The organism is Alcaligenes sp. 1735tsa3 (assembly GCF_024134565.1).
Classification (GTDB): Bacteria; Pseudomonadota; Gammaproteobacteria; order Burkholderiales; family Burkholderiaceae_B; genus Alcaligenes; species Alcaligenes phenolicus.
Map to the genome: position 1 here is coordinate 2,802,803 of NZ_CP099862.1, position 56,997 is coordinate 2,859,799.

The following is a 56,997-nucleotide window of genomic DNA, read 5'->3' on the forward strand; positions in this document are numbered from 1 at the left end:
TTTTCGTCAATAAAGTGGTTGCGCACGCTGTACACGTTGCCCATCGCATACACGTTGGTGCGCTTGGAGAGTTGATAGCGGTAACCTGCTGCAAAACCGCCATTGTTCGAGAGCATGGCGCGCTGATAACTCAGCATGGCCGTCCCTCTTTTTCCAGTAGGAATGGACGCGCCGACCGTAAAGGCGCGATCTTTGTCGCCCCCTGTTTTCACATAGCCAGGCGCAGGGTTCAGGTTAATGTTGCGCTGCTCGTTATAGCCGCTGAACAAACGCACGACGCCAAAGTCATAAGACAAACCAAACTGCAGGTTTTGCGCCTTGCGATTATTACTATCTTTAATAGGATTCAAGCGCTCGTAGGTCAGCGCCGCCTTCAAGGGGCCATTGCTATAGCGCAAGCCAGCGGTCAGAACACGATTGTTGTTGGATGAGCCAAAAGACTGTTCATCAGCAGTGGAAAAGCTATAACCAATACCGGCTTCCAGCCCACCGACAACAGGCGTCTGATACGTCACCGCATTGCTCAAGCGACCATCTGCACCGTAGTCGCCGCTTTTATACCCGAAGGTAGAACCGATGCCGTTACCAGACCATGCCACGCCAAACGGGCTGGCAATAAAGGGCGTCCACGAATAGCCAAAAACAGTTTGCCGACCAAACTTCAGTTCACCAAAACCGCCCTTGATTCCTAAGGTTGCTTGCCGTCCAAAGAGGCGGCCTTGGGTGGAGGTGCCGGTCGTCGTCAACAAGCCGCCTTCCATTTGGAAGGTCACGGAATAACCATTACCCAGGTCTTCACTGCCGCGGATACCAAAGCGCGATTGACCGGCAATCCCGCTGGCCATTCCAAACTTTCTGCTGTCATCCAACTGTTTTTCCAGCAACAGGCCGCTGTCCAGCAAGCCGTAGAGCTGCACGCTGCTTTGCTGGGCCAACGCAGCGCCGTGCCCAGCACACGCCATGACCAATACACCCACTACTGCCCCCATTCGTCCTTTACTCATCCCTTACCCTTTCTGTTTCACTAGTGAAATGTTGTTTTATATTAGGAACATAAAGTATAAAATCATTTAAACTTCGAGAGAAATGAGTAGAAACCCTTTAAGCATGAATCACTTCAGACGGGCACGCCGCTGTCTATCACAATAGCGGCGCCCACTCTTATACTTAGCCACATCAACTAAACCGCTGTGACCAATACCCAAGAGAACTTATGAGTACGACTTTGCCGGCACAACAAAACTACACCGTGCCAGGACTGGAGCGTGGCCTGCGCTTGTTGTTCGAATTCAACCGGAACGAGCAGACTTTGACGGCGCCGGAACTAGCCAAAAGACTGGAGCTTCCCCGCACCACCACTTTCAGATTATTGGCGACACTGGAAAATCTGGGCTTTGTACAGCGCGTGGAAGGTGGCCATACGTATAAATTGGGCATGGCCATTTTGCGACTGGGGTTTGAGTATTTGGCTTCTCTGGAGCTGACTCAATTAGGGACACCGATTCTGGAGCGCGTACGTGATCAAACCGGGCTCTCGTGCAACTTGGCGATTCAAGATGAACATAGCGCCGTCATCATTAGCAAAGTGGCCGCCCCCACCCCATTTGTCAGCACCGTACATGTAGGTACCCGTTTGCCGCTGCATGCCACCCTGCTGGGGCGAGTGCTGTTAAGTGATATGAAACCGGCGGATTTGCTGCAGCTGTACCCAGAAAACACACTGCCCAGATTTTCTGAGCGGACTCCTACGACCACGGATATGCTGTACGAACTCATCCGCCAAGATGCCGAGCGTGGCTATGGTTACGACGAAGGGTATTTTGAGCCTGAAGTAGGAAGTGCAGCTGTCCCGATACGCAATAAGCAGGGGCATATCGTAGCCGCACTGGGTGTGACGATTCCGGTCAGTTACTTGCGCTCCGGCAAACTGGACACCTCGTCTTTAGTCAATACTGTGCGCACCGCTGCAACAGAACTGTCCCAACTACTGGGTTATCACAGCAGCGAGTCTTCGACCAGATAGGCCATCCAGGCAGAGCTTGAAGGCCGCATAGACCTCTCCCTCCGCAGACCCGGCTTCAAGTGGGATTAACAGAGGGAGAGGATACTTTTTTAAGCTTTATTGCACCTCAAATGCATCGACATCTTTAACCAGCTTGATAGCATGCTCCCGCACATCTTCCGGCCAGCCAGCCAGCAGGGTTTTGAAGCGCTCCAGCTCATCAGCAAACAAGGCTCGCATCGCTTCCTCAAAGCCAGGCAAATCACCACCGATTGCCGTCATGAAGTTATAGGCTCGTTCCTGCGCCTGGCGACGCTGATCTTTGGCGGCGCTGGCACGGCGAGCTTCTTCAACCAGTTTGCGTAGCGCAACCGATGCCCCTCCGGGTTGAGTCGCCAGCCAATCCCAATGTCGTGGCAACAAGGTCACTTCACGAGGAATCACGCCCAGCTTAGGGCGACCACGGCCGCGTGGAGCTTCTTCCTCTGTCTGCTCGACCTCTACTTCAGGAGCATCCACTGGCGCATAGCGTTGCGCCAGCTCTTCGTCCGTCCCTTGGGTGTTCACATCCACAAAACGGCCTGTCACATCGTCAAAGATCAGCACGGGATCGTTAACCCCGCTCTCCAGCACTTTCTTCACGGCTAGCACATTGGTCAGCATGGGACCGGACGCGATACGGCGGTGGCCCATAAAGCTGGTGTAAGTATTGGGGTAAGTCGTTTTCATGTCAAAACCAGAGCTTCAAGTAAGAAGGCTCTATTTTTACCCGGATGATATTAATTCGTCAATATTACCCGGGTAGAAATAAGCGATTGTTGCTAATTGGGTGCATTAACACAGTTGATCCTGTCCAGCAGCCATCACAAGGACTCCTGGACATGCCGAGTCATATCTGATGAGCATCTCCGATAACTGCTTTTCCGGACGCCGGCCAATCAGTACGGTGCAGACCCGTCATTTACCAACGCCCGCCCCCAGACGCTGGCCGCTCCCCTCTTCTTCACAATCCTGAGCCCACAAAAAAACGCCCCCTGAAATAAATCCAGGGAGCGTCTTATCCGGCCAGGTCTGCGCACAAGGCGCAGACCTTCTTTCTGCCTAGGACTCCAGCAGCGGTCCGTTCAACGGCGTCAGGACAGGGAACTGCCCGCGAGTGGCCACATGCGCAGGACGGGGTGTCAGCCCTTGCTTGGGATCACCCACGCAGTTTTCCACGCTGTTATAGACCGTAAACACATTGGCTCGTGGCCAAGGCGAGATATTGCTGGCCGAGCCATGCAAGGTATTGCAGTCAAAAAAGATCACCGAACCGGCCTTGGCAGTAATGGCTTCAATACCCCCCTGATCCACCAGCAAACGCAGGCTGATCGGATCGGGTACGCCATACTCCTGCTTGCGCAAGGACTCCTTGTAATGGTTGTCCGGTGTCTGCCCTGTGCAAGAGATGAACTGGCGGTGCGAACCCGGCACCAGCATCAAGGGGCCATTGCACACATTATTGTCAGTCAACAGCACCGAGCAGCTTAAGGCGCGCATTTGCGGCATGCCATCTTCGATATGCCAGGTCTCGAAATCCGAATGCCAGTAAAACTCCTTGCCGGTAAAGCCCGGTTTCAGGTTGGCACGGGACTGATGCACATACACCTCCGAGCCCAGAATCTGACGAGCCACATCCAGTACGCGCGGATCGCGCACCAGGCGGGCAATCAGCTCGCTTAACTCATGCACACGAAAGATCGAGCGCACGGCCTGACTGCCCTTTTCCACCACCGCTTCTTCACGCGACAAGATGCCGGGATCGGTGCTCATGGCTTCCACATTGCCCAGCAAGGCTTGCACTTCCTGCGCATTGAACAAATCAGGCAGCAGCAAAAAGCCATTGTCCTCGTACTCCCGCAGCTGGGACTTGTTCAAAGGCTGGCTACCTACCGGATCCGGATACACCACCGGCTCCTGGCGGCTGACGATGGCCGCCGTTCGTTCTGTACGGGATGTGTACAGATCGCTCATGGTCACTGTCATCATGCTCTCCTTAGGTCTTCAGTCTTCCACGATGGCTGGGTAAACCCCTTTCTCATCGTGAACTTCCTGACCGGTCAGGGGCGGATTGAACACGCAGATCACTCGCAGCGGCTCTTTGCCACCGCGCAGATAGTGTTCATCGTGCTGGTCCAGGGCATAAACTACGCCTGGGCCTAAATCGTATTTCTTGCCGTCGGCAACGGTTTCGATTTCGCCATCGCCCTCGATGCACCACACCGCTTCCAGATGATTCTGGTAGTGGATGTGGGTTTCGGTGCCAGGAAAAATAACGGTTTCATGAAAGGAAAAACCCATGCCGTCTTTCTTGAGCAAAACACGGCGGCTGACCCAGGTGTCTGTGCGCACCTCGTCACGGGTTCCAATCACATCTTGTACGTTCTTGACCAACATTAGCGTGCTCCTCCAATCTTCAGAATCTTGGCCTGGCTGCCGCGCTTGGACAGGCACTGGGCCACGCTGCGTTCAATAATGTCCAGGCCTTGAGTCAGCTCTTCATTGCTGATCGTCAGGGCAGGCAGCAGCTTCAGAACTTCGTCGTGGGCGCCCGAGGTTTCAATCACCAGACCTTGCTTGAAAGCCTGTGCAGCAATTTCATTGGCCAGACCGGCACCGGGCGGCGTCACCAGGCCCTGGATCAGGCCGCGACCGCGTACGCTCAAACCACGATCTGGATAGCTGTGCACCAGGTTTTCCAGCCAGTCGCGCACTTGACGCTCCTTACCCTGGATCTCGGCTTCAAAGTCCTCGTTGGCCCAGTAGCTTTCCAGAGCTTGAGCCGCAGTCACGAAAGCCAGGTTATTGCCACGGAAGGTGCCGTTATGGGCGCTGGGTTTCCATACGTCCAGTTCAGGACGCAACAAAACCAAAGACATGGGCAAGCCAAAACCGGACAAGGATTTGGACAAGGTGATGATGTCAGGGCTGATACCGGCCTGCTCGAAGCTGAAGAAACGGCCCGTGCGACCACAACCGACCTGAATGTCATCGACAATCAGCAGCATGTCGTGCTCGCGGCACAGACGTTGCAGTTCACGCAGCCAGCGCTGTGTAGCAACGTTCACGCCCCCTTCACCTTGCACGGTTTCCACGATGACCGCGGCAGGATGGTCCAGACCACTGCTGGGGTCTTCCAGCAAGCGCTCCAGATAAGCCATCGTATTGACGTCCGGTCCCAAGTAGCCGTCATAGGGCATGAACGAGGTATTGCCCAGGGCCACACCCGCTGCACTACGAAACTTGGAGTTCGCCGTCACTGCCAGGGAACCCGTGCTGACGCCGTGGAAACCGTGCGTAAAGGAAATCACATTCTGGCGACCCTTGACCTGGCGTGCCAGTTTTAACGCCGCCTCCACGGCATTGGTGCCGGTGGGCCCCGTAAACTGCAAGCGGTAGTCCCACCCGCGCGGTTTGAGCAGCACTTTGTCCACCGTTTCAAGAAAGTATTTCTTGGCGCTGGTGGCCATGTCCAAACCGTGTACCAAGCCGTCGGTGTTCAGGTATTCAATCAGCTTTTCTTTCAGATGGGGATTGTTATGCCCATAGTTGAGCGTACCGGCTCCACTGAAAAAATCGATGTATTGCCTGCCTGACTCGTCCTCCAAAACCGAGCCTCGGGCTTTGTTGAAAATGACCGGGAAGGACCGGACGTAGCCCCTTACTTCAGACTCCATCCGGTCGAATATTTTTAAATCAGTCATATTTCCTCTCCTGGTTATAGAACGGCGTGTCTTGAGCCGACAAACAACAATCAGCGAACCAGACCGGCTCTACCGTTCATTTGCGTAAAGTCCCCTCTTATCCAGAGTCCAAGGGGCCGATTCGTAATAGAGGTTCTGCCTCGTGAGCCTGTGCGGCAAACAAGGCGGTATCAAAGAATTCCTGTTCCTGCATGGGGGCGCCCCAACGCCGGGCCATGGCCGCAAACAGGCCACGCGAAGCCCGGTTACCGGGGCTGACCGTCGTTTCCAGATAGCGCAAGGAACGGCCACGCAGACGCTGTCGCAGATGCTCCAGCATGGCCTGCCCCAGACGACGCCCACGGGCGCGCTCATGCACGGCCACTTGCCACACAAAGAGCACATCAGGACGGTCGGGGAGAAAGTAGGCAGAGATGAAACCGTCTATTTGTTCCCCACGCTGCGCGACAACGCAGGTCTGGGAAAAGTGCTCGCTGAGCAGCAAATAGAGATATTCAGAATTCAGATCCAGTGGCGGGCTATCGGCAATCAGCTGATGGATTGCGGCCGCATCACGCAACAGGGGCGCACGCAGTATCAGCGCCGGGTCACTGGGGGCAGGATCGGCGGCAGTGATGCTGCCTGCCGAGCTGCCCGGACTAGGTCGGTCCGTCAAACCACCAACCCGGATTCGGGGGGTACATCCCCTTCCGGGACCTCAAGAATAGGCGAGGCCGCATCGTCGGCCTCCAGCACAACATCCGGGTCAGCATCGAGCAAGCGCACAATGCGCTCCAGGGACAAGGTCATGGTGGCCTGTTCCAGCTCGGGCAACTCTTTCAAGGCGTCCGACAACTTCTTTTGCAAGGGGGACGGCGTATCGCGTGCCAGGGTCTCCCCTTCTGGTGTCGCACTGACAAATACAATGCGTCGATCTTCACGACCACGCTCGCGCAGCACCAGCTTCTTGTCTTCCAGGCGGTCCAGAATACCAACCACGGTGCTGGGGCTGACGTGCATTTCGCGGCTGATGGCCGTGGCCGTCAACGGGCCTTTTTCGATAATGGTGCGCAGGCAGATCAACTGGGGCGCGGTGATATTGCTGTACGCCGACAGCTGCCTGGAATGCAGGGCAATCGAGCGCGTGATCTGGCGCAAAGCCCGCAAAATTCGTAAATCGTAGTGTTGATCTGTGGTCATTTAATTAGCCAAACAAAATAATTCAGCACGATTAATTCGTGTTGAAATGATATGCCTAGAAAAGATTCAAGTCAAACCGATTTACACTCAAAATCATAGAGAGCATAAACAAGAGGTTCTGACTCAAAGTCCAAAAAAATGTAAGTACCCTGGCTTACGGGGTCGGACCAGCAAGGCGCAGAAAATACCCTGCCTGCCCCCCTTTTCGCCGTGAGTGGCTCGAGCCGACACGCCGCTTACAGTAAACTGCCACGAGCCCTTGCCGTGGGGGCCTGTCGGTTTTCACTCAAGACCGGGTGTGCCGCGTCACAGCCCTGCTTGCAAACCGGCACAGCCTGATACAAACCCGGTCCATTAACCCATAAGTCTCTTGGCCAAGTAAAGCCTGCTGCTGTTCTCGCCGTGCCTTGCAGACACTGAAACCCGCATGAAGCAATCTGATAAGGCAACCCTGATTGGTCTGATCGCCATTGTTCTTTGGAGCATGATTGTCGGCCTGATACGCAGCGTCAGCGACTACCTGGGTGCGACTGGCGGCGCCGCACTGATCTACACCCTGGCCTCTGTCTTTCTTCTTTTATCGCTTAGCTGGGTACGCTTGCGCGACTTTCCGCGCCGCTACCTTATCTGGGGCAGCGTTCTGTTCGTCTGCTATGAGCTGTGCCTGGCTCTGTCCATTGGCTACGCCCACAACAGCCAGCAAGCGATTGAAGTGGGAATGGTTAATTATCTGTGGCCCACCTTTACCATCGTGGCCGCTATTTTGTTCAACAAGCAAAGAGCCAACTGGCTGATCGCACCTGGCCTGCTTTTGTCCATGATGGGTATCAGCTGGATTCTGGGCGGTGAGCAAGGCTTGAGTCTGCACGGCATCTGGCTGAATGTGCAGGACAACCCCTTGAGCTACGGCCTGGCCTTTAGTGGCGCACTGATCTGGGCGGGCTACAGCACCATGACTGCACGCATCGGCCAGGGCAAAAATGGCATTACCTTGTTTTTCATGCTGACAGCCACCGTCTTGTGGATGAAATATCTAGGCCAAGGAGCACCTGCAATGACCTTTACCCTTCCAGCACTGATCTACTTGCTTCTGGCGGCCATGGCGATGGGCTTTGGCTATGCGGCCTGGAACGTGGGTATTTTGCACGGCAATGTCACCATACTGGCCGGCGCCTCCTACTTCATTCCAGTATTGTCAGCCGCCCTGTCTACTTTTTTGCTGCAGGCTCCCTTGACGCCCAGCTTCTGGCAAGGCTCGGCCATGGTGTGTTCGGGCGCCTTGTTGTGCTGGCTGGCCATCCGGGTCCGCAAACCCAGGCCAACGAAAAGTGCTACCTGAAAAACCATATTCATTAATCCGGGCACGGCTGTGCCTGATGAGCAAAAATCAAAATTAAATTCTATTTGCTGCACTGCAATAAAAGCAGCATAAAAAAACCGCCCAACCTTGAATTAAGGGGGGCGGTTCTTTTTATCTATTTTGATTAGCCAGCAAATTAAATCAGGCGGTTCCACCTACGGTCAGATTTTCCATCCGCACGGTAGGAATACCGACTCCAACCGGAACGCTTTGACCTTCTTTACCACAAGTCCCCACTCCTGAATCCAACTGCATGTCATTACCGATCATGCTGATTTGGTTCATGGCATCGGGGCCGCTACCAATCAAAGTGGCACCTTTGACGGGATACATCAGTTTGCCGTTTTCAATCACCCAGGCTTCCGAGGCCGAGAAAACAAACTTACCGCTAGTAATATCGACCTGGCCGCCACCGAAGTCTACGGCATATAAACCCTTTTTAACCGAGGCAATAATTTCCTGAGGGTCTTTATCGCCACCCAACATAAAGGTGTTGGTCATGCGTGGCAAAGGAAGGCTGGCGTAGGACTCGCGTCGACCGTTGCCCGTAATGGCAGCGCCCATCAGACGCGCATTATGGGTGTCTTGCAAATAGCCTTTCAAAATACCGTCTTCAATCAAGACGGTACGTTGTGTGGCATTGCCCTCATCATCCATATTCAAGGAGCCACGGCGGTTTTCCAGAGTGCCATCGTCAATGACGGTCACGCCCTTGGACGCCACGCGCTGGCCAATACGACCCGAGAACAGGCTGCTGCCACGACGGTTAAAGTCCCCTTCCAAACCGTGGCCCACGGCTTCGTGCAGCATGACCCCTGGCCAACCTGGGCCCAGAACCACCGTCATCTGACCGGCAGGCGCAGGTTTGGCTTCAAGATTCGTCATGGCCGAACGCACGGCCTTATCCACGTAGCTGCGCAGCATATCGTCGGAGAAGTAGGACAGATCAACCCGTCCACCACCTGCCGCCGAGCCGCGTTCACGGCGGCCATTTTGTTCAACAATGACCGACAAGGACAAATGCACCAAGGGGCGTACATCGGCGGCCAGACGACCATCGCTACCGGCCACCAGCACGACATCGTATTCCGCACCCAGACTGGCCATGACCTGCACCACGCGCGGGTCCGCTGCACGAGCCAAGGCATCCAGTCGCCCCAACAGGGCTACTTTGTCAGGAGCAGGCAGGCTGGCAATAGGGTCTGTGCCCGTATACAAGGTGGGGCGCTGCGTGTCGGCTGGCACCAAAATGCCGCTTTTGCCTGAACCGCCCTGGCGGGCAATCGAGCGCACCACACGGGCCGAAGACAGCAAAGCCTCGGGGCTGAGGGAATCCGAATAGGCAAAGGCGGTTTTCTCGCCACTTAATGCGCGCACACCCACGCCCTGCTCAATGGAAAAGCTGCCGCTTTTGACGATTCCTTCGTCCAGCGCCCAGCCTTCGCTGCGGGTGTACTGAAAATACAGGTCGGCATAGTCAGCCTGATGGGTGAAGATCTCACCGAGCGCGCCGGACAAATGGCTTTCATTCAAGCCCCAGGGCTCAAGCAACAGTCCACGGGCGCATTCCAGGGCATTGATAGCCGGATCAACTAACTTCATCGTTTATTCCTACTGACAGATCCCCGGCAAACCCATGGCTGCAAGGGACGAAAATGGGTACCAAAAGACGTGCTGACATCAACTTGGCTTCCGTCCATCTGAGCATTAAAACAGAATGTGCCCCCGTATGCGATGCCGACGTACTGATCGGGCAGTTTCCTGGCTTTCAGAACCATGAATCAGCCTGTTGAACTAATAGGTTCAAAAATTCCAATTACGACATTTTCTGATACGGAATTAAAACTATTTTAAAATCTTCCTAATTAGAAACCCACCTATATGGTTTTGATATAAACCCATTCAAATTCATGATAACCCCTGATTAGATTAAATAATCAAGAGCCATTGAATTGTCTAATGACCTTAAATAATTACAAAAACCAAACACCTTTTTCATTAAGCGTTTATTTTTTATCCAAACCACTTATCTTTTCAAGAAAATCAAAGTACACTGTTTTCGCATGATAAACACGAGCTTGTACAGGCAGGGTTTATCAGATAACTACAATCATGAAACAGGAATCCCATATGTCAGTCGAAACTTACAGCTCCGCGAAGCAAAAGATAGAAAAAGAGATTCTGCGTCTGCAAAAGCAGATGAAATCTCTTCGAGTCAAACAGCGTCGTCCTGTCATCGCGTCTATCGTCAAGTCCATGCAAGATAACGAGATCACGATTGAAGAAGTCGCTGAAGCGCTGGAAAATTCCGCCCGCCGCGGCGCTGGTGCTGGTTCCAACGGCCCTAAAACCAGCCTGCCTCCAAAATACCGCCACCCCGGCACCCAGGACACCTGGACGGGCCGTGGCCGCCCACCACGCTGGATTATCGATGCTGAAGCCAATGGTCGCAGCCGTGAAGAGTTCCTTATCAAATAAGTTTTGGGAACCAAACAAAAGAAAGGGACCGCTTGAAAAAGCGGTCCCTTTCTTATTGATATAAATCCCCTACATAATGCCGGGGTTCTGGCGACTCAATCCCGAGCTAATGGATATCGGATATCAATCACTTGTCCATTATTACCCGGGAAACCATCAAATATGGCCTGGGACAAAAACGGCATCTGCTGGTCCAGGTTGTCGGAATGGCTATAAGACACGGCGGTGGCGCGATACACTTCTGCGCCCGAGTTTTGATTATCTGTAATGATTACATTTAGATAATTTTTATACACAGTGACAGGAACATTCACTACATTCGGAGAATAAAAGAAACCTCCGCCCCAACCATCATTTGGCGCATAATAGCCGCGCCCGATTCCCCACGCCGATGGACCGTAAAAACTATCTGCAAATTGAGGCACCCAGCTTTGTTCTTGCGGATTGCCATAATCCATTTGCACCACAAAACGCGCAGACTTCAGATCCGCTGCTTGCACCAGTCCGGTCACACCAATAGAGGCCCGTACAGAATCTGCAAAAGACTGGTATTGCAGACTACTGCTTTTGTCCGGCGAGGACTTGATGTAATAGGTATCGCCACTGGTCGCCGTGGGCCATTGCTGATAACGCGTCAATTTGGCGGACCAGCTAGGCGCAGCGCAAGCCGTGGTCAAAACCGCCAATACCAGGCTCATCAGGCGTAGGGCGCGCCAGGAAAACCCTTCAGAAAATAACGTCATAGTTTCACCCTTGCTTGTTTTTCGCTTGCACGTTCAAGCCCGATTAATGGCAGCGCCGTAGCGCCGACGAACAATTAGTTTACTGCCTGTTTCTGGCGTCCAGTGTGGGCGTTCAAACAACATTACAATAGACCATCTTTTTCGATTGTCGGACCAGGATCACATGCGCACAGACACCTTACCTACGATCTCCCGCCACGATTACCAGCCCTACCCTTATCAAATAGATAAGGTACGGCTAGAATTTGATTTGGCGGCCGAGCAAACCTTGGTTCGTCTGGCTTTTCGAGCCAGCAGCCGGGACGGCCAGATCCGCCCCCTGGTACTGGATGGCGAAGACATTGAACTGCTTGAAGTCAGCCTCAACGGGGTCGCCCTGACCACCCAGGATTACCAGCTTGATGAACAGGGCCTGACGCTCGCGCCCCAGACCGCAGAATGTGATCTGGTGCTGGTAAGCCGTTGCCGCCCCCAAGACAACACCATGCTGATGGGCTTGTATGTCTCGGGCCAGAACCTGTTTACCCAATGTGAAGCCCAGGGCTTTCGTCGTATTACCTTCTTCCCGGACCGTCCTGATGTGATGTCCCGTTATGAAGTGGTCCTGCGCGGCGATGCCAAGCTCTACCCTTATCTGCTGTCCAACGGCAATTTGCTGGAAAGCACTACGCTGGACGATGGACGCAGCCAGGCCATTTGGGAAGACCCATTTCCAAAGCCTTCTTATTTATTTGCACTGGTTGCTGGCGACTTTGATGTGCGCGAACGCGAAATCAAAAAAGCCAATGGCCAGCCTGCCCTATTGCAGGTTTATTGCGATCGTGGTGACGGCGATAAAACAGAATGGGCCATGGAATGCCTGGAACATTCGGTACGCTGGGATGAGCAACGTTTTGGGCTGGAACTGGATCTGGACCGCTTCATGATTGTGGCCGCTCGCGACTTCAATATGGGCGCGATGGAAAACAAGGGCCTGAACATCTTTAATGCCGCCTACGTGCTGGCCGATGCACAAAGCACTACCGATGCGTCCTTTCACGCCGTGGAAGCAGTTATTGGCCATGAGTACTTCCATAACTGGACCGGCAACCGCGTCACTTGCCGCGACTGGTTCCAGCTATCCCTGAAAGAAGGTCTGACGGTTTTCCGCGATCAGGAGTTTTCGGCCGACATGCTGGCTCAAGGGCTGGACGGCGCTCAAGCCGCCAGCGCCCGCGCCGTCAAACGCATTGATGATGTCAGCGTCCTGCGCGCGGCCCAGTTCCCTGAAGATGCCGGCCCAATGGCTCACCCCATCCGCCCCGAGAGCTATCAGGAAATCAGCAACTTTTACACCGCCACAATTTACGAGAAAGGTGCGGAAGTCATTCGCATGCAGCACACCTTGCTGGGTGAAGAAAACTTCCAGGCTGGTATTCGTGAGTACTTCAAGCGCCATGACGGCCAGGCAGTCACTTGCGACGATTTCGTGGACAGCATGGACAGCGTGTATCGCCAGGTCAAACCCGGCCAGAGCCTGGAACAGTTCCGCCGCTGGTATCAGCAAGCGGGAACGCCACGCGTTCAGGTCAGCCTGCAGCACGACCCTGCCACTCAAACCGCTACGCTGACCCTGCGTCAAAGCAATGCGCCCGCCGGGATCGAAAACAAATCCACACCCAAGCCACCTTTGCACATCCCCTTTGCCTTGGGCATGCTGGATCAGCAAGGCGCACCACTGACCCTGCACCTGGATGGTCAGCAAGGCGATACGCTGGTACTGGATTTCACGCAAGCCGAACAAAGCTGGACCTTCACGCAGATTCCTGAGGCGCCCGTCCTATCCTTGTTGCGCAATTTCTCTGCGCCTGTGCGGGTGGACTACTACCGTCCGGATTCCGAGCTGGCCTTGCTGGCCCGTCACGACGCGGATCCATTTGCACGTTGGGAAGCGGCTCAACTGCTAGCGACCCGTCTGATCTTGTCCTCGGCATCGGGACGCACACCGTCGGCCGCACAATTGGCGACCGTGGTGCAAACCTGGCATGCGCTGGTACAAGACCCGGCCTTGAGCCCTGCTTACAAGGCGCGCATCCTGTCCCTGCCCAGCGAGCGCGAATTGCTGGAACAAACCAAGCCCATGACCCCGCGCGCCGTGGTTCAGGCCCGTCGTCAGCTGCAACGTGAGCTGGGCCTGGCCCTGACTCCCTACTGGCAGGAACTGTATCAGTACCTGAGCCTGGAACAAGCCCCGTACAGCCCCGACGCCTTGCAGGCTGGCCAGCGCTCCTTGCGCAATCTGGCCCTGAATTACCTGCTGGTTGCCGGTGTGAATACCGGCCCGCAGTTGGCACGCAATCAATACGATCAGGCCACCAATATGACTGATCGCATGGGTGCCTTGAGCGCTCTGGTGAATTACGGTGACCAAGAGGATCGTCAAGACGGCCTGGATGACTTTTTCCAGCGCTGGCAGGACAATCCTCTGGTGCTGGACCGCTGGTTCAGCTTGCAGGCCACCGCCCCCAGCACACAAGTTGCCCAGGTGCGCGCCCTGATGCTGCATCCCGCTTTCTCGATGCGCAATCCCAACCGCGCCCGCTCTCTGATTTTCCAGTTCTGCATGAATAATATGCAGGCTGTACACACGCCGGAAGGCTATGCCTTCTGGGCTGAGCAAGTCATTGCCCTGGACAAGCTCAACCCGGAAATCTCTGCCCGTCTGGCCCGTGTGTTTGATAACTGGGCCCGCTTTGAACCCGAAGCCCGCGACCTGCTCAAGGCAGCGCTGGAGCGTATTCAGGCCGAACCTGGCCTGTCGGGCAATGTGGCCGAAATCGTACATAAAGCATTAACTCTTTGACCTCGGAGTCTGTCTTGAAGAAAAACCTTACTCAGTATCTGGTGGAGCAACAGCGCCAGAAGAAAACGGTCACCGCCGACGTGCGCCTGCTGCTGGAAACAGTGGCTCGCGCATGCAAGGCCATTGGCCATGCCGTCAGCAAAGGAGCGCTGGGCGGCGTTCTGGGTTCTCTGGACTCCGAGAATGTCCAGGGCGAAGTTCAGAAAAAGCTGGATGTGCTGTCCAACGAAATCCTGCTGGAAGCCAATGAATGGGGCGGTAACCTGGCGGCCATGGCCTCCGAGGAAATGGATACCCTGCACCGCATTCCCGACTACTACCCCAAGGGCGAAAACCTGCTCTTGTTCGATCCGCTGGATGGCTCGTCCAATATTGACGTGAACGTGTCCATCGGCACGATCTTCTCGGTCCTGAGCGTCCCACCTGAAGCACGTGATCGCGTCATCGAAGAGCAAGACTTCCTGCAACCCGGCGTGCGTCAGGTTGCCGCCGGCTATGCCATTTACGGCCCGCAAACCATGCTGGTCCTGACTGTCGGTGACGGCGTCGCCGCCTTCACTCTGGACAAGGAAATGGGCTCCTGGGTGCTGACCACCGAGCGCATCACCATCCCCGAGGACACCTCTGAGTTCGCCATCAATATGTCCAATATGCGTCACTGGGAAGCCCCGGTAAAACGCTATATCGACGACTGCCTGGCTGGCCCGGACGGCCCACTGGGCAAAAACTACAATATGCGCTGGATCGCCTCCATGGTGGCCGATGTACACCGCATCCTGACCCGTGGCGGTATCTTCATGTACCCGCGCGATGCCCGTGCCTCCGGTCGCAAGGGCAAGCTGCGTTTGATGTACGAAGCCAACCCCATGAGCTTCCTGGTCGAGCAGGCCGGAGGCATGTCGATTGACGGTACACAGCGTATTCTGGACGTGCAACCTACCGAGCTGCACCAGCGCATTGGCGTGATTCTGGGTTCGCGCAATGAAGTCGAGCGCGTGCGTCAGTACCACGAGCAAGGCTGATTCCTGTCCGCTGAATCTCAGCGGCTGCCGCACTGCTAAATAAAAATGGCCTCCGCTAAGGAGGCCATTTTTTATAAGTAGAACTATTGGGGATGCGTGCTTATCGGGCTTTCAAAATACCTGACATACAAATCGGGACATCAGGATAAACAAGCAACGCCAGAAGAGTGGATGCCTGACTTACCCCTGTTATATCAAGCGCAGCGCTGAGCAAGGGCTAGCTGTTCATCCCCCTTCTTACCCGATAATCCGCCTTAATCCAGCGTCAACACCGTCGAGCCCGTGGTACGACGCCCTGCCAATTCCTCATGGGCCTTGGCAACCTGATCCAGCGGGAAACGCTGACCGATCAGCGGCTTGATCTTGCCTTGCAGCACCAGCTCGAACATTTCGTCAGCGGCATCTTGCATGGTTTCCTGTGTAGGCACATAAGCCCCCAGCACAGGACGGGTCACATACAAGGAACCCTTCGATGCCAGCGTCGCCAGATTCACACCGGTTACCGGGCCGGAGGCATTGCCAAAGCTGACCATCAGGCCACGCGGCTGCAAGCAATCCAGCGAGCGCTCCCAGGTATCCTTGCCCACGCCGTCATATACGACAGGTACTTTCTGGCCATTGGTCAGTTCCAGCACGCGCTGCACCACGTCTTCGTGGGAGTAATCAATCACTTCCCACGCACCGTTCTCTTTCGCCAAAGCGGCTTTCTCGGGACTGGACACCGTACCGATCAACTTCACACCCAAAGCACGTGCCCATTGGCAGGCGTACAAGCCCACGCCACCCGCAGCGGCATGAAACAGAATCGTCTGGCCTTCATGCACGCGATAGGTCTGGCGCAGCAAATACCAGCACGTCAAACCTTTGAGCATCATGGCCGCCGCCTGCTCAAAAGTGACGCCATCAGGAATGCGTACCACACGATCAGCAGGCACATTACGAGCCTCGGCATACGCACCCAGCGGGCTTTGACCGTAGGCAACACGGTCACCCACTTTCAGATGCGTGACACCCGAACCGACTGCTTCCACAATGCCGGACGCTTCAAAACCCAAACCATGCGGCAAGGGATTGCTGTAGAGGCCATTACGGAAATAAATGTCGATAAAGTTCAAGCCCACTGCTTTTTGGCGTATGGTGACTTCCTTCTCCTGCGGAGCGGGCAGCTCTACCGAAGCCCACTGCAATACCTCCGGACCACCATTACGCTCAATCCGTATCGCCTTAACCGTCTGCGTCATTGTTTTACTCCTTTGATGAGGGGCCCGTAGCAATGTCTTAGAATAATGCCTTGCTCTTATTGCCTGCCCGACCCACTAGCCCTATCACTGGCTGATATAAAACACCAGAATAGCCTAAATTGACTCCTTTTTTCTCGGATCGCTTTCCATGACGCATGGACGTGCTCTGGCTGCCATTCATGTGGCCGCCGTTCTGTTCGGACTGACCGGCATTTTTGGTGAACTCATTCAGGTTGGCGCCATGCTGATCACCGCGGGCCGAGCCAGCTTTGCAGTCCTGGCCTTGTTTATCAGCATTCGCTCTCAAGGGCGCGGTTTGGGTCAGGGCATGAAAGCAGCGGACTTTCGCACCCTGCTAATGGCCTCCATCATGCTGGCCATTCACTGGGCCACTTTTTTTGTGGCCGTTAAAGTGGGCGGCGTGGCCATTGCCACCTTGGGCTTTGCCAGCTTCCCGGCCTTTATTACCTTGTGTGAATGGGCCGTACTGCGCGAGCGCGTTACCGTATCGGAGTGGATCATTCTGGCCTTGGTCACCGTGGGCTTGTTGCTGGTTACCCCCTCTTTTGATTTCCAGGATCAATCCACCATTGGCCTGGCCTGGGCCATTGCCTCCGGCTTTACTTTCGCCATGTTCACCCTTATCAACCGACGCGCTGCCAAGCATCTGTCTGCACAGCAAGTCGCTTGGTGGGAAAACCTGTTTGTCGCCCTGATGTGCTGGCCTTTTGCCATACCGCTGCTGGGCGACAGCACGCTGGTGGACTGGGTATGGATTGCACTGCTGGGGGTGTTTTGTACGGCCTTGTCGCACTACCTGCTGGTCTCTGCGCTAAGCGTTCTGAATGCTCGCAGTGCCGGGATTGTGATCGCCCTGGAGCCTGTCTACGCGATTGCCTTTGCGGCTCTGCTGTTTGCTCAATACCCCAGTAGCCGAGCACTGCTGGGGGGAGCCATCATGATTGGTGCCATCACGTGGGCGGGTCTGCGCCCGCCCAAATCAAGCTAATGGCTTAGGCCATCGCTTCCAACACTTGGGCGATCGCTTCGCCTACCTGTGTTGTGCTGGCCTGACCACCCAAATCAGGGGTACGTGGACCATTGGCCAGAACCTGCTCAATGGCTTGCACTACTTCGGCGGCTGCCTGGGGGTAGCCCAGGAAATCCAGCATCAAGGCACCGCTCCAGATCTGACCGACCGGGTTGGCAATGCCCTTGCCATAAATATCCGGTGCCGAGCCGTGCACGGGCTCAAACAAGGAGGGGAATACGCGTTCGGGGTTCAGGTTGGCCGACGGTGCAATGCCGATGGTGCCGGTACATGCCGGGCCCAGATCGGACAAGATATCGCCAAACAGGTTGGAAGCTACAACAACATCAAACCAGTCCGGGTGCTGCACAAAGTGTGCACACAGAATATCGATGTGATACTTGTCCCATTTCACATCCGGGTATTGCTCGCCCATGGCGGCCACGCGGGAATCCCACCAGGGCATGGAAATCGAAATACCGTTGGACTTGGTCGCAGCAGTCACGTGTTTACCGCGTTTTTTAGCCAGTTCAAAAGCGAACTTCAAGACTCGGTCCGTACCCGTGCGGGTAAAAACACTTTCCTGAATCACCACTTCGCGCTGCGTGCCTTCAAACATGATGCCGCCGCTATTGGAGTATTCACCTTCGGTGTTCTCGCGCACGATAAAGAAATCGATATCACCGGGCTCACGACCTGCCAGTGGCGAACGCACACCAGGCATCAAACGCACAGGACGCAAGTTGATGTATTGGTCAAATTCACGACGGAACTTGAACAGAGATTCCCACAGCGAAACGTGGTCGGGAACCAGATCAGGCCAGCCCATGGCGCCAAAGAAAATGGCCTCGGTATCCATTAATTGGGCTTTCCAGTCCGAAGGCATCATGGTGCCGTGCTTTTGGTAGTAGTCCGAGCTCCAGTCCAGCACTTTCCAATCAAAATTGATGGCGTGACGGCGAGCGGCCACTTCCAGAATACGCAGCCCTTCAGGCATGACTTCCTTGCCGATCCCATCTCCCGCGATCACGGCAATACGATGAACTTTACTCATTCCTCTTTCCTTGTGGTTTTACATGGCCTCCACGGCCTTATTCTGAAAAGACGCTGCTCTGTTCACAAAACAGCAATTAGCCTGCCAGCTTCCACGGTGCCGGCAGGCTAGTCCAAATCGGTTCAGGATTAATAGCCCTGACTGTGATTCACCCGACCAGTCGCAGGCTTGCCTTGCTGCAAAAGCTCGATGCGCGAGCCAATTTGCTCCAATGCCAATTCACGAACGGTGATACCCGAAATATGAGGCGTAACCATCACAGAAGGAATACCCCAATACGGATGATCGGCTGGCAACGGCTCCTGGGTAAAGGCATCCAGCAAAGCGCCTGACAGATGACCGCTCTTCAGGGCGTCCAGCACATCGGCATCGACCAAGTGGCCACCGCGAGCCACGTTGATCAAATAGCCACCAGGCTGCAAATTCGACAATACGTCGCGGTTGATCAAACCTTCTGTTTGCGGAGTCAGTGGCAAGGCGTTGACCAGGATACGGCTGGCAGAGACGCACTCTTTCAAGCCCTCTTCACCGGCATAGCAAGGGAAGTCCGCCTCGTGCAGACGACGCGACCAACCATGTACGGGATAGCCCAGACTGGCGATGACCTTGGCAATCTTACTGCCAATCGCGCCCAGCCCCAGCACAGCGACTGGCCATTGGCGGCGGTCGATCGGGCGGTAGGCTTTCCACTTTCCTTCACGCGCCTGTTCCTCGTAGGGCTGAAAACGGCCTACCGCACGCAGCACGCCATACAAGGCATATTCGGCCATTTGCTCGGCCATGCCCGCATCTTCCAAGCGGTACAAAGGCATCTCGGCCGGGATGGTCCCTGCGACGGCATCCACACCCGCCCCCAGATTGAAGGTGGCGCGCAAATGGGGTTCTTGCTTGAACAAGGCCGCATCCGGCTGCCAGACGATGGCGTAGGTCGCCCCGGTGCTGGGCTGACCCGCTACAAACTCATCAACTTTCCAATCGGGATAGGCTTTGCGGAATTCATCCGCCCAACGTGTTGTTTCTGATGGCCTTGTGGTGGCAACAATTAAATGAGGCAGTTGCGTGGGCATTAACGTTTCCCTCCAAATAAAGAACCCAATACCCCACGCAGCACTTTGGTGGCAGCCCGTTTGGTCTCGGTTTTGATCATGCTTTGCACCAGGCCGTCCTTCTTTCCACCACGCGGCCCTGTTGATCCAAACAGAAAGTCATTGACGACACCCATCAGGCCGTCGTCCTTGCCAGCCGCCGCTCCCGGCTGCGTGGCACCCGCGGCACCATTGGCAGCCGCATCAGCCGCTTTTTTGGCCAGCACCTCGTAGGCGGATTCGCGGTCAATTGCCTGGTCGTACTTCAAGCCAAACAAAGACGCCTGTCGTACCGTTTGCCGCTCCGCATCGGTAGCGGGGCCAATTCGGCTACCCGGAGCCACCAGCCAGGCACGCTCGGTAGGCGTGGGAATCCCCTTGGCATCCAGCATGGACACCAGGGCCTCACCCACGCCCAACTCGGTAATGGCCGCTTCAATATCCAGACCAGGATTGGGGCGCATGGTTTGCGCTGCTGTCTTGACGGCTTTCTGATCACGCGGTGTAAAGGCGCGCAAGGCGTGCTGTACTCGATTACCCAGCTGACCCAGAACGGTATCGGGAATATCCAGCGGGTTTTGTGTCACGAAATAAATACCCACACCTTTGGAGCGGATCAGACGCACAACCTGCTCGACTTTTTCCAGCAAGGCCTTTGGTGCACCTGTAAACAATAAGTGGGCTTCGTCAAAGAAGAAAACCAGACGCGGTTTGTCCAGATCGCCCACTTCCGGCAGGCGCTCGTACAGATCGGCCAGCATCCACAGCAGGAAGACCGCATACAAGCGGGGGGACTGCATCAGCTTGTCGGCTGCCAGCACATTGATCATGCCGCGCCCGGCCGAGTCGGTACGAATCCAGTCCATCACATCCAGCGCTGGCTCACCAAAGAAGCGATCCGCCCCCTGCGTTTCCAGGCGCAGCAAGGCGCGTTGGATTGCCCCCACACTGGCTGCCGCGATATTGCCATACTGATTGCGCAGCTCGGCAGCACGGTCCGATACGTCTTGCAGCACGGCGCGCAAATCCTTCAGGTCCAGAATCAACTGGCCCTCGTCGTCTGCCAGACGAAAGACGATATTGAGAATCCCTTCCTGGGTATCGTTCAACTCCAGAATCTGGGACAGCAGCAAAGGCCCCATGTCGGAAATCGTGGCCCGGACCGGATGGCCCTGCTCGCCAAAAATATCCCAGAAGGTGACCGGGTTCGCCCCCCAGGCTGGCTCGGGCAGGCCCAGCTTTTGCAGACGCTCCTGCAGCTTGGGATTGGGCTGGGCGGCCTGGGAAATCCCGCTCAAGTCGCCTTTGGCGTCGGCCAGAAAAACCGGCGTTCCCAGACGGGAAAAGGCTTCGGCCAGTACCTGCAAGGTGACGGTTTTCCCCGTCCCGGTGGCCCCCGTAATACAACCATGCCGATTGGCCAGCGCAGGCAACAGGTAAATGGGAGTATCGCTATTCTGAGCAAGCAAAATTGGATCAGCCATGATTGTTTGTTCTCTTCCGGATAGAATGCCAAGTGCCTAGATTCTAGCGACTTTCGCCCAAGCTCGGGCCTTGTCGCGCAGACAGGTTAAAATAGATCTGTTTTTCTTTGAACGTAGTCTACTGAATTGGTAATACTTTATGGCCGGACATAGTAAATGGGCGAATATTCAGCACCGTAAAGGTCGTCAAGACGCAAAACGGGGCAAACTTTGGACCAAGATCATTCGTGAGGTCACCGTGGCCGCACGTGCCGGCGGCCCTGACCCCGAGTCCAACCCACGTTTGCGCATGGCCTGGGACAAGGCAACCGCTGCCAATATGCCCAAAGACAACATTCTGCGCGCCATCCAGCGCGGCGCAGGCGGCGCGGACGATGCCAACTACGAAGAAATTCGCTACGAAGGCTACGGTATTAACGGCGCGGCCGTGATTGTGGACTGCATGACCGACAACCGTCAGCGCACGGTCTCGGATGTGCGTCACGCCTTTACAAAAAATGGCGGCAATCTGGGTCTGGATGGCTCGGTCGTGTTTCAATTCCGCCACTGCGGTCAGTTTCTGTTCGCTCCGGGCACTTCGGAAGACACGATTATGGAAATCGGCCTGGAAGCTGGTGCCGACGATATCGTGACCGACGAAGAAGGCCTGATCGAAGTGCTGTGCGCTCCTACGGACTACCCGGCTGTGCAAGCCGCGTTCCAGGCCGCTGGCCTGACGCCTGAAGTGGAAGGCGTGGTCATGAAAGCCCTGAACGAAACCGAACTGAGCGGCGACGATGCCGTCAAGATGCAAAAACTTCTGGACGCACTGGAAGGCCTGGACGATGTCCAAGAGGTCTACACCACCGCCGTCATGGACGAAGCCGAATAAGCTATTTCTGAAAACTCCTCTTTGCGGGCCCTGCCCGACTCATCACTATGAAGCTACTTGTTGTCGGCAGCGGCGGCCGTGAACACGCCTTGGCATGGCGCCTGGCCCAATCTGCACGCGTGCAGACTGTCTACGTTGCCCCGGGCAATGGCGGTACCGCGCGTGCCGAACGTATTGAAAACCTGGCCATCACCGATATCCAGGAACTGATTGCCTTTGTGAAGCAAGAAAAAATTGCCTTCACTGTCGTCGGCCCGGAAGCACCGCTGGCCGCCGGCATTGTGGACGCCTTCCGTGCGGCCGGTCTGAAAATCTTTGGTCCCACCCAGGCTGCCGCGCAGCTGGAAAGCTCCAAGGACTACGCCAAGGCCTTCATGGTGCGCCACAACATCCCGACGGCAGCCTACGCGACCTTTACCGATCCGGACTCCGCCAAGGATTACATCCGTCAGCAAGGCGCTCCCATTGTGGTCAAGGCCGATGGCCTGGCCGCTGGCAAGGGCGTGATTGTGGCCACCACGCTGGAAGAAGCATTGGGCGCCATTGACGACATTCTGGGCGATGGCCGCTTTGGTGCCGCCGGTGCCCGCGTGGTCGTGGAAGAATGCCTGACCGGCGAAGAAGCCAGCTTCATCGTGATGTGCGACGGCAAGAATGTGCTGCCCATGGCCACCAGCCAGGACCACAAACGCCTGAAAGACGGCGATCAGGGTCCGAACACGGGCGGCATGGGTGCTTACTCCCCCGCCCCTATCGTCAGCCCCACACTGCATAACCGCATCATGCGCGAAGTCATTCACCCCACCATGCAAGGCATGGCCAAGGAAGGCTTGCCCTACTCCGGCTTTCTGTACGCAGGCGTGATGATTGACGATGGCCCGGACGCTACCCGCCCTATCAAGGTGCTGGAATTCAACTGCCGCATGGGCGACCCTGAAACCCAGCCCATCATGATGCGCATCAAGAGCGATCTGACCGAAACCTTCGAACTGGCTCTGGCTGGCAAGCTGGACGAGGCCACCATCGAATGGGATCGTCGTACCGCCATTGGCGTGGTACTGGCCGCGGCCAATTACCCCGAAGAGCCTCGTACTGGTGATGCCATCACGCAATTTGCGAAAGACACCGACGAGTGCATCACCTTCCATGCAGGCACGCAGATGAAAGACGGCACCGTGGTCACCACAGGTGGTCGTGTATTGTGTGTCACCGCTATGGCCGACTCCATCCGTCGCGCTCAGGAAGCCGCCTACGAGGCCATTTCCCAAACGCATTTCGACGGCAAGCAATTTCGCACCGATATCGGCTGGCGCGCTCTGCCCAGCAGTGAATCCTGATTGTCGCAGCAAGGTCTTTTCATGTCTTTACCCATTGATACCGTCCAGGCTTATTTCCGTCAGTTGCAAAGCCACATCGTGGACACTCTGGAGCAGCTGGATGGCACGCCTTTCGAGTCGGACCAGTGGGATCGTCCAGAAGGCGGTGGCGGTCTGTCCCGCCTGCTGGAGAACGGCCCCGTTTTTGAACGGGCAGCCGTTCTGTTCAGCCATGTCAAAGGCCACACCCTGCCCCCATCGGCCAGCGCCCACCGCCCTGAACTGGCGGGACGCCCTTGGGAGGCCATGGGTGTTTCGCTGGTGATTCACCCGCGCAATCCCTTTGTGCCCACCACCCATATGAATGTGCGCATGTTTGTGGCCCAGGCCCAGACAGCGGATCAAGAGGATGTGTTCTGGTTTGGCGGCGGTCTGGACTTGACGCCCTACTACCTGCACGAAGACGATGCCCGCCATTTCCATCAGGTATGCCACGATGCGCTGGCCCCACACGGTGCGGATTACTACCCGCGCTACAAGCGCTGGTGCGACGAATATTTTTATCTGAAGCACCGCAACGAGACCCGTGGCATTGGCGGCATTTTCTACGACGACCTGAACGAGCCCGGCTTTGAAGCCAGCTTTGCCCTGACCCGCTCCGTGGGCAATTCCTTTACCGATGCCTATGCACCTATCGTGCGTGCCCGCATGGATCAGGAATACACCCAGGCGCACCGTGACTTCCAGGCCATTCGTCGCGGCCGCTATGTCGAATTCAATCTGGTCTTTGACCGTGGCACCCTGTTTGGCCTGCAATCAGGTGGGCGTACGGAATCCATCCTATTGTCCATGCCACCCCAGGCGAACTGGCGCTACAACTGGTCGCCTGAACCCGGTACGCCAGAAGCGGCCCTGGCGCAATACCTGGTGCCTCGCGAATGGATTTAAAGCGTGTCGGGCTCCTGGGTGGCAGTTTCGACCCCATCCATAAAGCTCATGTGGCGCTGGCGCTTGCCGCGTTCGACCAGCTGCAGCTGGACCAGGTTCAGTTGCTGCCCGCTGCCCAGCCCTGGCAACGCGACGCCTTGGGTGCCAGCACCCAGGATCGTTTGGTCATGGCCGAGCTGGCCGCCCAAAGCCATCCGGGCTTGCAGGTCAACCCCGTAGAGATCGAGCGCGGTGGCCCAACCTACACCATCGACACGGTGCGCAGCTTGCCCGCCGGGTCGCGCTACTACTGGATTTTAGGCAGCGACCAACTGCATAATTTTTGCAGCTGGAACGACTGGCAAGAAATTCTTGAATACGTCGAACTGGCTGTTGCCCAGCGCCCCGGCAGTCCTTTGGAGACGCCCGTCGCCTTGCAGCAGGAACTGAGTCGACTTCAGCGCCGTTTGCATCAGATTGACTTTCTGCCCATGGACATCTCGGCCACCCAGATTCGGGAGCGAGTGCAGCGCGGTGACAACATCACCGCCCTCGTCCCGGAAGAAGTCGCTCAATACATTGACAAAAAACGGCTCTATCTTTCCCACCCACAGGCGCGCCCTGTATAGTTCTTTTTATGAATATAGAAACACTTCAACGACTCGTCATCGATGCCCTCGAGGACGTCAAAGCTCAAGACATCAAGGTCTTTAGCACTACCCACATGACCGGCCTGTTCGATCGTGTGGTCATCGCCAGTGGTACTTCCAACCGGCAAACCCGCGCTCTGGCCCAGAGCGTGTTTGACAAGGCCCGCCAAAACAAGGTCGAAGTCCTGGCCCATGAAGGCGAGGACACCGGCGAATGGGTGTTGCTGGATTTGGGTGACATCGTGGTGCATTGCATGCAGCCGGCCATCCGCCAGTACTACAACCTGGAAGAACTTTGGGGCGAGCGCCCTGTCGAAGTGGAACTGCTGCCGCAATCGCGCCAGGTTCCACCGGCTGGCTTTTTTGCCAGCGCCGACGAAGACGAAGACTAAACCCTTCCTCTGCCCTGTCGGCAATACCCGGGCCGCAGCTTACGATGCGGCCTTTTTTCTTTTACGACATTTCATGAAACTCATTGTCATCGCGGTAGGTCAGCGCATGCCCGACTGGGTGGAACAAGGCTGGCAGGAATATGCTCGCCGCATGCCCCAGGACTGCGCCATCGAGCTGCGCGAAATCAAGGCCGAACCCCGTACCAGCGGCAAGACGCCTGCCCAGATGATGCAGGCCGAGGCCAAACGCATTGAAGCGGCCATTCCTGCCCAGGCGATGCGCATCGCCCTGGACGAACGCGGCAAGGACCTGACCACCGTCAAGCTGGCTCAGGAGCTGGAGCGTTGGCGCAGCAGCGGTCAGGATATTGCCATTCTGGTCGGTGGCCCGGACGGACTGGATGCGGCACTCAAGCAAAGCTGCCACGGCATGTTGCGTCTGTCCTCCCTGACCCTGCCCCACCCCTTGGTACGTATCTTTCTGGCCGAGCAACTGTATCGCGCCTGGTCCGTCATGACCGGGCATCCTTACCACCGCGCCTGAACCTTCTTTTAGTCCTGGTTTCTTATGCCTTTTCAGCCCATCTATCTGGCCTCAGCCAGTCCACGTCGCCACGATCTGCTCAACAGCATCCAGATCACTCATGAAGTCCTGCATGTGCCCAGCCCTCCGGGCGAGGATGAACCGCGTCTGGAACAGGAAGCGGTGCTGGATTATGTCCGTCGCACGGCCCGTGACAAGCTGCTGCGCGCCCTGGAATGGCGAGCACAGGACAGCAGTCTGGATCAGGAGCGCGCTATTTTGAGTGCCGACACCACGGTCTGCATGGACGAGACCATATTTGGCAAACCTGCTGATCTGGCCGATGCCGCACGCATCTTGCGCGAGCTCTCGGGCCGCCGTCACAAAGTGATGACCGCCTTGTCCCTGGGCGTAGGTGGTGTGGAGTTTGAAAGTATCAGCATCAGCGAAGTCAGCTTCAAAACGCTGAACGAACAAGAAATTGCGGAATACTGCGCCAGCGGCGAGCCTATGGGTAAAGCGGGAGCCTATGGCATTCAAGGTCTGGGCGGTGCTTTTATCAGCCACTTGAGTGGCAGCTATACCGGCGTAATGGGCTTGCCTGTTCACGAAACCTACCGCTTGCTGGAACTGGCCAATCTGAAGATCCGCGCTTAAAGACCGGCCAACGCAGAGAAACAGCCTGATCAGAACAGGAATGGGGAACTATCCAGGCAAGGTCTAGTCCCATTCTTTTATTCCATTTGGATCTTAGTATATATTTTCTGGATATATACATTCACCGACTGTTTTGCAGGATTAACCACCATGCCGCTTTCCTCTTTTTCGATCCGTCTTGCCTTGGCCGGTTTACTGTGCGCCAGCACCGTCGTCCAAGCCGCCGACCGCCCCGCTGCCTTGAAGGCCCTGGAAGAGCAAGGGCTATCCATTGTGGGCGAGTTTGATGCTCCCGGTGGCCTGAAAGCCTGGGGTGCGTATAGCGGGAATCGCGCATTGGCCATCTATAACCTGCCCGACGGGCAGCACATGATGGTGGGCACCATGATCGACGCTAAGGGTGAAGAGGTACGCCCGGCCGGTCTGGACGAACTGGTGCAACCCGCCATTGCCAAGGACATGCTGGGCAAGCTGGAAAAATCCCGCTGGATCAAGGATGGCGACGACAAGGCGCCACGCGTGGTCTACGTGTTTACCGACCCGAATTGCCCTTACTGCATGCAGTTCTGGCAAATGGCTCGCCCCTGGGTTGAGTCCGGCAAAGTACAGCTGCGCCACGTCATGGTGGGCATTCTGGCCCCCAGCAGCAGCCTGAAATCCGCCGCCATCCTGGCCGCCAAAGATCCTACCAAGGCCTTGAACGAGCACTCTCTGGCCATGCTGAAAGATCGCAGTGCCGGTGTGAAAGGCCTGGACAGTGTGCCCAGCGATATTGAAGCCGATCTGACCCGTAATGAAGATCTGATGATGGGCTGGGATTTGCGTGCCACCCCCGCCATGGTCTGGCAAGATGAGCAAGGTCGCATTCAAATGCAGACCGGCGCTTCACCCGACATTACCGAACGCGTTTTTGGCCCACGCTAATTTCAAGCAGGACGTTTATTCATGAGCACTCGTGTTCTCTTGCATGCCCCCACCGCCCATGCCCTGGAGCGTGCCCGCAGCAATGCGCGCAACTTGCTCAAGGACATACCGGATGCCCAGATTCGCATCATCGCCAATGCGCAGGCCGTTAAAGCCTGCGTAGAAGGCGCGGAACACGATTGCGACGCCTACACCTACCTGTGCCCCAACACGCTGCGCAATCAGTCCCTCAGTGCGCCAGAACGCTTCCAAACCTTGGAGCAAGGGGCCATCACCGCCCTGGTGAAACTACAGGCGGAAAACTGGATTTACATTCGGGCCTGATGGGGTGTAGGGCCAGAACAACAGACCATACTGGCCGGTCATGATTCTGCCTGCCCCCGCCCAAACCTTGATACGATAGCTAAGCTCGCGACAAGCGGGCCTGTTTTTACCCGTATCACAAGGAATCCGTCATGCCCACCCTCGTCCGTTCTGCTCTGCGTCCCTGCCTTTTACTGGCTTTATGTGCTTTAGGAACCAGCCAGGCACTTGCACAGCAAACTACCGTGGGTGTCGGTGTTGGCTTTGCCCCCAAGTACGAAGGGGCTGACAGCTACGACGGCCGTTTCTACCCTCTGCTCTCACACCGTAACGGCCACTTTTTCCTGGCTCCCAAAGCAGGCATGCCTGCCATCGGTCTGCAAACCAATCTGACAGACAACTGGACTATCGGTACTTACGCCGCTCTGGCCCGTGCCCGTAAATCCGGTGATGCCGACCGCCTGTACGGAACTGATGATATTGATCGTCACGGCAATCTGGGTGTATTTACTGCTTACCAACTGGGCAATGCCAAGATTGAAGGCAGCTACTACCAGGCACTGAAAAGCGGTTATGGCGCCACGGCCGTTCTGGATTTGAGCTACCGCCTCTGGAACGATCAGGACAGCAGCTTCTCGCTGGGTGCCGAATTGAAATGGTCCAACGAAAAAGCCATGCGCACCTACTTTGGCGTGAAGTCGCATGAAGCTGCTGGCAGCAATGGACAACTGCGCACCTACCGCCCTGACGCTGGTTTGCGCTCTTATGCCTTGTACGGCCAGTACACCCACAAGATCAGCGAAAGCTGGTCCCTGCAAGGTCTGCTGGGCGTGAACACCTTGGGTGAAGAAGCCAAAGACAGCCCCCTGGTCGAGAAGAAAAGCAGCGTCTTTGGTGGCGTAGGCTTGGGCTACAGCTTCTAAATTCCTGTCAGGGTCTGCCGACCCGCTTGACCGTCAAGCCGTTGTGTTCCAGGCGAGCCTGCACAACGGCTCGATGATCGCCCTGAATCTCCAGCGTTCCCTCTTTCAGCGTCCCGCCCGCTCCACAGGCGTTCTTCAGTTCCTTGACCAGCGCCTTGAGCTGCTCCTCGGGCATCACCAGGCCCGTTACCACGGTCACTCCCTTCCCTTTTCGCCCTTTGGTTTCCAGACTCAAGCGCACCGGCCCCTGAGCCTGAGACAGGCTTTGCTCGCGCCGATTCTCCTCGCAACGACATTGCTTTTGTGGCTGCCCGCAATCAGGACACATACGCCCTTGTTCCGTGCTGTACACCAGCCGAGACAGCTGATCCGATAAGCTGGCCATAAAATCTGGCTCCCTTCGCTGATTAAATAAAAAAGGCCCCCACGCTGCGCCTTCGGCCTGCACTCCACCCTGGGACGGCCCGACAGTAAAAAAAAGCCCACCGAATTTCGGTGGGCTTTACGCTGGACCAGGCCCAGACGAATTACATCATGCCCATCAGGACCAGACCAAGCAATTGCTCGGAAGTGAAACGCTGGCCGTTGATGTCGAACACGCGATCCTTGCCGTCGTACTTGATGGCCGTGGAAATGCCGTTCTCGTCATTCTTGACCATATTGGATTCAGCGTAAGGAGCGACAGCCGCATCCAGAATCATGTCCAGCATGGCAGCATTGCCTTCTTCAGGCGACAGGCCTTCAGCCTTGTCCATCTCGGCAGCCAGGCCACGCAGCATGGGCTTGGAAATCAGAACATCCAGCTGAGCAGCAGGAATGGCTTCGATCCACATTTCAGGACTGGTTTGCAGCTCTTGCAAGGTCGCATTGGGCTTTTGGAAGTCCATACGCAGTGTGGCTTTGGACTCGCCAGCAGCCGTGTACCAACGCAGAGGCTCAACACGCAGCACAGGTTTGTGCTCCAGCGCCTGCAGCACCAGTTCCATCATCTTCTGAGCCGTTGGGCCATCTACCGAGTCCATATCGTTTTGCAGATTGGAATCGGAAATCAGCTTGGACAGGGCGGAGATTGCAGGTGCGTAAACGCGGTCAAAGTTCATTGACAGCTCAACCGAACCCAGCTTGACCTTGTCTTCAAACACCAGATCAGTCAGCGCGTAAACAACCTTGGTATCACTGACGGAGTCTTTGGTGACCGCATCGGAATTGATGGCGATCTGCTTGAAAGTAATACCATCGGTCTCGGCAGATTGCATCTTGACGTCATCGACGCTCAGCTTGCCGACCTGGGTGCCGCTGACATTGATGTCACCGTCTTGCTTGAAGTCCACCACGAAGTTGGAGGCTTCCAGCTTCAAGGGATCTGCGCTGATGTCATCAACAAACAGCTTGGGGAAGCTGCCGGTCACAACAATATCTTTGCTCTTGCCACCGGCTTTGGTGCGCAATTGACCGCCGCTGAAGTCTACTTTGACTTCGTCGCCTTGGTGCTTGATGGCTTCAAAATGCACATTGGAGTCCACGGCACCGTCAAAACCGACCAGGCTGTCCGCCCACAAAGGGGTCTTGTCGCCCGTCAGCTTGTACCAGCCTTCGGTGTCTTTGGTCTTGACCAGAGTGCTGTGCGACAAGGCGGCAACAGGGGTGAAGTTACCCAGAGCCATTGCCGACATAGGCAGCGGGCCATGGCTGATCTTGTCATCAAAAGTCAGCTCCAGAGGCTTCTCTTCAGCGTCGGAAGGCTTGATGGTGATGGTGTAACGAGCAGTAGAGGAAAATACGCCACGTTGGTAGTCCACCACGTTCATGACGACCGACTCGCTCATGCCCATTTGCTGCATCTGCTCGGCAGCCAGGGTATTGAACTGGGCCACTTTCTCACCCACCAGCGCTTCAGTTTTCTTACCGGTGTACCAGGTCGAACCGCCGTATGCGGCCGCTAACACGACAACCAGTGTGACCAGCCCTGTACTTTTCTTCATGACTTCCCTTTTGTAGACCTACAGTCCCAACTTCAAATAGCCGACATAATACCGAAACTAAGTTTGACTGATGGTAGTTTATTCCCCGTAATTGTAACTATTCACATGCGTAATGCGAGCGACATCGTCTGCGCCCAAGCCCAAACGATGGGCCGCACGATAGGTTTGCTGGGCTGCATGAGCCACTGGCATGCTGGTGTGACTGGCACTGGCCAGCTCCGCCACGGTATTCAAATCCTTCAACATGGTATCGACCGACGCTTTTACTTGATTGTCGGGCGTAGTCATGCGCGGCACGAACAATTGCAGCAAAACCGAATCGGCCCAACCGCCCCCCAGGGCCTCACTGATTTTGGAGGCGTCCACGCCATTGTCATTGGCCAGGCTCAAGGCCTCGGCGATAGCGGTCAAGGTGGTGGCCACAATGGTCTGATTGCATAACTTTGTTACTTGGCCGGCCCCTACCGCCCCCATCAAGGTGACGCGCTGCGAATACGCGGCCAGCACCGGACGAACACGATCCAGCTGCGCCGCCTGCCCGCCCACCATGATGGCCAGCGTGCCTTGTTCTGCTCCGCCTACACCACCGGATACCGGAGCATCCAGCCAATGAGCCCCGCAACGTTGCTGCAATTGGGCAGCCATCTCGCGTGTAGCCTGTGGAGGAATCGAGGAATGGTCCACCACAATCCGCAAGGCTCCCTGCACCGACGCCAGGCCCTGCTTGCCCAGGACCGTGTCGTGCACCGCCTGTGCATCGAAGACGCACAGGAACACGGCTTCGCACTGCTCGGCCATTTGCGCCGGGGTATCGCACCAGTGAGCACCGGCTTCGATCAGGGCTTGCCCCTTGTCCTTGGAACGATTCCAGATACGAACCTGATGACCGGCATTCAACAAGCGGCGCACCATAGGCTGACCCATACGGCCCAAACCACAAAAACCAATATTCATGTCTCGTCCTTTACGCCCCCAACATCATCCAGCCAATTGAAGCGGGGCAAGAAAAACCCGCCTGTCAGGCGGGTGAAGTCTGGTCGGCCCAACAAGGGACCGCCCTTATGCTGATACTCAAGCCGCGTCGGGCTGGCGGTCGGGGGCCGCTTCCTGAAAGGCGGACAGCTCCAGACATTTTTCCTCCACAGCCAAGAGGCGTGGAAATGTGCTGAGATCAATGTCAAAACGACGGGCATTGAACATTTGAGGAATCAGGCAGATTTCGGCAAGACCAGGAGTATCACCAAAAATAAAGTCATGATCCTTTTTGCCATGGCGCTGCACCAAGGCTTCCAGGCCTTCCAGCCCTACGCTGACCCAATGGCGATACCATTGATTGCGAGCATCTTCCTGGGCGTGCAGTTCGTTTTGCAAATACTGCAACACGCGCAGATTATTCAGCGGATGAATATCGCAAGCCACGGTTTGGGCCATGGAACGTGCCCAGGCCCGCTCTGCCGACGCTTTGGGCAGCAAAGGCAGCTCAGGATAGCGTTCGTCCAGATATTCCAGGATGGCCAGGGACTGCGTGATGATCAGACCATCATCATCCAAAGCGGGCAGCAGTTGCACGGGATTGACCTGCACATAATCGGGCTGATGCTGCTGACCACCATCCTTGAGCAGGTGTACAGGCTTGATCTGGTAGTCCAGACCTTTGAGGTTCAGACCAATCCGCACCCGGTAAGCAGCGGAACTGCGAAAGTAGCTATACAGAATCATCTTGTCTCCTGTCCACCCTGCAAAAATCGTTTTTTATTTGTTCAGGCTTTCAATCTTGCGCGACAGTTCTCGGGGCAGCGGGAAGGCAATGTTTTCCTCCACACCATCCAGGGCCCGCACTTTACCGACGCCCAGTTCCTGCAAGCGCTGAATCACCTGATTCACCAGAACTTCCGGAGCAGAAGCGCCGGCCGTCACACCCACGCGCTTTTTACCGACCAGCCAGGCCGGATCAATCATTTCCGGTTTATCCAGCAGATAGGCTTCAGCCCCCTTGCGCTCGGCGACTTCGCGCAAACGGTTGGAGTTGGAGCTATTGGTACTGCCCACCACCAGGACCAGATCACACTGAGGAGCCATGATCTTGACCGCATCCTGACGGTTCTGTGTGGCATAACAGATATCGCTTTTCTTGGGTTCCACAATATTGGGGAAGCGCTCGCGCAAGGCTTGGGCCACAACTGCCGCATCGTCCACGGACAAGGTGGTTTGCGTCACAAAGGCCAGCTTGTCGGGATCGGCCACTTTCAGGTTGGCGACGTCCTCGGGCGTTTCCACCAGGTACATGCCGCCATCAGCCTGCCCCAGCGTACCCTCGACTTCAGGGTGTCCGACGTGACCAATCATGATGATTTCCCGGCCTTCGGCGCGCATGCGAGAGACCTCGATATGCACTTTGGTCACCAGCGGGCACGTGGCGTCAAAGACTTTCAGGCCACGCTTTTCGGCATCGTCACGCACCTGACGCGATACGCCGTGAGCCGAAAAAATAACGATTGCACCCGAGGGAGCCTCGTCCAGCTCTTTAATAAAGATCGCCCCTTTATTGCGCAGGTCTTCCACCACGTAACGGTTATGGACGATTTCATGGCGCACGTAGATTGGTGCACCGTGCAATTCCAAAGCGCGTTCGACAATATCAATCGCGCGATCGACCCCTGCACAGAATCCACGGGGCTGGGCCAGAACAACCTCAGCGTTCTGAACGGGAGTAGCTTGACTCATTACAGAATCCCCAAAATATGAACATCCAGGCGCAAAGCCACACCGGCCAAAGGATGGTTGAAATCGAACAAGGCGGTCTTGTCGTCGATTTCCTTGAGCACGCCCGAATAGCGACTGCCATTAGGGGCGGCAAACTCCACCATATCACCGGGCACGAATTCCGCGCCTTCGGCGGCGTTGCTGGCCAGCATTTCGCGAGTGATGCGCTGCAAGAGGTCCGGATTACGGGCGCCGTATGCATCCTCGGGAGTAATGTCGAGCTGAAAGCGCTCGTCTTCACGGTGACCCAGCAGTTTCTCTTCCATACCGGGGGCCCACTGACCATTGCCCAGTTGCAAGGTCGCCGGACGGCCCGTAAAGGTATCCGCAAATACAGAGCCTGCCGCCGGGCCACTGGCCAGCTCTATACGATAGTGCAAAGTCAGGTAGGAATCCTGACGGACAATTCCAAGCTCGGAACTAGCAGAGTTACTCACGATCGCTCACTATAGAAAATCATTCAATTACCGCATTTTAGCGTTTCTTATGGCCACATCCACTTTACGCCGCCAAGGGCCCCGTGAGCGCATGTTGGCGCACGGCCCTGCCTGTCTGAGCACCCCGGAACTGCTGGGCATTGTCCTGCGCACCGGTACACGCGGGCGCAATGCTGTCGAGCTGGGCCAGATGTTGCTGGACCATTTTAACGGACTCAAAGGATTATTATCGGCTGATGCATCTGCCCTGCGCCAACTGGACGGAATCGGGCCGGCCAAATGTGCGGAACTGTTGGTTATCCGGGAACTGCAACGCCGCTGTGCCCTGGAATCACTCACGGACTTGCCGGTGCTGAACCAGGCGGACAAGGTGCGCGAATATTGTCTGGCCCATATTGGACATTTACCCGTGGAGCATTGCCTAGCTCTGTTTCTGGACAATCAGCTACGACTGATCTGCGCCGAGGAGATCAGCCGGGGCACAGTCAACCAGGCTTCAGTCTACCCACGGGAGATTTTGCGCGCCGCCCTGCGTCACCACAGTTGCGCCATTATTCTGGCGCACAATCACCCTTCCGGTGCCGCCTATCCCAGCGTCTCCGATATCCGGCTGACCCGGCACATTCGTCAGGCACTGGCTTTGGTCGATATACGCTTGCTGGACCACATTATTGTCACGCCCAGCCAGACTGTCTCCATGGCCGAGCGCGGAGATCTATAGACGGTTCAGGGCGGTGAATGCCACCTTATTTTTGATACAGTTCCATGAGCTTCCCCGTAAAATCCAGAACACACTATAAGAGTACGGAGCGCCATGTCTGATCCCGCCGTCAAGTCCTTTGTTGGACGCGTACGTGACATTCTTCACGATCTATCCCCATCAGAGCGACGTCTGGCGGAATTTGCCCTGGACTTTCCGGGCGACCTGGCCGGCTACACCGCCTCGGAGCTGGCCTCCCTGGCCAATGTGTCCAATGCGACGGTCACCCGCTTTATTCGACGCCTGGGTTACAGCAATTACGAGGCCGCCCGCAAACAAGTGCGTTCCGAAAAGAAAGCAGGTTCACCCCTGTTGCTGGCAGCCACTGAAACAGAAGCCGAGCGCTCGCTGGCCACACACTTGCAGCAAAGTCAGAACAACCTGGCCGCTACCTATAGACGCATCCCCGACTCGTTACTGAAAGAAATCGCCCAGACCATTCTGGGTGCGCGCAAAGTATGGGTTCTCGGGTTTCGATCCAGCCATGCCCTGGCCAATTACTTTCGCTGGCAGTTGCTACAAATCGTCCCTGAGGCTCAACTGATTCCCGGCCCTGGCGAGACCATGGGGGAACATCTGGCAGGCATACACGCTGACGATGTCGTGGTGATTTTTGCCCTGCGTCGCCGGGTACGCAATATGGATCAGCTGATTGGGCAGATGGCGCAGCTGAACCCGAATGTGTTGCACATCACTGACCAGCTCAGCCCGGAGAAAAGCGCCTGTCGCTGGACTTTGCGCTGTGATGTCCAATCGCCTGGTGTACTGGATAATCACGTGGCGGTGATCGGGCTGTGCCATCTGATCCTGAGCCAGGTGATGGATCAGGCCGGTCCTGCCGGGCGTCGTCATCTAGGTCTGGTGGAGGCTTTCCATGACAGCTTTCTGGAGCTGTAGACCGCTACTCTCGTATTACAGGCCCATATCAGGCACTCCGTAGACAAGCCAGCCTAGAAGTTTCATGGCTGGAATCAGATAAGGATCATACGCAAACGGCGATGATCCTTTTTTTTATTAAAAATCCTTGTATATCAACGCCCTGCTCCGACAATCTGCAGACACTGCAAAATCTTTCTCGTTTACCCTAGTTTTGAAAATATTTTTTCATAACAATAATGATTGAAAAAATAATGCTGGGCTCATACACGCCCTGAAACGAGGAGAAACCATGTCTAGCAAGCAGCAAACCTTGCCAGCCGACACCGGGCAGGCACAGGCCAGTTCTACGGCCAACAATCACACGGTTCAGCAGCAACTGGAAAACTCGCTGGAAACCATAGGAGTCACCAACTCGCACCGCAAAGTGCTGGCCCTGATTTTGCTGGGCGTCCTGTTTGACGTACTCGAGCAAAATGCCGTGGGCCTGGTCGGCCCGCTGCTGCAGGAACACTGGGGGCTGACGCCTCGTGATGTCGGGTTTCTGAACACCCTGACCTTCGCTGCCGCCGCCCTGGGACGTTTGCTGTCCGGCTATATCGCCGACCACTACGGTCGCCGTGTCATGCTGACCATCAATCTGGCCCTGTTCACGCTGGGCGCCCTGATCTGCGCCCTGGCCCCCAGCTACTGGGTACTGGGCCTGGGTCGCATGATTGTCGGCTTTGGTCTGGGTGGCGAGATCTCGATTGCCGTCACCATGCTGGCCGAGTTCTGCTCCTCACGCTTTCGCGGCACGGCTGTCGGCACGATCAACGTCGCAGGTGGCGGTCTGGGCAATATGCTGGCCCCGGCCTTCGGCTTGCTGGTCTTCACCCTCTTTCCCGGCCCTGAAAGCTGGCGCTGGGTGTTTGGCCTGCTGGTCATGCCTGCCTTCATGGTGCTGTTTTACCGTCGCTACATTCCTGAAACGCCCCGTTTCCTGGTGTCGCAAGGGCGTATCGAGGAGGCCAATCAGGTTTTGAATATTCTGGCCTCGGGCAAGCTGGGCCGTCACGTTGCCAATCCCTATCCTTATTTGCACAGCGGCCCGCAGGCACAAAAAGCAGAGCGGGTGCGTTTGAACGAGATTTTTCAAGGTCCGCTGGCCATGCGCACCCTGGTAACCGGCATTGCCGTGTGCATGACCTATGGCGCACAGCTGACGGTTCTGACCCTGATGCCTACCCTGCTGGTGGAGCAAGGCTATTCTTTGGTGAAAAGCTATACCTTCACAATCCTGATGCAGTCGGGCAGCCTGCTGGGTGCCTTGACCGCCTCTTACCTGGGCTCCCGCGTGCCTCGCAAGCGCGTCTTCACCTACGGAGCGTTACTGGCTTGCGCCAGCGGTCTGGCCTTTGGCTTCCTGAGCTTCAATATCTACCTGGTGCTGCTATTCGGTGCAGCTTTCCAGTTCTGCGTGCTGCTGCTGAACACCACGATCTGGATTTTCTCCCCCGAACTGTATCCCACCCGCGTCCGCGCCTTTGGCACCGCCTTCATTCTGGCACTGGGCACCCTGGCGGGCGCATTTATCCCTACGCTTAGCGGCTGGGTGCTGGAAGGCTACGGCGTAGCCGGCATGTTCACCTTGATGGCGGGCATGTACATCACCTTTGCCGCTGTCCTGCAGTTGGCGCCCGAAACCTTTGGTCGCCCCCTGGATACCTGATTCACTTAAAAAGCCGCCTTGCTGCGGCCCTTGTATTTATGTCTCATACCGTACTGCTCATCAACCCCAATACTTCCCGTCCCACCACGGACATGATGGTGGCGCTTGCCCAGGCTTGTTTCCAGAGCCTGCAGCGCCGCGACATCCAGGTCCGGGGGCTGACCGCCCCTGAGGGACCGGGCATGTTGACCGAAATGGAAGAACTGGAGCAGGCCGCCGCCATATCCAGGCACCCGCAGGTGCTAGCCCAGGCGCAAGACGTTGACGGCGTCATCGTCGGCGCTTTTGGAGATCCCGGCCTGCAATCCCTGACTGAACGCCTCACAGTTCCGGTCATCGGCATCGGTCAGGCCTCCATGATGCTGGCTGCCCGAGCAGGCACGCCTTTTGGCATTGCCACCACCACCCCCGGTCTGGAGCAATCCATTCTGGATCAAGTACAGCGCTATGGCTGGAGCGAACAATTCTCCGGCCTGCGCCTGACCCCTACCGCACCACTGGATCTGGCCCAGGCCCCTGATCGTCAGGATCAGGAACTGGCCGATAGCGTCGCGGCATGTATCGAACAGGACGGTGCCCGCGCCGTCATCATCGGCGGCGGCCCACTGGCCCAAAGCGCCCAGGCCCTGCAAAGCAGGCTGGCTGTGCCGGTGATCAATCCCATCATTGCTGCCTGCGAGCTTATGGCCGAGCGCCTGCCCCCAGATCAGCCATAACACGCTGTACCACACAAGGAGACACCCCATGACAAGCAGCACCCTTGCGCACGGAAGTCAGGCTTTATCCGCCAGCAAGCAAGAACTGGATCAGATTTACAAGAAAGTGATGTGGCGCATTTTGCCCTTCATCTTCTTGCTTTGGATGCTGGCCTGGATAGACAGGCTCAATATTGGTTTTGCCAAGCTGCAAATGCAGCCCGAACTGGGGTTTTCCGAAACGGTTTACGGCATAGGCGCTGGTATCTTCTTTCTGGGCTACTTCTTTTTTGAAGTACCCAGCAACTGGTTGCTGCTGCGTATTGGTGCGCGCAAGACCCTGGCCCGTATCGCCTTTGGCTGGGGGCTGATCTGCGTGCTGATGATGTTTACCAAAACAGCCGCTTACTTTTATGTGATGCGCTTTTTGCTCGGGGCTTTTGAAGCGGGCTTCCAGCCCGGCGTGCTGCTGTTTCTGACCTTCTGGTTCCCGGCCCATCGACGCGCCAAAGCCTTTGCGGTCTTTATTTCTGCCTCCGCGGTAGCTTCGGTTGTGGGCGCGCCCCTGGCCGGTTTCATCATGACGCGCCTGGATGGTGTCAATGACTGGTCGGGCTGGCAATGGCTGTTTCTGCTGGAAGGCCTGCCCACAATTTTCGCGGGTATTCTGGCGGTGATGTTCATCGTGGACAGTCCGGAAAAAGCCAGTTGGTTAAGCCAGCTTGAAAAAGACCTGATCAAGCAGGAGCTGGTGCTGGACGCCAAGGCTGCAGGCCCACGCGAGCACAGTTTCAAGAAAGCCCTGGGCAATACCGATCTGTGGACCCTGACCCTGATGTTCTTTGGCATCGTGGCGGCCAACTCCACACTGGCCTTTTTTGCCCCCACCCTGGTGCGCTCGCTAGGGCCAACCGACCCGCTGCAAGTTGGTTTGCTGGTTGGCCTGGTCTATGTCTTTGGGGCGATTTTCCAGCTGGCGCTGGGTTTTAGTGCCGACCGTCGACGCGAAGCCCGTCTGCATACAGGAATTCCCGTCATCATTGGCGCAGTCGGTCTGGCAGGCGTGGGACTCTTCCTGGGCAACAACACGACCATGGCCTTCATCAGCCTGATTATTGCCGTGTCCGGCACCATGGGTTGCATTCCGGTGTACTGGCAACTGCCTAACGCCGTTCTGGCAGGCTCGGCAGCAGCTATTGGCGTGGCCTTCATCAACTCGGTCGCCAACCTGGCCGGCTTTGGCGCGCCCTTCATGTTGGGTGCCCTGAAAGACGCCAGCGGTAATTTCCAAAGCGGTTTGTGGATTATTGCGGCACTTGAGCTGGCGGTCGGCATCTGGATTCTGTCTTTCCGCAAGCGCAAACAGATCGACTGACGACCTTATCGACCATCAAGCAAGACGCCCCGAACCCTGACAATCTCCGGGTTTCGGGACCTGAGGCCTATCATTAGGCGGCTTCTTGTTGCACTTGTGCCGCGCTTTGATGGAGTTTTCTTTGAAAAGCGGCGGCTCAATGCTAAAATTTCAGGCTTCATCGGATACGTGGCAAAAAGTCTTTAGGCATTATTCAATCGGGCAGGATGTCAAAACCCAAACCCGGTTAAAAAAACAGCCCTCTAGCTTTTTAGTGCCGGTACTTACAAGATTGGAAATCTGCCCTGCGCAGCTTTATTTTTGTAAATACGTGCCTTGCTGGCGGTCCTTATTTGTCAAAACAGGAATCATCATGAAAGAAGGCATTCACCCAGAATACCGTGACGTGGTGTTTCTGGACCTGCAAACGGGCAACTCCTTTATCACCCGTTCCACTGTCCAGACTCGCGAAACCACCGAAAAAGACGGTCAGACTTACCCGCTGTTCAAGTGTGACGTGACGTCCGAGTCGCACCCCTTCTACACGGGCGCTCAAACCCGTATCGTGGAAACTGGCCGCGTTGAAAAATTCCGCGCCCGTTTTGCCCGTACGGCTGGTACCGTCAAGAAAGGCGAATAAGCTCTCTTTCTCGGCATACCGCGTTCAGCGCAAAAAAGGCAGCTTCGGCTGCCTTTTTTTTACCGCACATTTCCCGGCCAAGGCGCCCCCTTTGCATTAAGATAGGGCGAATCAACAGACTGTTTTACCCTAGACGTGTCATCCAGCCTCATACCCACCTCCACCCCTGCTCGCCTGACTGCTACCGCTGCCGTCAAACTTCCCCGATTGGTCCTGCTGGTCGTTGGGACTATTTACATTCTTGCGGGTCTGTTTTTCCGCGATCCCTGGAAGGCAGACGATGTCATCGGGCTGGCAACCATGCTTACCGCTTTGTCAGATCCCAGCGGTCAGGCCCTGTTGTTGCCGCAGGTGGGCGATCTGGCACATGCCCAGGACGGGCCGCTGACCACCTGGCTGGGTGCCCTGTTCATTACGCTGTTTGCACCGCTGCTCAAACTCTTTACCTCCGAGCTGAACGCCAATATTGTGGCGTCCCGACTGCCTAACCTGCTGTGGTTCGGCATGCTGGCGGCTTCGGTCTGGCACAGCGCCTACTGGCTGGCTCGACGCCCTGAGGCCCAACCGCTGCGCCTGCCCTTTGGGGGCGAGCCCTCGCCCACGGCCTATGGGCGCATGATTGCCGACGCCACCTTGCTGCTGACGGTAGCCACGGTCGGCATCCTCTGGCGTATGCACGAAACCTCGGAAGTGCCAGCCATCATTGCCTTCCAGGCTCTGGCTTTGTACAGCCTGGTGCGCATGTTTGACCGTCCCGCTTCCGGTGCGATCATGCTGGGCCTGTCTTTGGGCGCCTGCTTCCTGACCCGTGGCTGGCTGGGCGCGGGCCCCATCATGCTGGCCACCGTCCTGTGCTTCATTCCACGCGGCCCCTTGCGTCAGCACAGCCAATGGCTGGCCCTGAGTGCCGTCCTGACCCTGGCCATCATCATGGCCTGGTGGATTCCCGCCAAACGCGTCAGCGTGTACTGGACTGAACAGTGGCGTCTGTGGCATCTGGCCGCCTGGGGCTGGGCGGGTTTCAAGGAACAACTGAATAATCTGCGTGACTTGCTGTGGTTCCTCTGGCCGACCTGGCCTTTGGCACTGCTGGCACTGTGGCAGTGGCGCAGCTGGTTCAAGGCCCCACATATTTATGTGCCTGCCATCAGCCTGCTGGTCCCGCTGCTGAGCCTGCTGTTTATCCGCGATGCCTTCGAGCCCGAATACGCCCTGCTGGTCGTACCTTGCGCCGTCCTGGCCGCGTTCTCGCTGCCCACCTTGCGGCGTGGCGTGGTCAATACGCTGGATTGGTTTGCCATCATGTGCTTCTCGCTGACGGCAACCACAGTCTGGCTGGGCTGGATTGCGCAACAAACCGGCTGGCCACGTCAGATTTCGCACAATATCGCCCGCCAGACTCAAGGTTATGACACCTTTATCTCCTGGCCGGTCATGATTATTGCTGCGCTGGGTACGCTGGCCTGGATCGCCCTGGTACGCTGGCGCCTGTCCACCAACCCGCCAGGGCTGCTGCGCGGCACGGTCTTGTCTGCAGGTGGCCTGATTACGACCTGGCTCCTGCTGGTTACCCTGTGGATGCCCTCGCTGGACTACGTACGTAGTTACCGGGACGTCTCCGGTGAACTGTCCGTCGCCCTGCGCGAACACAGGCAGCCCGGCGAATGCCTGCGCTCCTGGGGCCTGGGTTCGGGACAACGAGCCTCCTTCCTGGTGTTTAACAACATCAAGATCAATTTCGACAACCGCTGCTCTTTGGTGCTGGAACAGTTCTCCCTGCGCGACCTGCAAGATGGCAAGGCCCCCATTCCTGACAATGCGGTCCAGCTCTGGCAAGGTAAACGCGGGCCAGATCGTCACGAGGCTTTCCGTCTGCTGCGAGTACAAGCTCAGTAAGTTTCAATCATGTCCTCCGTGTTTCATCACAACTGGAAAGGCCAGGCAGGCCAAATCCTGCGTCAGGCCTGGCCTGTGCTGGTCGGCTCCTGGGCGGGTATCGCCTTTGGGGTGCTGGATACCGTTATGGTCGGCCACAGCAGTCCGGTCGACTTGCAGGCCATGGGCCTGGGCGTATCCATTTACATCACCGTCTTTATTGGCTTGATGGGTGTCATCCACGCCCTGATTCCTATCATTGCGCAGCAATTTGGCGCGCGCCGCCTGACTGAAGTAGGCCGCTGGTGGGGGCAAGGTGTGTGGCTGGCCCTGTTGCTGACCTTGATCGGCACCCTGGCGCTGGCCTTTCCCAATATCTGGCTAAGCTGGTCCGGCGATTTGAGCCCTGAGGTTCACGACCGGGTGACCTGGTATTTGCGCAGCCTGATTCTGGCCCTGCCCGCCTCCCTGGTTTTCCGAACGATTTACTGCCTGGGCACGGCAACCTCTCGCCCCAAAGCCGTCATGCTGATCAATCTGTTCAGCGTGGCCTTCAAGGCCCTGTTCAACTGGATGCTGATTTTCGGGAAGTTTGGTTTGCCAGCCATGGGAGCCGTCGGTTCAGGCCTGGCGACCACCGTGGTTTCCTGGCTAATGCTGGCTGCTGGCCTGTGGCTGCTGCGCGCCGACCGCTTCTACAAGCCCTTTAGCTTGCGACTGGGCCTGCCTAGCTGGACGGCGCAGAAAGAACTGCTGCGCCTGGGCCTGCCCATGGGCGGCTCTTACCTGATCGAGATCTGTGCCTTCAGCTTCATGGCGTTGCTGGTAGCCCGCGAAGGGGTCTTTGCTTCGGGTGCTCACCAGATCATGGCCAATCTGGCCGCTGTCTGCTTTATGGTGCCCATGGCCGTGGGTGTTGCTGCGGCCTCGGTCAGCGCTCAAGCCATTGGAGCCGGGCAATATCATCGTGCCCGCCATGTGGGAATGTTAAGTCTGGGGATTGTGTTGGCCGGGGTCACCTTGACGATCAGCCTGCTGGTTCTGCTGCGCCCTACCTTGGCCCATGCCTATACCGACGATGCCGACGTGGCCCTGCGCGCCCTGCTCTTGCTGCAACTGCTGCCCTTCTTCCACTTTTGCGACGCGTTCCAGTGTCTGATTTCCTATCTGCTGCGCGCCTATAAAGTGGCTTTTGTCCCCATGCTGCTGCAATTTTTTGCCTTGAGCGTGCTGGGCCTGGGCGGTGGCTGGTGGTTAGGGTTTGGACCGGCAGCCGGATCGCTGGAAGGAGTCATTCAGTGGCTGGCACCGGGAGCGCCTGTAGGGGCAGCCAGCTTGTGGACCATGTCCAGCCTGGGTCTGGGAGCCTCGGCATTGCTGCTGCTATTCTGGTATGTACATATTTTGCGTATTTACAATCCGGCAAGGCGCAAGGCGCGGGCGTCCTGACAAGCAAAGCATGAGCTGCCGGCATTCAGGTCCATGGCAGACTCAGACATCCGGCGGCGCTTTGCTCTTTGCTCTTTGCTCTTTGCTCTTTGCTCTTTGCTCTTTGCTCTTTGCTCTTTGCTCAGCAGTAGAAGCCTAAGGCCAAAATAAGCCAAACCGTGAAAGCACAAACAAAAAAAACGGGGCCAGTTATTCAACGGGTCCCGTTTTCTTTACCGCTTTAGCAAGACAAGGCTAACTCAGGCAGCAGGTTTACTGCCTTCAATGGCTTCCACGATCTTGGCAGTATCGCTCGGAGTCGACTCGGCAGCCGCATCCGGCGACGCTTCAACCGCATCAATAAGCGGGCTGACCAGGTCCACAACCTTGCTGCGCGAGAGCAGGCCCAGGAACTCGTCGTTCTCGCCCGTGACGGCCAAAGGTTCGCTGCTACGCAACAATTGCCCCAGGATTTCATCCAGACCCATGGTGGCGGGAACGGAACTCATCTCGTCCACAAAACCGGAAATATCCCGTGCACCTTGTTGCACCGCCTCTTGAGCACTGGAACGCATCAAGACACCGGCCAAACGCTTGCCATCGAGCACAGGCGCATAACGCACGCCCCGTTCGCTCAAGCGCTCCAGCGCATGAACAGCGCGGGTACGCATGGTGAAGGTCAGCGTCTTGCTGGAATCGCGCACCGCATGAGCAGCGTTCAGCACTTTACTGCGGTTCACATCCTGCAAGAAGGCCTGCACATAATCGCTGGCGGGCGAGAGCAGAATATCCTCGGGCGAGCCTTCCTGGATCAGTTCACCATCTTTAAGAATGGCAATCCGGTTGCCCAGACGCAGCGCTTCGTCCAGATCATGCGTAATAAACACAATGGTCTTGTTCAGACGGGCCTGCAGTTCCAGCAACTGGTCCTGCATTTCACGTCGAATCAGCGGATCCAGCGCAGAGAAGGCTTCGTCCATCAGAAGAATGTCGGCATCGGTGGCCAAGGCACGCGCCAGACCCACACGTTGCTGCATACCGCCAGACAACTGATGCGGATACTGATTCTCGAAGCCTTGCAGCCCTACCTGTTCCAGCCAGTAAGTGGCTTTCTCTTCACGGGCGGCACGTCCTATGCCCTGCACTTGCAGACCGTAAGCCGCGTTCTCCAGCACCGTGCGATGCGGGAACAGGCCAAAACGCTGGAAGACCATGCTGATCTTTTGCTGGCGGAACTGCATCAGCGCCTTGCCATCCAGGCTCATCACATCCACATCATCGACCAGAATCTGCCCGGCTGTCGGTTCGATCAGGCGGTTGAAATGGCGGATCAGGGTGGACTTGCCCGAACCGGACAAACCCATGATGACGTAAATGCTGCCATGTTCAATGGACAGGCTGATGTCACGTAGCCCCAAGGTGTGGCCGCTTTTGGCCAGTAGCTCGTCCTTGCGGACACCGTTGCGGGCCTCTTCCAGCCAGCGCTCGGGTTGGGAGCCAAAGATCTTGTAGATATTGCGAACTTCAATCTTGCTCATGAGGCCTCCCGTGTCTGAAAGCGGCGGCCAAATTCTTGTGTGATACGGTCAAACAGAATAGCCAGCAGCACAATACCCAAACCGGCCATCAGGCCACGGCCTACTTGCAGGCGGTTGATACCTTGCAGCACTTCGTAGCCCAAACCTCGCACACCAATCATGGAGGCGATCACTACCATGGCCAGCGCCATCATGGTTGTCTGGTTAATACCCGCCATGATGTTGGGCATGGCCAATGGCAATTGCACCCCGTAGAGCTGCTGCCAGCGGTTGGACCCGAAGGAGCGCGAGGCCTCCAGCACTTCGCTGTCGACCAGGCGTATACCCAGATCGGTCAGACGAATTACCGGCGCAATGGCGTAAATAATGGTGGCAATCAGGGCGGCGATCTTGCCCAGGTTGAACAGCATCACTACCGGAATCAGATACACAAAGCTGGGCATGGTTTGCATCACGTCCAGCACCGGCATCATGATGCGGCGCAGCCAGTTGAAGCTGGCCATCAACAGACCTAGCGGTATGCCTATCAGGACAGACAGGAAAACGGCCACGATCATCAGCGCCAGGGTCTGCATGGCAGCATCCCACAGGCCGATCAAACCAATGACGAACAGCATGGCACCCATGGCCACGGAAAACAGGACGCGACGGCTGGCAGCCCAGCCCAGAACGACCACCACCAGCACAACGGCCCACCAGGGACTGCTGCGCAAGATGGACTCCATAAAGACCAGCATGTCCAGCAAAGGCTGGGTCATGGCGCGCAAGGTACTGGAATAATTGGCAACCAGATCACCCACGAACTGATCGATGGGCAAACGTAAGGCGCGCGGATCAATCAACTCAGGAAACATAAAAAACACTCCGTAAAACTCGTGCATGCGGCGCGGGCATATCGCCCGGCCATGAGCCTGCCGGCCACAATGGGACCAGGCAGAAAAGCGAGGTACGGCTCAGTACCCGCACCCACATGGGGTGCAGTCACCGAGGCCGGCCTCGCCCTACAACGACACGAATACTAAAGAGCGGCTTTTACGCGCTGAGCCACTTCCATGGGCACCCACTTGGACCAGGTGTCCTCGTGCTCTTTCAGGAACCAGTGCGCCACATCCTCAGGCTCGCCTTCGGTTTTTTCCATGTGGGCCATGGTGTCGTTCATCAGCTCCAGGGGCATGCTGACATTGGCCAGGAAGGCCGTCAGTTCGGGAGCTTGCTTGGAGAATTCCGTATTCACAGCAGTGAACACCGGATTTTCGGGGTAATCGCTAGGCTCTGGATTAGCACAATCCGGGTCCGTCAGACACCCGTGCTTTTTCTCGTCATAAGCGGGCAGTTCCAGCTTGACCAGATCCATGGAGCCCACCAGCGGTGTCGGATACCAGTAGTAGAACACCACGTTTTCCTTGCGCTGATAAGCAGAGGTCAGAGCCGCTTTCTGCGTGGCACCAGTACCGGGCGAGAACAAGGTGAAGGTATCACCCAGTTTCAGGGCATTGAACAGATTACCGCTGACCACTTCACAACCCCAACCTGCCGGGCAGCCATAGAAGCGGCCTTTACCGGGTTCTTCAGGGTCCTTGAATTCATCCTTGAACTTGGGCAAGTCCGCAGCGGACTTCAGTTCAGGCAGGCGCTCGGCGGTGTAGCGTGGAATGAACCAGGCTTCGCCACCCATATAAATATCGCCAATACGTTTTACATTTCCCTTGGCTTCAGCCTGTTTCCAGGGATCAGCCACACTGTTGAGCCAGATTTCAGTGTTGACATCCAGGTCGCCTCGCTCCAATGCGGCCAAGGCCGGAAGCGTCTCGACCGAGATGACCTCAGTCTTGCAGCCATAACCCTTGTCAGCGATAAAACGCTCGACTTCAGTCAGGACCAGATTGGATTCCCAATTCATGCCGCCAAAGCGAACCGTGCGGTCCAGTTCGCAGGCAACCGGGGTAGCGGCTTGTGCGGCGGACGACAAACCCAGCAACACGCTGGTCAGCACAGAGGCTTGAATCAGGGGAAAGCGGTGCAAGCGCGACTTGGCACCGGCGTGAGGGAAGTATGAAGACATGATGCTCCTCCTTGAGTTACTGTGGACGCGTCCTGCATGATCAGTCGGCGCCAAGGCTAAAGGGGTGTGCGGAAGACGATGCTCTTATCGCCAATACATACCTACGTATAGAGCGAGTGCCAGGCACTCACGAAAAACCCGGAACAATATTCAGGGCTGAGCCCTTTTTGTACTGTTCGCTGCCTTGACCGAAACAAAACGGCTGGGCCAGGGTTACACCGCGCGGGGCGATGATTTGGTGCGAATAGAACACGCAGTTTCAGGCGGTTCTAGATCGAATTGATGAATCTGGTAAGGAGGCCATTCTACGGGCCTTTGCAATCAAAAACAAATTCTTACCGCGCAAAACCATCAAAACCTTGGAATATGTCAATGGCAAAAACGCAACAAAACCCTTGTTTGGCGTGGTTTTAGCGATTTTCTAAACTTTTTTTTGTTACTTATTAATTCAGAATTGATGGAGTGGCGTAAAAGCAGCCCCAAAAAAGACAAATGACAAGGCATAAAGCCTTGTCATTTGCCCCTCCAGACCGCGCCCTCTAACGCTGGTACATATAGTCCCGACGCCATGGATACACCAGGTCTGGCGCGTAATCCAGCTCCTGTGCCCGCCCAGCACTTTGCGCCTGAGCCAGAACCTGATGCAGGGCAATCCAGCCATGCTCAAAACCCATGGCGCAACCAGCCAGATAAACCCGGTAAGCACGCAAGGATTTTTGACCCTGCTCGGAATCCAGCGTGGCCTTGGCCTTGTCCAACTGACTTTCCAAGGCATCGCTCCAGGCCCACAACGTGCGCGCATAGTGCGGACGCAGATTCTCAATGTCCAGGCCTTCCAGACCACCTTCGGCCAGATGACGCAGCACATGGCTGATATGGGTCAGCTCTCCGCCGGGGAAAATGTATTTCTCGATAAAGTCGCCCATCCCGGCACCCAGCTGGCTATTGTCCACGCCACCGGCCGTAATGCCGTGATTCAGAATCAAACCACCGGGTTTGACCAAACGGCGCAACTTGTCGAAATAGGCGCTGAGCTGGGCGCGGCCCACGTGCTCGAACATCCCGACCGAGGCCAGCTTGTCATAAGGCTTGAGTTCATCCAGCTCACGATAATCCAGCAACATCATGCGGGCCCGGCCCGACAGACCTTTCTGCTCGATCAGCCCGTTCACATAGGCATGCTGGTTACGGGACAAGGTGATGCCCGTCACGTCCACATCGTAGTTCTCAGCCGCCCACATCAGCAGCCCGCCCCACCCGGCCCCCACATCCAGAAAGCGCTCGCCCGACTGCAGACGCAGCTTGCGGCAGATGTGGTCCAGCTTGGCTTCCTGAGCCTGCGCCAGCGTCATGTCCGGTTCGCGGTAATAGGCGCAGGAGTAGACCCGACGCGGGTCCAGCCACAAGGCGTAGAAATCGTCCGATAAGTCGTAATGAAACTGGATCTGTTTGGCATCCCTTTCCTGGGAGTGACGCCAAACCGAGGTCAGGTGCTTGACGATGGAAGTCAGCCAGCCTGCCTGGGCAGCGTCAACCGGGGAGCCCGGCAAAATATCCGCTGCCAGCTGCATCAGATCCCGCATGGAGCCCTCAAAGTCCATACGCCCTTCCACGTAGGCTTCTCCCAACTGCCCGGATTGCCCTGCGGCCAGCTGCGCCAAGGTGGCATTATCTTTAATGATCAGATGAACCGCTGCATCAGCCGTGCCAACTTGCTCGCCGTTGGGCAAGGTCAGCCGAACCGGGATGCTGAGTTGATCTAATTTGGCCTGGACCATTGATGAAATTGAACTCAACTTCGCCTCCTTGTATGTAAACAAACAAAGATGACAATGTGTCGCCTCTTTCGACACACCGCCCGTAAGCTGTCAATCCTGTAGCCTAATACAATCAGCCCCTGAATCCGTTGCGTCAAAGTCACGAATCATGTGCTTCACACCTAAAGCACTTAGACCGGAATTGACCTTGCCCCATGCTAAACTGCCTGCCTTTGGCCCATTGCATCGGTTTGCATTGATGCTCGGCACAGGGTAGTGGGTTCAGGCTCTCGGCCAGGATCTGCCCCACCTTAATACTTGGCCCGATGACACGCAACCACTCCCCTGCATTTCCCCCTTGGCTCATCTTGATGGGGCTGCTCACTGCCCTGGGGCCACTGGCCATTGATATGTACCTGCCCGCCTTCCCGGCAATGGCCCAGAGTCTGAACACCTCGGCGGGCATGGTAGAGCGCACGCTGGCGGGTTTCTTGCTGGGTGTGGGCGTGGCTCAATTAGTGTACGGCCCCATGGCCGACCGCTTCGGGCGCAAGCTGCCCTTGCTGCTGGGCGTGCTGATTTTCACCACCGCTTCCTTTTTCTGTGCACGCGCCAGCGATATTGATGAATTGACCGTGTGGCGCATTGTGCAGGCCTTTGGTGGTGCCGCTGGCATGGCTATTCCCCGTGCCGTGATCCGGGATCGTTTCGAGACCCGTGAAGCCGCCCGCGCCCTGTCCATGCTGATGCTGATTATGGGCGTCATGCCTATTCTGGCCCCGCTGATCGGTGGTCAGATCCTGCTGTTTAGCGACTGGCGCGGTATTTTCTACTTCATGGCTGGCTGTGGCGTGCTCTTGTGGCTGCTGACTTTTTTCACCATGAAAGAGTCCCTGACCCCCGAACGAGTCCTGCCACTGCAACCCAAACTGATTGCCCATAATTACAGTGCCTTGTTACGCGACCGGCCTTTCATGTTTTATTCGCTGGCCGCCGGTTTCAGTTCTGCAGGCATGTTTGCCTATATCGCCGGATCGCCACGCGTCTTTATTGATTTATTTGCAGTCGAGCCGCGCCATTTCGGTTTTTATTTTGGCGCGAATGCCGCCTGTCTGATTGTTTTCTCTCAAGTCAGCGCCCGTTTGCTCAATACGTACAGCCCGCCCACTTTGCTGCGCGTGGCACAGGGACTGCAAGTGATCTTTACCCTGCTGGGTGCCGTTCTGACCCTGCTGGGCGTACTGGACCTGACTTGGCTGATGGTGACGCTGATGGGCTTTATGGCGTGCCAAGGCTTTGTGAACCCCAATTCCGCGGCCCTTGCCCTGTCTGAACAAGGCCATCGCCTGGGAACGGCCTCGGCCCTGATGGGCGCTTTGCAAATGCTTTGTGGTGCGCTGGCCGGTTTTGCGGTCAGCAGCTGGTCCTCTTCCAATGCTTTGCCCTTGACCGCCGTATTGGCCAGTTGTGCCGTCTTATCGTGGCTGTTTGGCCGCAACGCAGCAAGGAAAGCACGGTAAAACTTGATCTAAGTGATTTTTCCATATTAGAATAATCTTCTTTGTACCCCAGCACTGGGGTTAACACGATCCTAATTTTACAATCGCCCGCGGCTTTTTTCGTTTAGCGGAGGCTGATTTAGATCTCAAGGGGTATGACCATGGCACGCGTATGCCAAGTGACCGGAAAAGGCCCAATGTCGGGCAACAATGTTTCGCACGCCAACAATAAAACCAAGCGTCGCTTCCTGCCAAACCTGCAGTCCCGTCGTTTCTGGGTTGAAAGTGAAAACCGCTGGGTTCGCCTGCGCGTTTCCGCTAACGCTATCCGCACCATCGACAAGAACGGTATCGACTCCGTTCTGGCCGAAATGCGCTCCCGCGGCGAAAAATACTAAGCTGCGCTTCTTAAACATTTAACCAGGAGCTCATCATGGCTAAAGGTATACGCGAAAAAATCAAACTCGAATCGTCCGCCGGCACCGGTCACTTCTACACCACCACCAAAAACAAGCGCAACATGCCTGAAAAGATGGTGATCAAGAAATTTGACCCCGTCGTTCGCAAGCACGTCGAGTACAAAGAAACCAAGCTGCGTTAATTCGCGCACCGCTCCTGCAGCGGATTGGTTTTCAAAAAAAGCCCCTGCCCTGCAGGGGTTTTTTTTGCCCTTCACAGGCTGCTGTGAAAGGCCTGCCTCCTGTCTGCCATTACGCTCATGCACACTGCCCACCTTGCAGCCGTCCACAGCGAGATTTGCCCCGTATAATGGCGGATACTCCTTTACTTTTGTCTAAAACGGTATTGCCACTCATGCAGGAACGTTACAACCCCAGCGAGGTTGAACAACTCGCTCAGCAAAACTGGACCGATCGGGACGCCTATCGCGCCGTCGAAAACGCCACCGCTCCCGATGGCTCGCTCAAACCCAAGTTTTACGCATGCTCCATGCTGCCCTACCCCAGTGGCAAGCTACATATGGGCCACGTGCGCAACTACACCATCAACGACATGATGGCGCGCCAGCTACGCATGCGCGGTTTTAACGTTCTCATGCCCATGGGCTGGGATGCCTTTGGCATGCCCGCTGAAAACGCCGCCATCAAATCTCAGGTTCCGCCCGCCAAGTGGACTTACGACAACATCGCCTACATGAAAAAGCAGATGCAGGCGATGGGTCTGGCCATCGACTGGTCGCGTGAAATGTGTGCCTGCGATCCCGAATACTACAAATGGAACCAGTGGCTGTTCCTGAAGATGCTGGAAAAAGGCATTGCCTACCGCAAGACTCAGACTGTGAACTGGGATCCGGTGGATCAAACCGTTCTGGCCAACGAACAGGTTATTGAAGGCCGTGGCTGGCGCTCGGGCGCGCTGGTTGAAAAGCGTGAGATCCCCGGCTACTACCTGCGCATTACCGACTACGCTGAAGAGCTGCTGGACACCGTGAAAACCGGCCTGCCCGGCTGGCCCGAGCGTGTGCGCCTGATGCAGGAAAACTGGATCGGCAAGAGCCAGGGTGTGCGCTTTGCCTTCCCTCACGATATTCGTGACGAGCAGGGCCAACTGATTCAGGACGGTCGTCTGTACGTGTTCACCACCCGCGTGGACACCATCATGGGCGTTACCTTCTGTGCTGTTGCCCCTGAACACCCGCTGGCTGCCCTGGCTGCCCGCAACAATCCCGAGCTGACTGCCTTTATTGAAGAATGCAAGAAAGGCGGCACCACGGAAGCCGACATGGCCACCCGTGAAAAAGAAGGTCTGCCTACCGGCCTGAGCGTCAAGCACCCACTGACCGGTGCGGACGTTCCTGTCTGGGTCGGTAACTACGTCTTGATGAGCTACGGCGACGGTGCCGTCATGGGCGTGCCTGCTCACGACGAGCGCGACTTCGCCTTTGCCCTGAAATACCAATTGCCTATTCAACAAGTGATTGGCGTTGAAGGCAAAGAGTACGACGCCACTCAATGGCAAGACTGGTACGGCGACAAGCAGCAAGGCCAAACCATCAATTCCGGCAAGTACGACGGCCTGGCGCATGCCGCCGCCGTGGACGCAATTGCGGCAGACCTGAATGCTCAAGAGCTGGGCGAGAAACAAACCACCTACCGTCTGCGCGACTGGGGCATTTCCCGTCAGCGTTACTGGGGCACCCCGATCCCGATCATCCACTGCGAGGATTGCGGCCCGGTTCCTGTTCCAGAAAAAGACCTGCCCGTGGTTCTGCCCGAAGAGCTGATTCCCGATGGCAGCGGCAACCCGCTGAACAAGCACGAAGCCTTCCTGAAGTGCACTTGCCCTTCTTGCGGCAAGCCTGCACGTCGCGAAACGGACACCATGGACACCTTTGTGGACTCGTCCTGGTACTTCCTGCGCTACACCACGCCCAAACTGAACGACTCCATGACCGATCCACGCACCGACTACTGGATGCCCATGGATCAGTACATCGGTGGTATCGAACACGCTGTGCTGCACTTGCTGTACGCCCGCTTCTGGACCAAAGTCATGCGCGACATGGGCCTGGTCAAGATTGACGAGCCCTTCACCCGCCTGCTGTGCCAGGGCATGGTACTGAACCACAGCTACACCCGCCGCACACCTCAAGGTGGTATTGAGTACTTCTGGCCTGAAACCGTCGAAAACGTCTACGACGAAAAAGGCGCGATTATCGGTGCCCGTTTGAAGAGCGATGGTCAGCCCGTGCAATACAACGGCATCGGCACCATGTCCAAGTCCAAGAATAACGGCGTGGACCCCCAATCCCTGATCGACACGCTGGGCGCGGATACTGCCCGCCTGTTCATCATGTTTGCCAGCCCGCCAGAGCAAACCCTGGAGTGGTCGGATTCGGGCGTGGATGGCGCCAACCGCTTCCTGCGTCGCCTGTGGGCCTTCTGCTATAACCACGCCGATGCTCTGCGCGCTGGCAACGCCCAACAAGCCACCGACTGGAGCGATCTGGATGCGGCCGCCAAGCGTACCCGTCTGGAAATTCACTCCTTGCTCAAGCAAGCCAATTACGACTACGAGCGTATTCAATACAACACCGTGGTTTCGGCTTGCATGAAGATGCTCAACACCCTGGAGCAGACTCAATGGGAAGACACTCCCGCCGCACAACGTGCACTGGCTGAAACCACGTCCATTCTGTTGCGCGTGCTGTACCCTGTCGTCCCTCACATCACCTGGCAGTTGTGGCGTGAACTGGGTTGGGCAGACAGCCTGGGCGATATGCTCGACGCCCAATGGCCTGCCGTGGATGAACAAGCCCTGATTGCTGACGAAGTGGAGCTGATGCTGCAAGTCAATGGCAAGCTGCGCGGTTCATTGGTCGTGCCTCAGGGAGCGGAAAAAGCCGCCATTGAACAAGCCGCAGCCGAACACGCTGCCGTGCTCAAGTATCTGGAAGGCCGCCCCGCCAAGCGCATCATTGTGGTGCCTGGCAAACTCGTTAACGTCGTAGGTTAATCATGCACCTAGCCCGCCTGCTTCCTTCCAGCTCCTTGTCTGTTCCTGCACCCAGGTTCTGGGGACTGGCGGGCTTGATGATCCTGCTCAGTGTTGTTCTGACAGCGTGTGGCTTTCACCTGAAAGGGGTGGCCCCGCTGCCGTTCGACACGATTTACACCAACATTACGGACAACAGTGCGTTTGGCGCGAATCTGCGTCGTACCTTGTCGGCCAGTTCACCGCAAACCCGCTTTGTGGAGCGCCCGCAAGACGCTGAAGCCATCTTGCAACAGCTCTCCCACAGCCGTAATCAACGCGAAATCTCCATCAACGCCAAAGGCCAGGTGGAAGAGTACGAACTGCAACTGACATTTGTGTTCGAGCTGCTGGACGCCAAAGGCCGCGTGATCCTGCCGCCCACAACACTGAACGTCATTCGTGAAGTACCGTACGATGCCGAGGCTGTCCAAGCCAAAGATAGCGAAATCGAGATGATTTTCCGCGATATGGAACAGTCTCTGATCAATCGCATTGTGCGTCGCTTGAGTTCGCCCGACGTCACCAGTGCCTACCATTACATAAGCAGCCAACCAGAGGCCAGCTCCATGGAAGAGATGGAACTGCTGCCCACTCGACAACAGGCTCCGCTGTAAGAATGGGACGCAGGGCCGACCACGACACCTTGCTGCGCGAGCTGGCCACGCCAACCGCCGCTTTCCAACCGCTTTATGTGGTGTCCGGTGACGAGCCTCTGTTGCTGGTTGAAGCGGCGGATGCGGTGCGCGCCCGCGCCCGCCAGGACGGCTTTACCGAACGCAGCAGTTTTACCCTGGATGCACGGGCCGACTGGTCGCAGCTGTTTGCTGTAGCCCAGAACATTTCCCTGTTTGGCGATCAAAAACTGGTGGATGTCAATATTCCCAGCGGCAAACCTGGCAAGCCAGGCGGCGACGCCCTGCAAAAGCTGTGCGAGCTGATCAGCGGGGGGCAAATGGATGGCACCAGCTTTCTGATTCAACTTCCCCGGCTGGACAAAGCTACACGCAACAGCAAATGGTGTCAGGCTCTGGAGCAGGTGGCCTGTTGGGTTGACATTCAGCCCATCAACCGCAACTCTCTGGCAGGCTGGATTGCCCAGCGCCTGAAAGCCCAGGACCAAAGCCTGGAGCGCAACAGCCTGGAATGGATGGCTGACAAGGTTGAAGGCAACCTGCTGGCCGCCCATCAGGAAATACAGAAACTGGCCCTGATCTACCCACCTGGCCAGCTTAGCCAGGAAGAACTGGAAAACGCGGTTCTGAACGTAGCCCGCTACAGCGTGTTTGATCTGCGTGACTCCATGCTGGCAGGCCACAGTCAACGCGCCCTGACGGTGCTTGATGGCTTGCAGGCAGAAGGCGAAGCCCTACCCCTGGTCTTGTGGGCTGTAGGCGAAGAAGTGCGTACCTTGGCCCGCTTGTCACAAGCGCGTCAGCAAGGACAGGACCTGTCCAACCTGTTTCGCCAATACCGCATTTTTGGCCCGCGTGAAAAACTCGTTCGTCAGGCCCTGGACCGTATCCCGCCTCAAAGCTGGCCCGCTTCGGTTCTGCATGCACACGATATAGACCGTTTGATCAAAGGCCTGCACCCCAACGGACGTCAGCAAGACCCGTGGGAAGAAATGCGCCGCCTGACCATGCGTATCGCGGTCGCGACACAAGCGCCCCGCCGCTAAGCGTCCGATACCCCTTAACTTCTTAATTGTTGCGATAATGCTCTCTTGAACCGGAGAGTTACACGGCTATGAACGATATCACCCAGTCCTCTGCCGCCACCCAGGTCGGCGATCTGTCTTCCATGATGCAAGACTTGGGCAAGCGCGCCCAGCTTGCTGCCCGTCGTATGCGCGCCGCCACAGGCAAAGCCAAGGCCGACGCCCTGCGCTATATGGCTGATGCCCTGATTGAGCAAAAAGCCCAGTTGCAAGCAGCCAACGAGCTGGACTTGCAAGCGGCACGTGAACGTCAGATTGCCCCGGCCATGATCGAACGCCTGGTCCTGTCCGACCGCGCCCTGGAGATCATGACCACCGGCCTGCGTCAAATTGCCGATATGGATGATCCGGTTGGCCAGATCAGCGCCTCGCGTACCCGCCCGAATGGCATGCGCGTGGCTCAGATGCGTGTCCCTTTGGGTGTCATCGGCATCATTTACGAGTCGCGCCCCAATGTGACTATTGACGCCGCTGCCCTGTGCCTGAAATCGGGCAACGCCACGATTCTGCGCGGTGGTAGCGAAGCCTTTCATTCCAACCAGGCCCTGGCGCAGATCATCTCCAGCAGCCTGGAACGTGCTGGTTTGCCCAAAGAAGCCGTGCAAGTGGTTCCCACCACGGACCGCGATGCTGTTGGCCTGCTCGTAACCATGAACGACTACGTGGACGTCATTGTCCCGCGTGGTGGCAAGAGCCTGATCCAACGACTGAGCGCCGAAGCCACGGTTCCTCTGATCAAGCACCTGGACGGCAACTGCCACGTCTATGTGGACGAATTTGCCGATCTGGAAAAAGCGACCCGCATCGTATTCAACGCCAAGACCTACCGCTACGGTATTTGCGGCACCATGGAAACCTTGCTGGTTCACCGCAGCATTGCACCCGCTTTCCTGCCAGAAATGGCCCGCCAGTTGCAGGAAAAAGGGGTGGAACTGCGTGGCTGTGAGCAGACCCGTGCCCTGGTTGCCAATGTGGCCCCTGCTACCGAGGAAGACTGGGAAACCGAATTTGCCGCGGCCATTCTGGCAATCCGCATTGTGGACTCCATGGACCAGGCCATGGACCATATCGCACAGTACAGCTCAGAGCACACCGAATCCATCGTGACGGAAAACCTGAGCCTGGCCGAACGCTTCCAGCGCGAAGTAGACTCCAGCTCCGTCATGGTGAACCTGCCTACCTGTTTTGCCGACGGCTTCGAGTACGGCCTGGGCGCAGAAATCGGCATTTCCACCAACCGTCTTCATGCCCGTGGCCCGGTCGGCCTGGAAGGCCTGACGACCTACAAATGGGTCTTGCACGGCAATGGCCAAATGCGTGGTTAAATCATGCTTTGGCTAAAAACATTTCACATCTTGTTTGTGACCTCCTGGTTTGCAGGGCTGTTCTACTTGCCCCGCATCTATGTCAATCTGGCCCAGGAGCAAGATGCCAAGACCTATGAAACGCTTCTGGGCATGGCCCGGCGCCTGTATCGCTTTATGGCTCCTCTGGCCATTTTGACTTTGCTGACAGGCCTGGGATTGTTTTTGTATTACGGCATAGGCAAAGGACAGGGCTGGATGCACGCCAAACTGACCCTGGTCTTGATCCTGTTTGCCTTTCACGGTGTGTGCGGACGCTATCTGCGGCAGTTCCAGCAAGGGCAACAAAGCCGCT

The 56,997-nt window shown here is 56.6% G+C and carries 55 protein-coding genes (2 of these 55 only partly in view); 32 read left to right on the forward strand and 23 right to left on the reverse strand.

Annotation, left to right across the window (positions count from 1 at the left end; translation table 11 throughout):
• On the reverse strand, positions 1 to 1,004 hold the 5' portion of the coding sequence (locus NIZ92_RS13070; protein ID WP_035272594.1) for a porin. 46 nt of this gene lie to the left of the window's left edge; 1,004 of the gene's 1,050 nt are visible here — the first part of the coding sequence; it begins with the start codon at positions 1,002 to 1,004; the stop codon falls past the left edge of the window.
• 209 nt (positions 1,005 to 1,213) lie between these two features.
• On the opposite strand from NIZ92_RS13070, the gene NIZ92_RS13075 reads away from it, so the two are divergent.
• The gene (locus NIZ92_RS13075; protein ID WP_035272592.1) at positions 1,214 to 2,023 is read left to right on the forward strand and encodes an IclR family transcriptional regulator; all 810 of its coding nucleotides are present in this window, start codon (positions 1,214 to 1,216) and stop codon (positions 2,021 to 2,023) included.
• A gap of 96 nt (positions 2,024 to 2,119) precedes the next feature.
• On the opposite strand, the gene NIZ92_RS13080 is transcribed toward NIZ92_RS13075, so the two are convergent.
• From NIZ92_RS13080 to NIZ92_RS13105, 6 genes are all read right to left on the reverse strand, one after another.
• Positions 2,120 to 2,731, reverse strand: a complete 612-nt coding sequence (locus NIZ92_RS13080) for a DUF2239 family protein (protein WP_254002086.1) — start codon at positions 2,729 to 2,731, stop codon at positions 2,120 to 2,122.
• Positions 2,732 to 3,103: 372 nt separating this feature from the next.
• Positions 3,104 to 4,027 carry an ectoine hydroxylase gene (gene thpD / locus NIZ92_RS13085; RefSeq protein WP_035272589.1) on the reverse strand — a complete coding sequence of 308 codons (924 nt, stop codon included), beginning with the start codon at positions 4,025 to 4,027 and terminating at the stop codon, positions 3,104 to 3,106.
• A gap of 18 nt (positions 4,028 to 4,045) precedes the next feature.
• Entirely contained in the window at positions 4,046 to 4,438 is a 393-nt protein-coding gene (locus tag NIZ92_RS13090) for an ectoine synthase (protein WP_009456191.1), read from the reverse strand.
• Positions 4,438 to 5,745 (reverse strand): diaminobutyrate--2-oxoglutarate transaminase, encoded by a 1,308-nt coding sequence (gene ectB / locus NIZ92_RS13095; RefSeq protein ID WP_009456189.1) that lies wholly within the window; start codon positions 5,743 to 5,745, stop codon positions 4,438 to 4,440. Before ectB ends, NIZ92_RS13090 begins: the two co-directional genes overlap by 1 nt.
• 97 nt (positions 5,746 to 5,842) lie before the next feature.
• Complete coding sequence (gene ectA, locus NIZ92_RS13100; RefSeq protein ID WP_026483035.1) at positions 5,843 to 6,400, reverse strand: diaminobutyrate acetyltransferase; 558 nt, start codon at positions 6,398 to 6,400, stop codon at positions 5,843 to 5,845.
• The gene (locus NIZ92_RS13105) at positions 6,397 to 6,924 is read right to left on the reverse strand and encodes a MarR family winged helix-turn-helix transcriptional regulator (protein WP_226349440.1); all 528 of its coding nucleotides are present in this window, start codon (positions 6,922 to 6,924) and stop codon (positions 6,397 to 6,399) included. The genes ectA and NIZ92_RS13105 overlap by 4 nt, the downstream gene beginning before the upstream one ends.
• A gap of 427 nt (positions 6,925 to 7,351) precedes the next feature.
• Here NIZ92_RS13105 and yddG point away from each other — a divergent pair, with 427 nt between their 5' ends.
• Positions 7,352 to 8,263, forward strand: coding sequence for an aromatic amino acid DMT transporter YddG (yddG, locus tag NIZ92_RS13110; RefSeq protein WP_254002087.1), 912 nt, complete (start codon positions 7,352 to 7,354; stop codon positions 8,261 to 8,263).
• 162 nt (positions 8,264 to 8,425) lie between these two features.
• Here the strand turns inward: yddG and tldD are convergent, their stop codons facing one another.
• Entirely contained in the window at positions 8,426 to 9,886 is a 1,461-nt protein-coding gene (gene tldD, locus NIZ92_RS13115) for a metalloprotease TldD (protein ID WP_226349441.1), read from the reverse strand.
• 528 nt (positions 9,887 to 10,414) lie between these two features.
• On the opposite strand from tldD, the gene NIZ92_RS13120 reads away from it, so the two are divergent.
• Positions 10,415 to 10,762 (forward strand): H-NS family nucleoid-associated regulatory protein, encoded by a 348-nt coding sequence (locus tag NIZ92_RS13120; RefSeq protein WP_009456182.1) that lies wholly within the window; start codon positions 10,415 to 10,417, stop codon positions 10,760 to 10,762.
• 95 nt (positions 10,763 to 10,857) lie between these two features.
• Here the strand turns inward: NIZ92_RS13120 and NIZ92_RS13125 are convergent, their stop codons facing one another.
• The gene (locus NIZ92_RS13125; RefSeq protein WP_026483038.1) at positions 10,858 to 11,505 is read right to left on the reverse strand and encodes a DUF4136 domain-containing protein; all 648 of its coding nucleotides are present in this window, start codon (positions 11,503 to 11,505) and stop codon (positions 10,858 to 10,860) included.
• Positions 11,506 to 11,668: 163 nt separating this feature from the next.
• Between NIZ92_RS13125 and pepN the strand changes: the two genes are divergently transcribed.
• Both pepN and NIZ92_RS13135 read left to right on the forward strand, forming a co-directional pair.
• Complete coding sequence (gene pepN, locus NIZ92_RS13130; protein WP_254002088.1) at positions 11,669 to 14,347, forward strand: aminopeptidase N; 2,679 nt, start codon at positions 11,669 to 11,671, stop codon at positions 14,345 to 14,347.
• Complete coding sequence (locus NIZ92_RS13135; protein ID WP_009456167.1) at positions 14,344 to 15,369, forward strand: class 1 fructose-bisphosphatase; 1,026 nt, start codon at positions 14,344 to 14,346, stop codon at positions 15,367 to 15,369. Before pepN ends, NIZ92_RS13135 begins: the two co-directional genes overlap by 4 nt.
• Before the next feature lie 254 nt (positions 15,370 to 15,623).
• Here NIZ92_RS13135 and NIZ92_RS13140 read toward each other — a convergent pair whose 3' ends face one another.
• Positions 15,624 to 16,610, reverse strand: a complete 987-nt coding sequence (locus NIZ92_RS13140; protein WP_035272583.1) for a quinone oxidoreductase — start codon at positions 16,608 to 16,610, stop codon at positions 15,624 to 15,626.
• A gap of 148 nt (positions 16,611 to 16,758) precedes the next feature.
• Between NIZ92_RS13140 and NIZ92_RS13145 the strand changes: the two genes are divergently transcribed.
• Entirely contained in the window at positions 16,759 to 17,619 is an 861-nt protein-coding gene (locus NIZ92_RS13145) for a DMT family transporter (protein ID WP_247966628.1), read from the forward strand.
• Positions 17,620 to 17,623: 4 nt separating this feature from the next.
• Here NIZ92_RS13145 and NIZ92_RS13150 read toward each other — a convergent pair whose 3' ends face one another.
• The 3 genes from NIZ92_RS13150 to NIZ92_RS13160 all read right to left on the reverse strand — a co-directional run bounded on the left by NIZ92_RS13150 (position 17,624) and on the right by NIZ92_RS13160 (position 21,263).
• Positions 17,624 to 18,694 carry a tartrate dehydrogenase gene (locus NIZ92_RS13150; RefSeq protein WP_009456162.1) on the reverse strand — a complete coding sequence of 357 codons (1,071 nt, stop codon included), beginning with the start codon at positions 18,692 to 18,694 and terminating at the stop codon, positions 17,624 to 17,626.
• A 128-nt stretch (positions 18,695 to 18,822) separates the two neighbouring features.
• Entirely contained in the window at positions 18,823 to 19,761 is a 939-nt protein-coding gene (locus NIZ92_RS13155; RefSeq protein ID WP_083053296.1) for a glyoxylate/hydroxypyruvate reductase A, read from the reverse strand.
• Positions 19,761 to 21,263, reverse strand: a complete 1,503-nt coding sequence (locus NIZ92_RS13160) for a helicase HerA-like domain-containing protein (RefSeq protein WP_203145632.1) — start codon at positions 21,261 to 21,263, stop codon at positions 19,761 to 19,763. The genes NIZ92_RS13155 and NIZ92_RS13160 overlap by 1 nt, the downstream gene beginning before the upstream one ends.
• Positions 21,264 to 21,402: 139 nt before the next feature.
• Between NIZ92_RS13160 and NIZ92_RS13165 the strand changes: the two genes are divergently transcribed.
• The 10 genes from NIZ92_RS13165 (at position 21,403) to NIZ92_RS13210 (ending at position 28,749) form a co-directional block, all read left to right on the forward strand.
• Entirely contained in the window at positions 21,403 to 22,134 is a 732-nt protein-coding gene (locus tag NIZ92_RS13165) for a YebC/PmpR family DNA-binding transcriptional regulator (RefSeq protein WP_026483044.1), read from the forward strand.
• Between the two features lie 47 nt (positions 22,135 to 22,181).
• Positions 22,182 to 23,471 (forward strand): phosphoribosylamine--glycine ligase, encoded by a 1,290-nt coding sequence (gene purD / locus NIZ92_RS13170; protein ID WP_254002089.1) that lies wholly within the window; start codon positions 22,182 to 22,184, stop codon positions 23,469 to 23,471.
• A gap of 21 nt (positions 23,472 to 23,492) precedes the next feature.
• A complete protein-coding gene (gene hemF, locus NIZ92_RS13175) occupies positions 23,493 to 24,398 on the forward strand; it encodes an oxygen-dependent coproporphyrinogen oxidase (protein WP_060186928.1) in 906 nt (301 codons plus the stop codon).
• On the forward strand, positions 24,389 to 25,006 hold the full coding sequence (gene nadD / locus NIZ92_RS13180) for a nicotinate (nicotinamide) nucleotide adenylyltransferase (RefSeq protein WP_009456143.1): 618 nt from the start codon (positions 24,389 to 24,391) through the stop codon (positions 25,004 to 25,006). The genes hemF and nadD overlap by 10 nt, the downstream gene beginning before the upstream one ends.
• An 8-nt stretch (positions 25,007 to 25,014) precedes the next feature.
• The gene (gene rsfS / locus NIZ92_RS13185) at positions 25,015 to 25,419 is read left to right on the forward strand and encodes a ribosome silencing factor (RefSeq protein ID WP_009456142.1); all 405 of its coding nucleotides are present in this window, start codon (positions 25,015 to 25,017) and stop codon (positions 25,417 to 25,419) included.
• A 73-nt stretch (positions 25,420 to 25,492) separates the two neighbouring features.
• Positions 25,493 to 25,963, forward strand: a complete 471-nt coding sequence (gene rlmH, locus NIZ92_RS13190; RefSeq protein WP_009456141.1) for a 23S rRNA (pseudouridine(1915)-N(3))-methyltransferase RlmH — start codon at positions 25,493 to 25,495, stop codon at positions 25,961 to 25,963.
• Between the two features lie 24 nt (positions 25,964 to 25,987).
• Positions 25,988 to 26,599: a nucleoside triphosphate pyrophosphatase gene (locus NIZ92_RS13195; RefSeq protein WP_026483047.1), complete on the forward strand. Its 612-nt coding sequence runs from the start codon at positions 25,988 to 25,990 to the stop codon at positions 26,597 to 26,599.
• A 150-nt stretch (positions 26,600 to 26,749) separates the two neighbouring features.
• Positions 26,750 to 27,523, forward strand: coding sequence for a thiol:disulfide interchange protein DsbG (gene dsbG / locus NIZ92_RS13200; RefSeq protein ID WP_035272568.1), 774 nt, complete (start codon positions 26,750 to 26,752; stop codon positions 27,521 to 27,523).
• A gap of 21 nt (positions 27,524 to 27,544) precedes the next feature.
• Positions 27,545 to 27,847, forward strand: coding sequence for a hypothetical protein (locus tag NIZ92_RS13205; protein ID WP_083053292.1), 303 nt, complete (start codon positions 27,545 to 27,547; stop codon positions 27,845 to 27,847).
• Positions 27,848 to 27,978: 131 nt separating this feature from the next.
• Positions 27,979 to 28,749 carry a MipA/OmpV family protein gene (locus tag NIZ92_RS13210; RefSeq protein WP_009456452.1) on the forward strand — a complete coding sequence of 257 codons (771 nt, stop codon included), beginning with the start codon at positions 27,979 to 27,981 and terminating at the stop codon, positions 28,747 to 28,749.
• 7 nt (positions 28,750 to 28,756) lie between these two features.
• On the opposite strand, the gene NIZ92_RS13215 is transcribed toward NIZ92_RS13210, so the two are convergent.
• The 6 genes from NIZ92_RS13215 to NIZ92_RS13240 form a co-directional block, all read right to left on the reverse strand.
• Positions 28,757 to 29,134 (reverse strand): hypothetical protein, encoded by a 378-nt coding sequence (locus NIZ92_RS13215; RefSeq protein ID WP_009456454.1) that lies wholly within the window; start codon positions 29,132 to 29,134, stop codon positions 28,757 to 28,759.
• 142 nt (positions 29,135 to 29,276) lie between these two features.
• Positions 29,277 to 30,731 carry a YdgA family protein gene (locus NIZ92_RS13220; RefSeq protein ID WP_137430169.1) on the reverse strand — a complete coding sequence of 485 codons (1,455 nt, stop codon included), beginning with the start codon at positions 30,729 to 30,731 and terminating at the stop codon, positions 29,277 to 29,279.
• Positions 30,732 to 30,809: 78 nt separating this feature from the next.
• Positions 30,810 to 31,685 carry an NAD(P)-dependent oxidoreductase gene (locus NIZ92_RS13225; RefSeq protein ID WP_060186920.1) on the reverse strand — a complete coding sequence of 292 codons (876 nt, stop codon included), beginning with the start codon at positions 31,683 to 31,685 and terminating at the stop codon, positions 30,810 to 30,812.
• Between the two features lie 117 nt (positions 31,686 to 31,802).
• The gene (gene maiA, locus NIZ92_RS13230) at positions 31,803 to 32,450 is read right to left on the reverse strand and encodes a maleylacetoacetate isomerase (RefSeq protein WP_254002090.1); all 648 of its coding nucleotides are present in this window, start codon (positions 32,448 to 32,450) and stop codon (positions 31,803 to 31,805) included.
• Positions 32,451 to 32,483: 33 nt separating this feature from the next.
• Positions 32,484 to 33,455, reverse strand: a complete 972-nt coding sequence (gene ispH, locus NIZ92_RS13235; protein WP_009456459.1) for a 4-hydroxy-3-methylbut-2-enyl diphosphate reductase — start codon at positions 33,453 to 33,455, stop codon at positions 32,484 to 32,486.
• Positions 33,455 to 33,931, reverse strand: coding sequence for a peptidylprolyl isomerase (locus tag NIZ92_RS13240; RefSeq protein ID WP_230940668.1), 477 nt, complete (start codon positions 33,929 to 33,931; stop codon positions 33,455 to 33,457). The genes ispH and NIZ92_RS13240 overlap by 1 nt, the downstream gene beginning before the upstream one ends.
• A 49-nt stretch (positions 33,932 to 33,980) precedes the next feature.
• Between NIZ92_RS13240 and radC the strand changes: the two genes are divergently transcribed.
• From radC to NIZ92_RS13280, 8 genes are all read left to right on the forward strand, one after another.
• Complete coding sequence (gene radC, locus NIZ92_RS13245; RefSeq protein ID WP_035272558.1) at positions 33,981 to 34,652, forward strand: DNA repair protein RadC; 672 nt, start codon at positions 33,981 to 33,983, stop codon at positions 34,650 to 34,652.
• 93 nt (positions 34,653 to 34,745) lie between these two features.
• Positions 34,746 to 35,588 (forward strand): MurR/RpiR family transcriptional regulator, encoded by an 843-nt coding sequence (locus tag NIZ92_RS13250; protein ID WP_203145627.1) that lies wholly within the window; start codon positions 34,746 to 34,748, stop codon positions 35,586 to 35,588.
• A gap of 271 nt (positions 35,589 to 35,859) precedes the next feature.
• Positions 35,860 to 37,278 carry an MFS transporter gene (locus NIZ92_RS13255; protein ID WP_035272556.1) on the forward strand — a complete coding sequence of 473 codons (1,419 nt, stop codon included), beginning with the start codon at positions 35,860 to 35,862 and terminating at the stop codon, positions 37,276 to 37,278.
• Between the two features lie 38 nt (positions 37,279 to 37,316).
• The gene (locus NIZ92_RS13260) at positions 37,317 to 37,994 is read left to right on the forward strand and encodes an aspartate/glutamate racemase family protein (RefSeq protein WP_254002091.1); all 678 of its coding nucleotides are present in this window, start codon (positions 37,317 to 37,319) and stop codon (positions 37,992 to 37,994) included.
• A gap of 28 nt (positions 37,995 to 38,022) precedes the next feature.
• On the forward strand, positions 38,023 to 39,348 hold the full coding sequence (locus tag NIZ92_RS13265; protein ID WP_254002092.1) for an MFS transporter: 1,326 nt from the start codon (positions 38,023 to 38,025) through the stop codon (positions 39,346 to 39,348).
• Between the two features lie 352 nt (positions 39,349 to 39,700).
• Entirely contained in the window at positions 39,701 to 39,967 is a 267-nt protein-coding gene (locus NIZ92_RS13270; RefSeq protein WP_009456467.1) for a type B 50S ribosomal protein L31, read from the forward strand.
• 135 nt (positions 39,968 to 40,102) lie between these two features.
• A complete protein-coding gene (locus NIZ92_RS13275) occupies positions 40,103 to 41,863 on the forward strand; it encodes a glycosyltransferase family 39 protein (protein WP_254002093.1) in 1,761 nt (586 codons plus the stop codon).
• A gap of 9 nt (positions 41,864 to 41,872) precedes the next feature.
• Positions 41,873 to 43,291 carry an MATE family efflux transporter gene (locus tag NIZ92_RS13280; RefSeq protein ID WP_035272548.1) on the forward strand — a complete coding sequence of 473 codons (1,419 nt, stop codon included), beginning with the start codon at positions 41,873 to 41,875 and terminating at the stop codon, positions 43,289 to 43,291.
• Between the two features lie 239 nt (positions 43,292 to 43,530).
• Here NIZ92_RS13280 and NIZ92_RS13285 read toward each other — a convergent pair whose 3' ends face one another.
• From NIZ92_RS13285 to NIZ92_RS13300, 4 genes are all read right to left on the reverse strand, one after another.
• Entirely contained in the window at positions 43,531 to 44,808 is a 1,278-nt protein-coding gene (locus NIZ92_RS13285; RefSeq protein WP_009456471.1) for a glycine betaine/L-proline ABC transporter ATP-binding protein, read from the reverse strand.
• Positions 44,805 to 45,662, reverse strand: a complete 858-nt coding sequence (locus tag NIZ92_RS13290; protein WP_009456478.1) for a proline/glycine betaine ABC transporter permease — start codon at positions 45,660 to 45,662, stop codon at positions 44,805 to 44,807. Before NIZ92_RS13290 ends, NIZ92_RS13285 begins: the two co-directional genes overlap by 4 nt.
• 164 nt (positions 45,663 to 45,826) lie before the next feature.
• Positions 45,827 to 46,870, reverse strand: a complete 1,044-nt coding sequence (locus NIZ92_RS13295) for an ABC transporter substrate-binding protein (RefSeq protein ID WP_009456480.1) — start codon at positions 46,868 to 46,870, stop codon at positions 45,827 to 45,829.
• 539 nt (positions 46,871 to 47,409) lie between these two features.
• Positions 47,410 to 48,666: a class I SAM-dependent methyltransferase gene (locus NIZ92_RS13300; RefSeq protein ID WP_026483065.1), complete on the reverse strand. Its 1,257-nt coding sequence runs from the start codon at positions 48,664 to 48,666 to the stop codon at positions 47,410 to 47,412.
• 332 nt (positions 48,667 to 48,998) lie between these two features.
• Here NIZ92_RS13300 and NIZ92_RS13305 point away from each other — a divergent pair, with 332 nt between their 5' ends.
• The 8 genes from NIZ92_RS13305 to NIZ92_RS13340 all read left to right on the forward strand — a co-directional run.
• Positions 48,999 to 50,147 (forward strand): Bcr/CflA family multidrug efflux MFS transporter, encoded by a 1,149-nt coding sequence (locus tag NIZ92_RS13305; protein ID WP_035272768.1) that lies wholly within the window; start codon positions 48,999 to 49,001, stop codon positions 50,145 to 50,147.
• Between the two features lie 140 nt (positions 50,148 to 50,287).
• On the forward strand, positions 50,288 to 50,524 hold the full coding sequence (rpmB, locus tag NIZ92_RS13310) for a 50S ribosomal protein L28 (RefSeq protein WP_003802782.1): 237 nt from the start codon (positions 50,288 to 50,290) through the stop codon (positions 50,522 to 50,524).
• Between the two features lie 35 nt (positions 50,525 to 50,559).
• Positions 50,560 to 50,727 (forward strand): 50S ribosomal protein L33, encoded by a 168-nt coding sequence (rpmG, locus tag NIZ92_RS13315; RefSeq protein ID WP_003802781.1) that lies wholly within the window; start codon positions 50,560 to 50,562, stop codon positions 50,725 to 50,727.
• A gap of 212 nt (positions 50,728 to 50,939) precedes the next feature.
• Positions 50,940 to 53,600, forward strand: a complete 2,661-nt coding sequence (gene leuS, locus NIZ92_RS13320; protein WP_035272544.1) for a leucine--tRNA ligase — start codon at positions 50,940 to 50,942, stop codon at positions 53,598 to 53,600.
• A gap of 2 nt (positions 53,601 to 53,602) precedes the next feature.
• Complete coding sequence (gene lptE, locus NIZ92_RS13325) at positions 53,603 to 54,235, forward strand: LPS assembly lipoprotein LptE (protein WP_026483068.1); 633 nt, start codon at positions 53,603 to 53,605, stop codon at positions 54,233 to 54,235.
• Positions 54,236 to 54,237: 2 nt separating this feature from the next.
• The gene (holA, locus tag NIZ92_RS13330) at positions 54,238 to 55,299 is read left to right on the forward strand and encodes a DNA polymerase III subunit delta (RefSeq protein ID WP_035272542.1); all 1,062 of its coding nucleotides are present in this window, start codon (positions 54,238 to 54,240) and stop codon (positions 55,297 to 55,299) included.
• Positions 55,300 to 55,421: 122 nt separating this feature from the next.
• Positions 55,422 to 56,663: a glutamate-5-semialdehyde dehydrogenase gene (locus tag NIZ92_RS13335; RefSeq protein ID WP_060186929.1), complete on the forward strand. Its 1,242-nt coding sequence runs from the start codon at positions 55,422 to 55,424 to the stop codon at positions 56,661 to 56,663.
• 3 nt (positions 56,664 to 56,666) lie between these two features.
• On the forward strand, positions 56,667 to 56,997 hold the 5' portion of the coding sequence (locus tag NIZ92_RS13340; protein ID WP_035272539.1) for a CopD family protein. Its footprint extends 86 nt past the window's final position; 331 of the gene's 417 nt are visible here — the first part of the coding sequence; its start codon is at positions 56,667 to 56,669; its stop codon lies off the right edge, out of view.

Coding starts and splice junctions, on each gene's coding strand:
- purD (WP_254002089.1), top strand. CDS start 22,182: ATGAAGCTACTTGTTGTCGGCAGCGGCGGCCGTGAACACGCCTTGGCA.
- rlmH (WP_009456141.1), top strand. CDS start 25,493: ATGAAACTCATTGTCATCGCGGTAGGTCAGCGCATGCCCGACTGGGTG.
- lptE (WP_026483068.1), top strand. CDS start 53,603: ATGCACCTAGCCCGCCTGCTTCCTTCCAGCTCCTTGTCTGTTCCTGCA.
- NIZ92_RS13220 (WP_137430169.1), bottom strand. CDS start 30,731: ATGAAGAAAAGTACAGGGCTGGTCACACTGGTTGTCGTGTTAGCGGCC.
- holA (WP_035272542.1), top strand. CDS start 54,238: ATGGGACGCAGGGCCGACCACGACACCTTGCTGCGCGAGCTGGCCACG.
- NIZ92_RS13125 (WP_026483038.1), bottom strand. CDS start 11,505: ATGACGTTATTTTCTGAAGGGTTTTCCTGGCGCGCCCTACGCCTGATG.
- NIZ92_RS13155 (WP_083053296.1), bottom strand. CDS start 19,761: ATGCCCACGCAACTGCCTCATTTAATTGTTGCCACCACAAGGCCATCA.
- NIZ92_RS13260 (WP_254002091.1), top strand. CDS start 37,317: ATGTCTCATACCGTACTGCTCATCAACCCCAATACTTCCCGTCCCACC.
- NIZ92_RS13150 (WP_009456162.1), bottom strand. CDS start 18,694: ATGAGTAAAGTTCATCGTATTGCCGTGATCGCGGGAGATGGGATCGGC.
- NIZ92_RS13215 (WP_009456454.1), bottom strand. CDS start 29,134: ATGGCCAGCTTATCGGATCAGCTGTCTCGGCTGGTGTACAGCACGGAA.
- pepN (WP_254002088.1), top strand. CDS start 11,669: ATGCGCACAGACACCTTACCTACGATCTCCCGCCACGATTACCAGCCC.
- NIZ92_RS13105 (WP_226349440.1), bottom strand. CDS start 6,924: ATGACCACAGATCAACACTACGATTTACGAATTTTGCGGGCTTTGCGC.
- ispH (WP_009456459.1), bottom strand. CDS start 33,455: ATGAGTCAAGCTACTCCCGTTCAGAACGCTGAGGTTGTTCTGGCCCAG.
- ectB (WP_009456189.1), bottom strand. CDS start 5,745: ATGACTGATTTAAAAATATTCGACCGGATGGAGTCTGAAGTAAGGGGC.
- NIZ92_RS13265 (WP_254002092.1), top strand. CDS start 38,023: ATGACAAGCAGCACCCTTGCGCACGGAAGTCAGGCTTTATCCGCCAGC.
- NIZ92_RS13075 (WP_035272592.1), top strand. CDS start 1,214: ATGAGTACGACTTTGCCGGCACAACAAAACTACACCGTGCCAGGACTG.
- NIZ92_RS13225 (WP_060186920.1), bottom strand. CDS start 31,685: ATGAATATTGGTTTTTGTGGTTTGGGCCGTATGGGTCAGCCTATGGTG.
- rpmB (WP_003802782.1), top strand. CDS start 50,288: ATGGCACGCGTATGCCAAGTGACCGGAAAAGGCCCAATGTCGGGCAAC.
- yddG (WP_254002087.1), top strand. CDS start 7,352: ATGAAGCAATCTGATAAGGCAACCCTGATTGGTCTGATCGCCATTGTT.
- NIZ92_RS13120 (WP_009456182.1), top strand. CDS start 10,415: ATGTCAGTCGAAACTTACAGCTCCGCGAAGCAAAAGATAGAAAAAGAG.
- maiA (WP_254002090.1), bottom strand. CDS start 32,450: ATGATTCTGTATAGCTACTTTCGCAGTTCCGCTGCTTACCGGGTGCGG.
- NIZ92_RS13305 (WP_035272768.1), top strand. CDS start 48,999: ATGGGGCTGCTCACTGCCCTGGGGCCACTGGCCATTGATATGTACCTG.
- NIZ92_RS13160 (WP_203145632.1), bottom strand. CDS start 21,263: ATGGCTGATCCAATTTTGCTTGCTCAGAATAGCGATACTCCCATTTAC.
- NIZ92_RS13140 (WP_035272583.1), bottom strand. CDS start 16,610: ATGACGCAGACGGTTAAGGCGATACGGATTGAGCGTAATGGTGGTCCG.
- rpmG (WP_003802781.1), top strand. CDS start 50,560: ATGGCTAAAGGTATACGCGAAAAAATCAAACTCGAATCGTCCGCCGGC.
- NIZ92_RS13285 (WP_009456471.1), bottom strand. CDS start 44,808: ATGAGCAAGATTGAAGTTCGCAATATCTACAAGATCTTTGGCTCCCAA.
- NIZ92_RS13335 (WP_060186929.1), top strand. CDS start 55,422: ATGATGCAAGACTTGGGCAAGCGCGCCCAGCTTGCTGCCCGTCGTATG.
- NIZ92_RS13280 (WP_035272548.1), top strand. CDS start 41,873: ATGTCCTCCGTGTTTCATCACAACTGGAAAGGCCAGGCAGGCCAAATC.
- NIZ92_RS13195 (WP_026483047.1), top strand. CDS start 25,988: ATGCCTTTTCAGCCCATCTATCTGGCCTCAGCCAGTCCACGTCGCCAC.
- NIZ92_RS13295 (WP_009456480.1), bottom strand. CDS start 46,870: ATGTCTTCATACTTCCCTCACGCCGGTGCCAAGTCGCGCTTGCACCGC.
- NIZ92_RS13165 (WP_026483044.1), top strand. CDS start 21,403: ATGGCCGGACATAGTAAATGGGCGAATATTCAGCACCGTAAAGGTCGT.
- radC (WP_035272558.1), top strand. CDS start 33,981: ATGGCCACATCCACTTTACGCCGCCAAGGGCCCCGTGAGCGCATGTTG.
- leuS (WP_035272544.1), top strand. CDS start 50,940: ATGCAGGAACGTTACAACCCCAGCGAGGTTGAACAACTCGCTCAGCAA.
- thpD (WP_035272589.1), bottom strand. CDS start 4,027: ATGACAGTGACCATGAGCGATCTGTACACATCCCGTACAGAACGAACG.
- hemF (WP_060186928.1), top strand. CDS start 23,493: ATGTCTTTACCCATTGATACCGTCCAGGCTTATTTCCGTCAGTTGCAA.
- NIZ92_RS13290 (WP_009456478.1), bottom strand. CDS start 45,662: ATGTTTCCTGAGTTGATTGATCCGCGCGCCTTACGTTTGCCCATCGAT.
- NIZ92_RS13255 (WP_035272556.1), top strand. CDS start 35,860: ATGTCTAGCAAGCAGCAAACCTTGCCAGCCGACACCGGGCAGGCACAG.
- rsfS (WP_009456142.1), top strand. CDS start 25,015: ATGAATATAGAAACACTTCAACGACTCGTCATCGATGCCCTCGAGGAC.
- NIZ92_RS13145 (WP_247966628.1), top strand. CDS start 16,759: ATGACGCATGGACGTGCTCTGGCTGCCATTCATGTGGCCGCCGTTCTG.
- nadD (WP_009456143.1), top strand. CDS start 24,389: ATGGATTTAAAGCGTGTCGGGCTCCTGGGTGGCAGTTTCGACCCCATC.
- NIZ92_RS13250 (WP_203145627.1), top strand. CDS start 34,746: ATGTCTGATCCCGCCGTCAAGTCCTTTGTTGGACGCGTACGTGACATT.
- NIZ92_RS13270 (WP_009456467.1), top strand. CDS start 39,701: ATGAAAGAAGGCATTCACCCAGAATACCGTGACGTGGTGTTTCTGGAC.
- NIZ92_RS13210 (WP_009456452.1), top strand. CDS start 27,979: ATGCCCACCCTCGTCCGTTCTGCTCTGCGTCCCTGCCTTTTACTGGCT.
- dsbG (WP_035272568.1), top strand. CDS start 26,750: ATGCCGCTTTCCTCTTTTTCGATCCGTCTTGCCTTGGCCGGTTTACTG.
- NIZ92_RS13080 (WP_254002086.1), bottom strand. CDS start 2,731: ATGAAAACGACTTACCCCAATACTTACACCAGCTTTATGGGCCACCGC.
- NIZ92_RS13205 (WP_083053292.1), top strand. CDS start 27,545: ATGAGCACTCGTGTTCTCTTGCATGCCCCCACCGCCCATGCCCTGGAG.
- tldD (WP_226349441.1), bottom strand. CDS start 9,886: ATGAAGTTAGTTGATCCGGCTATCAATGCCCTGGAATGCGCCCGTGGA.
- NIZ92_RS13090 (WP_009456191.1), bottom strand. CDS start 4,438: ATGTTGGTCAAGAACGTACAAGATGTGATTGGAACCCGTGACGAGGTG.